Origin of the sequence: Micromonospora lacuserhaii (genome assembly GCF_036902735.1) — a bacterium.
Taxonomy (GTDB): domain Bacteria; phylum Actinomycetota; class Actinomycetes; order Mycobacteriales; family Micromonosporaceae; genus Micromonospora.
In genome coordinates, this window is record NZ_JBAKHO010000011.1 from 1 (window position 1) to 56682 (window position 56682).

Genomic DNA, 56682 nt, shown 5'->3' on the forward strand with positions numbered 1-56682 from the left:
GGCTTATCAAGCACCCTGTTGAGTTCTCAAAGAACAACCACACACCATCCGAAAGCCCTACACCGTAGGACCCCCGTCCGGGGCAACTTCGCTAACCTACTCGGTCCGTCTCGCACTGTCAACCTCGAATCCGAGGTTTTCAACTTGATCCGGTCCGATCCACGCTGACGCACGCCGTATCCGGCGGTCGTTTCTGTCGTGGGAAGCCGCAGACCGGCCGATCGCCGCTTCGCGGCTATCCGCCCGGCTCCTGCCGGCTCTCGAACTCTACCCGGTCGGTTTCGCGAGCGCAACCCGATGTTCCGGATTGGTCGCACCGCCCGATCCTCAGTCTCGCTCGGCGTTTCCGCCACGATCCTGGCGCCCGTTCTCGGCCGGTTTGTCCGGCCTCCCGCGTGCAGAGAGAAAGTTACGCGGAGGCGTCCCGGAAGGCAAATCAAAGATCGTCGCTGGGATCACGGAGCCGGCGGCAGGGCCGCAGAGATCGACACGGGCCGGGCGCCGTTCATCGACACGTGGACGTGCCAGAGTGGCTGCCATGGATGAGGTGTCGCGCAACCCGACCGTCCCGCTCGCCGACGAGGCGCTGCTCGGACTGCTGCTGCCCTTCTGGCAGCTGGTGATCGGCGCGGTCGTACTCGTCGTGGTCGTGCTCTCGATCGGCCGGCTCGCCCGACGCGGTCGGTCCCGGATGACCACCGCGCTGCTGGTGACCGCCTCGGCAATCGTCGGCCTGGCGGTGGTCGGCGTGCTGTTGCAGTAGGAGGGCGCTCAGAGCCGGCGGTTGGCCAGGCTCGGCACCTCGGTACGGATCGTCCGCAGCCGGTCGAGGTCGAGGTCGACCACGGTCAGGCCGGGACCGTCCGGCACCTGGCCGAGCACCGTCCCCCACGGGTCGACCACCATGCTCCGCCCGAAACAGGTCCGCCCGGGGTCGTGGTCACCGGTCTGGCCGGCGGCCGCGACGTAGCACTGGTTTTCGATCGCACGGGCGCGCAGCAGCACCTCCCAGTGGTCCCGGCCGGTGTGCATCATGAACGCCGCCGGGACGACGAGCAGTTGGGCTTCCCCGTCCGTCGCCAGCTGCCGGTACAGCTCCGGGAAGCGGAGGTCGTAGCAGATGGAGAGGCCGACACGCAGGCCCTCGACGTCGACCACCACCGGCTGGTCCCCCGGGGCGACCGTCGCCGACTCCCGGTACGACACCCGGCCGGGGATCTCCACGTCGTACAGGTGGATCTTGCGATAGCTGGCGGCGAGCGCGCCGGAGCGGTCGAAGACCAGCGAGGTGTTCCAGGTGCGCGCCGGATCGGGACCGGCCTCGTGGAAGGAACCGGCGACCAGCCAGATGCCGAGCCGCTCGGCCACCCCGGCGAAGAACGTCCCGACCGTCCCGTCCACCGGCTCCGGCGCGGGCATCCGGCCGGCGTGCCCGAGGTAGTCGACGTACTCCGGGAGGACCGCCAGATCGGCGCCGGCCGCCGCGGCCCTTGCCAGCAGGGCCTCCGCCGCGGCCAGGTTGGCCGCGCGGTCGTCGCGGGCGTTGAGCTGGCAGACGGCGACGCGCATGGGGACCAGGGTACGGGCGGACCGCCGCCGGGGACAGGATCAGATGCTCGCCAGCACCAGGGCGCCGGCGGCGAAGCCGAGTCCCGCCAGCTGCACCGGGCGCAACCGCTCGCGGTCGACGGCGAGGGCCAGCAGCACCGTACTCGCCGGATAGAGCGCGGCGATGGCCGCCACCACGCTGAGGTGCCCACGGCCGGCAGCGGCCAGATAGAGCGCGTTCGCGGCGCTGTCCAGCAGACCCGCGGCCGCCGCCCAGCCGAGCACCCGGCGGTCCAGCCGCAGGCCGACGCCCGTACCGGCGGCGAGCGCGACCCCGAAGACGATCGAGCTGAGCCGGACCGCCGCCACCGGCCACATGCCGGCGTCGGCGTCGGCCTGGCCGAGCAGGGCGAAGAAGACGCCGAAGAGCCCGCCGGCTGCGAGCGCCAGACCGAGGATCCCGGTGGAGACCCGGCCCCGCACGCCACCATCGCCGAGGCTGACCAGCGCGATGGCGACCACGGCCAGCACCGCGCCGCAGAGCGCCAGGGTGCCCGGCGAGCGGGCGGTCACCAGCCCGGCGACGATCGGCACCACCGCGGCGGTGATCGCGGTGACCGGTGCGACCACGGCCATCATCCCGGCGGCGAGCGCCCGGTAGAGCAGCATCACGCCGGCCGCACCGGCGACGCCCGCACCGAGGCCCCAGGCCACGTCGACGGGGGTCGGGGTACCCGGCACCACGAGCACCAGCAGGAGCAGCAGCGGCACGCTCAACAGCTGCGACACCACCGTCACCGCGACGGGGTCGGCGCGGCGGGAGGCCTTGCCGCCGGAGAAGTCGGCCGTACCGAACGCGAGTGCGGACAGCGCCGCCAGCAGGATGGGGAACACCGGACGGTCCTACCAGACGGGTCGGGTCGGGGCCAGCGGGATCCCGGACGGACGGAAGCACGGCCACCCGGAGGCGGCCGTGCTTCCCGGACGAACTATGCGCCGGCGGTCAGGCCGACTTCTCCTCGCGGTCGCGGCGGGCCCGGCGGCCGGTGAACTCCCGCGGCACGATCGTCGGGTTGACGTTCTCGAGGACCACCTCTCGGGTGATCAGCACCCGGGCGGCGTCGGGGTTGCTCGGGACCTCGTACATCACGGAGAGCAGGACCTCCTCCATGATGGCGCGCAGGCCACGGGCGCCGGTGCCGCGGAGCATGGCCTGGTCGGCGATCGCCTCCAGGGCCGGCGGCTCGAACTCCAGCTCCACCCCGTCGAGCTCGAAGAGGCGCTGGTACTGCCGGACCAGGGCGTTGCGCGGCTCGGTGAGGATGCGCACCAGCGCGGAGCGGTCCAGGCTGCGGACGTTGGTGATCACCGGCAGCCGGCCGATGAACTCCGGGATCAGCCCGAACTTGAGCATGTCCTCCGGCATGACCTGGCTGAAGATGTCATCGGTCGACCGATCGGAGACCGACCGGAGCCGGGCGCCGAAGCCGGTGCCACCGTGCCCGGTGCGGGACTCGATGATCTGGTCGAGCCCGGCGAAGGCGCCACCGCAGATGAACAGCACGTTGGTGGTGTCGATCTGGATGAACTCCTGGTGCGGGTGCTTGCGGCCACCCTGCGGGGGCACGTTGGCCACGGTGCCCTCGAGCATCTTCAGCAGCGCCTGCTGGACACCCTCGCCGGAGACGTCCCGGGTGATCGACGGGTTCTCCGACTTACGGGCGATCTTGTCGACCTCGTCGATGTAGATGATGCCCGTCTCGGCGCGCTTGATGTCGTAGTCCGCGGCCTGGATCAGCTTGAGGAGGATGTTCTCCACGTCCTCGCCGACGTAACCCGCCTCGGTCAGCGCCGTGGCGTCGGCGATGGCGAACGGGACGTTCAGCATCCGCGCCAGGGTCTGCGCCAGGTGCGTCTTGCCGCACCCGGTCGGGCCGAGCAGCAGGATGTTGGACTTGGCCAGCTCTACGGCGTCACTGCCGGAGCCCGGCGCGCCGGCCGACTCGGCCTGGATCCGCTTGTAGTGGTTGTAGACCGCTACGGCGAGCGCCTTCTTGGCCTGGTCCTGGCCGACGACGTAGTTGTCGAGGAACTGGCAGATCTCCATCGGCTTGGGAAGCTCTTCCCACTTCACCTCGCCGGATTCGGCCAGCTCCTCCTCGATGATCTCGTTGCAGAGATCGATGCACTCGTCACAGATGTAGACCCCGGGGCCCGCGATCAACTTCTTGACCTGCTTCTGCGACTTGCCGCAGAAGGAGCATTTCAGTAGGTCGCCGCCGTCACCGATCCGTGCCACCTACGTTCTCCCTGCACTCGTCGACCGGAACGCCGGCCCTTACCTGCGGACGCCGCGCGCCCGTCCGTGGTGAATCCCACCGCCGGTCCGACCCGGCGCAGCGGTACAGACCCGACGTTACCCGCTGGCGGTGGTTTCTCCGACCCCCAAAACGGGTGTGTCAGAGGTCGGCCGGGAACCCTGCCCCGGCCGACCTCCGACCCGGTGTTGCTCAGCGAGCCGCGTTGGCGGCCAGCAGGCCCTTCTTGCGGCTGGTCAGAATCGTGTCGACCAGCCCGTACTCCTTGGACTCCTCGGCCGTCATGATCTTGTCGCGGTCGATGTCCTTGCGGACCTGCTCGATCGGCCGGTTGCAGTGCCGGGAGAGCATGTCCTCCAACTGGGTCCGCATCCGCAGGATCTCCCGGGCCTGGATCTCGATGTCCGAGCCCTGCCCGTAGCCGCCCTCGGTGGCCGGCTGGTGGATGATGATGCGGGAGTTCGGCAGCGCCATCCGCTTGCCCGGAGTACCGGCGGACAGCAGCACCGCCGCGGCGCTCGCCGCCTGACCCAGGCAGACCGTGGAGATGTCCGGCCGGACGTACTGCATGGTGTCGTAGATCGCCGTCATGGCGGTGAACGAGCCACCGGGCGAGTTGATGTACATGATGATGTCGCGGTCCGGGTCGGTGCCCTCGAGCGTCAGCAGCTGCGCCATCACGTCGTTGGCCGACGCGTCGTCCACCTGGACGCCGAGGAAGATGATCCGGTCCTCGAAGAGCTTGTTGTACGGGTTGGACTCCTTGACCCCGTACGACGTGCGCTCGACGAACGACGGCAGCACGTAGCGGTTGTGCACGGCCGCGAACTGGGGCGGCAGGCTCAGGTCGGTCATCGTCAGCTCCTCAGCTCAGGGTCCCGGCGCCATCCGGAACCTGGGCGGCCCCGATGATCACCTTGTCGATGAAGCCGTAGTCCATGGCCTCCTGGGCCGTGAACCAGCGGTCACGGTCGGAATCCGCCTCGATCTGCGCCTGGCTCTGGCCGGTGTGGTGGGCGACCCGCTCCTGGAACATCCGCTTGGTGTAGAGCATCTGCTCGGCCTGGATCGCGATGTCCGACGCGGTGCCGCCGAGGCCACCCGACGGCTGGTGCATCATGATCCGGGCGTGCGGCAGGGCGTAACGCTTGCCCTTGGTGCCCGCGCAGAGCAGCAGCTGGCCCATGGAGGCCGCCATGCCCATCGCCACGGTCGACACGTCGTTGTCGATGAACTGCATGGTGTCGTAGATCGCCATGCCGGAGTAGACCGAGCCACCCGGCGAGTTGATCCAGAGGTTGATGTCGCGGTCCGGGTCCTCCGCCGCGAGCAGCAGCAGCTGCGCGCAGATGCGGTTGGCGACCTGGTCGGTCACCTCGCTGCCCAGGAATACGATCCGCTCCTTGAGCAACCGGTTGTAGACCGAGTCGTCGAGGTTGCCAATGGTGTCGCCACCGCGGGCCTCGATCGCCCGGAGCGGCTTCGCTGGGATGTGCATGTCGGTCATGGCAGCCCTTCGCTCTCCGTACCGTCGTACCCGACATTAACCGCTCACCCGGGTGATCGACTCCCGGTCCGGGCACTGTTCGCTCTCAGCGCAGCTGCCCTCGGGACGTACCCGGAAAACGGTCGGCCGCCGTCCACCGCAACGGGCGGACGGCGGCCTACCGGGATCGGTCAGTGCTCGTGGTCGTGGTCGTGCGCCTGCTCGCTCTCGGCCCGCAGCGCCTCGAGGGTGACCTCGTTGCCGGCGGTGTCCTTGATCTTGATCTTCTCCATGACCGCGGCCAGCGCCTTGCCGCGACGGACGTCGCCGAAGACGGCGGCCGCCGCGCCGGAGCGGACCAGCTGGTCGTAGTACTGCTGCGGAGCCATCCCGGCACGCTGGGCCCGGTGGACGATCTCGTGACCGAACTCGTCGTCGGAGACCTGGATGTCCTCGGCGTCGGCCAGGGTGTCCAGCAGCAGCTGGATCTTGACGCCCTCGGTCGCCGCCTCGTTCAGCTCGGCGTCGATCTGCTCCTCGGTCTTCTCCTCGGCGGCGAGGTACTCCTCCAGCGAGGCGCCGATCCGCTCGAGCTGGTCGACCATCGCCGCCTTGCGGCTCTCGACCTCCTCGCGGACGACACCCTCCGGCGCCGGCACCTCGGCCGCCGCGACGAGCTGCTCGAGGGCCTTGTCCCGGGCGGCGTAGATCTGCTCGACCCGCTTGCCCCGGGTGACCCGCTCGCGCACGTCGTCGCGGAGCTCGGCGATGGTGTCGAACTCGCTCGCCATCTGGGCGAAGTCGTCGTCCAGCTCCGGCAGCTCCTTCTCCTTGACCGTGCGGACGGTCACGGCCACCTCGGCGTCCCGGCCGGCGAAGTCGCCGCCGACGAGCTGGGTGGTGAAGGTGGTGCTCTCACCGGCGGCCAGGCCGACCACGGCCTCGTCCAGCCCCGGCAGGAGCTGCTTGCTGCCGACCTCGTGCGAGATGTTGCTCGCCGAGCCGCCCGGCACGTCCTCGCCGTCGACGGTGGCGTTCAGGTCGATCTGGACGTAGTCGCCGTCCTGGGCGGCCCGCTCGACGGTCTTCAGGGTGGCGAACCGCTCGCGCAGGCTCTTGACCTGCTCGTCGATCTCGCTGTCGTCGATCTGCAGCTCGTCGACGGTCACCTCGACGGTGGCCGGGTCGGGCAGGGTGATCTCCGGGCGGACGTCGACCTCGGCGGTGAAGTTGAGCGAGTCACCGTCGTTGAACTCGGTGATCTCGACCTCCGGGCGGCCGAGCGTCTTCAGGTCGTGCTCGCGGACCGCGGCCAGGATGTTCTGCGGGATGGCCTCCTGCACCGCCTCGTTGAGGACGGTGCCCCGGCCGACCCGCTGGTCGATCACGGCCGTCGGCACCTTGCCCCGGCGGAAGCCGGGAACCTGGACCTGCGAACCGATCTCGCGGTACGCCTTCTTGAGGCTCGGCTCGAGCTCGACGAACGGCACCTCGATGGCGAGCCGCACGCGCGTCGGGCTCAGAGTCTCGACGGTGCTCTTCACAGGCGTACTCCTTGACGGATATCAGTTTGATTCTGGGCGTGGATTCAGCGCATCGAGTGTAGGCGAGCCGACGTGCTGCTCCGGCAGCGCCCGGGTACCGCGCGGGAAAAACGGCGGCATTCCGGGCGAGCCGGCCCGCGAACGACTGTCGGGGTGGCGGGATTTGAACCCACGGCCCCTCGCTCCCAAAGCGAGTGCGCTACCAAGCTGCGCCACACCCCGTGGCGACCAGAAGTGTATGACGTCGGCACCCGGCGGAGGTGCCGGGGAGGCACCCAACGCGCCGAACCCGCCCGAACCGGACATCGCCGCGCGTTCCGGCGTGGTGGTTGAAGGCGGCAGCTCGGGCTCCCGCTCCGGTGCGGCCACGCTTTCCGGGCGCGTTGACCGGATCGTGGCGGGGCGGTGCGGGACGACGCCTGTGCGCGCGGGAGCGAGGGGACCGGGTAGGCTGTCGGCGCGCCCCGCGCTGTCGGGGTGCACGCGGGCGTAGCTCAATGGTAGAGCTTCAGTCTTCCAAACTGATTACGCGGGTTCGATTCCCGTCGCCCGCTCCACTCAAGAAGGCCCAGGTAGACCGCATGATCGCGGCACCTGGGCCCTTCCACCTCTCCCCCATGTTCGATCTTGCGTGCCATCCGCGTGCCATTCACGGCCGGCGGCGGCCATCTCCGGCGATGCGGCGGTCCATCGCCTGGGCGATCTCACGGTCACGCTCGCTGGTGGCGTCCTGGTAAATCAGAGCCGCGCGCATGGTCGTGCCCCATGCGGTGCATGAGCTCCCGGTGCTTGCCCGACGAGGAGATCCGCTCTCCGAAGCCCTGGCAGCCGGTGAGGGAGCCGCGCCTATGGGTGGTCCAGGGGAGGGAGGTTCACGTGCTCGCCAAACGGCTCGATGGATCCATCCCAACCGTTCCAACCCTGTTGGGTGATCTGCCCGTCAGCGTAGGTGTATGACCAGCGGGCACCGTCCTCGCCCTCGATATGGACGATTCCCGAGCGAACGAACGGCGCAATCGCGACGTAGAAGGCCGTCGCCTGGTCCGACCACTTGGGGTCACCCTCGTCGTCGTACCCGAACTCGATCCAGTCTCCGTCGCGGATGATTGAGGCTCCGGCCGCCTCCGCCATGTCGGCCAGCGTGTCATTCGACGGAAACGCATCCGGCTTGTACCAACCACCTCGTCCAGCCATGGCGGCTTGGACAGCGGCGACCGCAGCGACGTCGTCCGACTCCGGGAGGTTCAGACGGCCTGAAGGCATCACCAGGTACCCCACGGCGGGCACCCTACAACGGTCGATGCCCACCGGCCACAGGCGGTTGACTCTCCACCTCAGGAGTAGGCCGAGTGGCCGGCGGGACCTATCTGCCGGCTCCCCATAGGAATGTCGGATGGTGGCGTGCCAACTACGTGCCAGTAGCCAGTGCCCCGAGCGGGCATGAGCTGTGACTCACTCCGATGCAACGAGCAGGCGTTCCAGGCCTTCCCACGGCGGTGATCTTCGTACTCCCCCGCTTCCCGCCTCCCGGCGGGGAGATCCGCACGGCCAGGAATCAGCTGCCGAAGCGACGCCAGGCGTCATCGGCCACCGCGTTGACGCTGTCGCCTGCGATGACGACGTCTGTGGCGGTGAACTCCTCCGTCTCGCCCGCGCGCCAGCGGATCGCCCGGTGCGCGAGATCGGCGTACTCGGGGAACAACTGCGCGAGGTACTCGCCTGCCGCGGCCTTGGAGGTGATGTCACCGTGGGCCAGCGTGTAATGCAGCCGCGCGGGTCCGAGCACGAACCAGGGGACGATCTTGCCGTCCATCACCGCGTCGGGGGCCAACCCGGCCAGCTCCGACGGGAACGTCGCCACCGTCGACCGTGTCGACGTCGCTGGCGCCGGGCTGCCAGGCGCCGAGCGCGGCGGACCCCACGACGTAGAGGCTTCGCACGTAGCCGGGCAGTGCCTGATCAACCGCGCGAAGATAGCCCCGCGTCAGGTCGTGGATCATGAAAGTGACCGTAGCAACTGGACGTCGACACCAGAGTCCCCCTGACCGGCCCCGACGGGACGGCGGGACCGGTGGCGGCTGACTAGCATGCCGGCCATGACGACCGCCGATGCGGAGCTGACCGCCGCGCCACCCCCGCCGAGCGTCCTGGCCCGTACGCAGTTCGCGCTGGCAGGCGTCTACGCCGCCGCCATCGCCGCCGCCCTCGGCCGGGCCGCGTCGTTCTCCGGGCACCTCTATCTGCCCCGACAGGGGGACGAGGCCACCGGCAACGCCGACCTCTGGCCGGGCCTCTGGGGGCCGGTGGCACTGCTCATGATCATCGCGATCGGCGTGCTGCCCATCGTCGCCATGATGACGGCCCTCGTCGCCGTCGCCCGGCTCGTCACCGCCCGGGTACGGGGTGGGGCCGCGTACCCGCGGAGTTTGCTGGTGAGCACGGTCCTCGCCGTCCTCGTCGTCGCCTCGTGGACGACGCCGTTCGTGCAGACACTGCACGGCTGGTTGCTCGACTAGCCGCTCCGGCCAGCTCCGCCGGGCCGGACCGGTCGGCCGGGCGGGCGGCGAGGGCTGCGTACGATGCGGGCCGGGCATCCCCTCGCCACGGAGGTATCGACGGATGGCAGGCCAGCAGGACGGGTTCGCCCTCGGCGTCGACCTCGGCACGTCCAACACGGTGGCCGTGCTGCGCTGGCCGGACGGGCGGACCCGACCGCTGCTCGTGGACGGACACCCGGTCCTCCCGTCCGGCGTGTACGCCGACGTGGACGGCCAGCTGCACGTCGGCCGGGACGCGCAACGGCTGGCGCAGGCCGACCCCGCCCGGTACGAGCCGAGCCCGAAGCGCCGGGTCGACGAGCCGTCCGTGCCGCTGGGCGTCCAGTCGTACACCCCGGCTGAGCTGCTCGCGGCGACCCTGTGGACGGTGGCGGAGGCAGCGGTCGCCGCCACCGGCTTCCTGCCCCCGGCGGTGGTCACCTACCCGGCGGCCTGGGAGGCGCCGCGCCGGCAGGTGCTCTCTGACGCGCTCGCCCTGGCCGGCTGGCCGTCGGCCGCCGAACACACCATGTCCGGCCCGGTCCCGCCGGGAACCCGGCTGCTCCGGGAGCCGGTGGCCGCGGCCCGCTACTTCACCGAGGTGCTGCGCCGCCCGGTGCCGGTGGGCGGCGCGGTGGGGGTCTTCGACTTCGGCGGCGGCACGCTGGACGTGGCGGTCGTCCGCAACGAGGGCGCCGACCCGTGGGGCGACTCGGGCTTCACCGTCGTCGCCACGGGTGGGATGGCCGACCTGGGCGGCCTGGACCTGGACGCCGCTCTGGTCGGTCGGCTCGGCGAGCTGGTCGGCGACGCGTACCCGGAGCAGTGGGCCCGGCTGACCCACCCGGAGACCACCACCGGCTGGCGGGACCGCCAGCAGCTCTGGGACAACGTACGCGGGGCGAAGGAGATGCTCTCCCGGGCGACCAGTGCCCCGGTCGCGGTGCCCGGCGTGGAGACCGCCGCCCGGCTCACCCGGGCCGACCTGGAACGCCTCGCCGCTCCCCTGCTCGCCCGGGCCGTCACCGAGACCCGCCGGGTGATCGCGGAAGCGGGGCTGGCCCCGGAGCAGCTCGCCGGGCTGTTCCTGGTCGGCGGCTCCTCCCGGATCCCGCTGGTCGCCCGGATGCTCCACGCCGAGCTGGGCGTCGCGCCGACCGTGCTGGAACAGCCCGAACTGCCGGTGGCCGAGGGGGCGCTCACCGACCTGCCGCTGCCCCGGCGGCCCGGCCGTCCGGCTCCGGCCGCGCCGCCGGCGCCGCCCGTCGCCGACGGGCCGGCGGTCGCCAACGGGCCCGGGCACGTCGGGACGACGGTCGCCGCGACACCGGGGCAGTCGGCCGCGCCGCCCGCGCACCCCGGCGCGACGCCGGCCGGCACCCCCGTACCCGCCGGGTCACTCCCTGCCGGCCCGCTCGGCACCCTGGTCGCCGAGCCCTGGCCGACACCGCCCGGCACCCACGCCGCGTCGGGGGGCGGGTACGGCACGCCGCCCGGCACGCACGCCGCAGCGCCGGGCGGGTACGCCGGGCCGCCGCCCGTGCCCGCTCAACCGGCGCCGCCCGGTCACGGGCCGGGGGCGTACCCGGGTGGCGGCGTACCCGGAAAGGGGCTGGCCGGGCGCGGACGGCGGACGCTCTGGATCGCCCTCGGCGCGGGCCTGGCACTGGCCGGCGTGGTGACCGCGACGGCGCTCTGGTTCACCCGCGACCGCTACCCGGCGCTGGAGTTCCACACCCTGCGCCAGGTGGCCCGCCCGGCGGCCGGGGCGGAGCGGGCCTCGGCGATGTTCACCGCGGTCGTCGGCGACCGGGCCTACCTCGCCCACCAGCTGCCCGACGACCGGCTGGAGGTGGTGGCCGTCGACGCCGCCACCGGCGAGGAGGCCTGGCGGCGCACCACAGCATCGGGCGCGGGGCGCTGGGCCGGGATCCGCGCGGTGCCCGGCGCGGTCGCGGTGATCGCCGACGAGGCCGGGGACAGCACCCCGCGGGACGTGGTGGTGCTCGACGCCGGCTCCGGTGCGGAACGCTGGCGACACCCGATCCATGGGGACGACGCGCTCTTCTTCACCGCGGACACCGCGGTGTGGCTCGACCGCGCCGGTGGCCGGCTGGTCGGGTTGCGGCTGCGCGACGGTCGGCGGGAGTGGGCACAGGCCAACCCGCGTAACGACTACGGGGACCTGCGGACCACGGTGCTGGCGGTCGGCTCGGCCGAGGCGGTGAGCGGGCCCGCCCAACTGGACGGGAGCCCGCGTGCGCCGTGGCTCGGCGAGGCCGACCGGCTGGTCCAGGTGGGCGCCGACCGGTCGGTCCGGGTGCTCGACATGGACAGCGGCCGGGTACTCCGCCGCCGGCCCAACGTCGCCGACGTCGGCGACCCGGTGGCCGCGTACGGCGACCGGCTGTACGTCACCGCGGAGGACAGCGGATACCGGCTGCTGGCGTACGACCTGGGCAGCCTCGCCGAGCCCTCGGTGCTCTACACCGCGCCCGACGACCGGCGCCGGCCGAAGTCGCTGGTCGCCTGCGGTGAGCACCGGGCCTGCCTGCTGGAGGTGCCGGCCGGCGACGCGGACGGCACCGAGGTGGTGGCCGCGACCGAGGGGAAGCCCGCCGCGCGCTGGCCGGCGCCGGACGCCGAGGATCTGCTGCCGCTCGGCGAGCACCTGCTCGCCCGGACCACCTCGCCGAAGGCGACCGTCACCCTCTTCGACCCCACCGGCAAGCGGCTGCTCGCCGACCGCACCGGCGTGGCCGGCCGGGTCGACGCCGGCAACCTGCTGGTCTTCGCCGACTCGCCCAGCACGGTCGAGGACGACCGCAGCGTCGCCGGGGTGTCGGCCTCCGGGGCGCTGGTGGAGATGGGACAGCTGGAGAACGTCCGCAGCGCGTCGTGTTCCTGGAACACTGAGGTGATCGCCTGCGGGGCGGAGAAGGACTTCGTCCTGTACGGGTTCGCCGGCGACTGACCACGGGTTTCCCCGGGGCGGCCCGGGGAAGTGCCGCAGCCCACTGTTGGCGTACGACAGGAGGTGCGGAGCCGTGCCCGAGCCAGCCGAAGCCGCCAGTCGGCGCGGTCGTCTTCGCCGGCCGAGCCGCGACGGTCGGCCCGTCCCTGACGCCGCCGCTTCCGCGCGTACGGGCCTCAACCCGGTGGTCCTGGGCAGCCGGCGGCTCGGCCTGTGCCACCTCCCGCCCGAGCCACCCGAGCGGCTGGTGCTGCTGCTGCACGGGGCGGGCGGCTCCCCCGCCCAGGGACTGGGCCTGCTGACCGCGTACGCCGACGAGCGGCGCCTGGCACTGTTCGCCCCACAGTCCGTCGGCCCCACCTGGGACGCGATCGGCGGACGGTACGGGCCGGACGTCGCCCTCATCCAGGTCGGGTTGGACCAGGTGGGCACGTGGCTGCCGCCCGACGGCATCCCGACGGCAGTGGGCGGGTTCTCCGACGGAGGCTCCTACGCGCTGTCGTTGGGGCTGATCAACGGGGACGTCTTCGACGCGGTCCTCGCCTTCTCTCCCGGCTTCATGGCGCCGACCTCCACCACCGGGGTGCCGTTCTGTTTCGTCTCCCACGGCCGCGACGACCCGATCCTGCCCATCGACCGGTGCAGCCGCCGGGTCGTCGCCGCGCTCCGGACCGCCGGCTACCCGGTGCAGTACCACGAGTTCGACGGCGGCCACGAGGTGCCACCGGCCGTGGCGACCGAGGCGCTCGACTGGCTCTCCACCCGGCCCGCGGCCACCGCCTGACCCACGCGGCACCCCCGGGCACCCAGCTCAATCCACGGCCGCGCCCAGGTCGCGGAAGACCGCCAGCGTCGACGGGTCGTCGATGGTGGGCGGGACCGGCTCGTCGCGCCCCTCCACCAGGCCGCGCATGGTCCGGCGGAGGATCTTGCCGGAGCGGGTCTTCGGCAGCGCCGGCACGACGGTCACCCGGCGGAACGCGGCCACCGGGCCGATCCGCTGCCGGACCAGTCCGACCAGTTCGTCGGTGAGCACTTCCGGGTCGACGTCGGCACCGGCCTTGAGCACCACGTACCCGCTGGGCACCTGGCCCTTGAGCGGGTCGGCGACGCCGATCACCGCGCACTCCGCCACCGCCGGGTGGCCGGCCAGCACCTCCTCCATCGCCCCGGTGGAGAGCCGGTGGCCGGCCACGTTGATCACGTCGTCGGTGCGGCCCATCACGAACAGGTAGCCGTCGGAGTCGAACCGGCCGCCGTCACCGGTCAGGTACCAGCCGGGGAAGGTGGACAGGTAGGAGCGGACGTACCGCTCGTCGTCACCCCAGAGGGTGGGCAGGCAGCCGGGCGGCAGGGGCAGCCGAATCACGATGGCGCCGTCCGTGCCGGCCGGCACCTCCTCGCCGCGCCCGTCCAGCACCCGCACGTCGTACCCGGGGACCGGCACCGACGGTGAACCAGGCTTCAGCGGCAGCGGCTCCAGCCCGCGCGGGTTCGCCGCCACCGGCCAGCCGGTCTCGGTCTGCCACCAGTTGTCCACCACCGGCACGCCGAGGGTGGCCGACGCCCACTCCCAGGTGTCCGGGTCGAGCCGCTCCCCGGCGAGGAAGAGGGTCCGCAGGCTCGACAGGTCGTACCGGCCGGGCAGCTCGCCGGCCGGGTCCTGCCGGCGGATCGCCCGGATCGCGGTGGGCGCGGTGAAGAGCGCGGCCACCCGGTGCTCGGCGATCACCCGCCAGAACGCCCCCGCGTCCGGGGTGCCGACCGGCTTGCCCTCGTACAGCACGGTGGTGGCGCCGGTGAGCAGCGGCGCGTACACGATGTAGGAGTGGCCGACGACCCAGCCCACGTCGGACGCGGCCCAGAAGACGTCCCCCGGCCCGATGCCGTAGACGTTCGTCATCGACCAGCGCAGCGCCACCGCGTGCCCGCCGTTGTCCCGGACCACGCCCTTCGGCCGGCCGGTGGTGCCGGAGGTGTAGAGGACGTAGAGCGGGTCGGTGGCGGCCACCGGCACACAGTCGGCCGGCTCCGCGCCGTCCAACGCCTCCGCCCAGGTCAGGTCCCGACCCGGGGTCAGGGTCGCCGGGTGCTGCGGCCGCTGCACGATCACGCAGTGGTCGGGCGTGTGCGTCGCCTCGGCCAGCGCCTCGTCGAGGATCGGCTGGTACGGCACGACCCGGTCCGCCTCAATGCCGCAGGAGGTGGCGACCACCACCTTCGGGCGGGCATCGTCGAGGCGTACCGCCAGCTCGTGGGCGGCGAAGCCGCCGAAGACCACCGAGTGGACCGCGCCGATCCGGGCGCAGGCGAGCATCGCCACCACCGCTTCCGGCACCATCGCCAGGTAGAGCAGCACCCGGTCGCCCCGGCCCACACCGAGTCGGCGCAGCGCGCCCGCGAACCGGGCGGTGGCGTCGCGCAGTTCGGCGTAGGTGTACGTGCGGTTGGTGCCGGTGACCGGGCTGTCGTAGATCAGCGCCGGCTGGTCACCCCGGCCGGCGTCGACGTGCCGGTCCAGCGCGTTGTGGCAGGTGTTCAGCTCCGCGTCGGGGAACCAGCGGTACAGCGGCGCGGCGCTGTCGTCGAGGATCCGCTCGGGCGGCCGGGACCAGTCGATCTCCCGGGCCGCGTCCCGCCAGAAGCCGTCGGGGTCGGTGAGGCTCCGCTCGTACGCCGATCGATACGCACCCATGCCGCCATGCTCGCCGCCCGGACCCGGCCGGCACGACGGCCGGACGGTCCCGGTGCGCCGGAAGCACCGCGGGCGTCGCCGAGCGGCGGCCCCGGCCCGACGGACGGCGCCCGCATGTCGTTTTTGCCCGACGGCGGACACGGAGGGGCACGGCGGCACCCACTGAGGTCCGGGCCTGGCCCGGGCGGGCGCGCGAGGGCAGGCCGGCCGGTGAGGCCCGCCCGGGCGGGCCTCACCGGCCGGTGACGAAGTTCCAGGCTTCGACGACCCACTCGGTCTGCTGCAGGTAGGCGATCCCGACCCCGACCAGGAAAACGGCCGTGACCAGGTGCGCACCCCGCGCGCTGCGCCGGACCCGGCCCAGTTGCCGCTCCAGCACCACCCGGCCGAGCAGCCGGGACAGCGCGAAGAGGCCGACCGCGACCAGCAGGCTCAACACGAAGGTCAGCAGCGGGGCGGCCAGGTCACCCCGGCCGGAGATCGCCCAGATCCCCCAGCAGACGAACGCGAAGAGCGCGCCGGCCACGCTCCACTCGCCGCCGCGCCGCAGCTGCGCCAGGTGCCAGCTCATCGGCCGGCGGGGCGCCGACGGCTCGGACCAGGTCCGCTCGTCGGCGTCCACCACCGGGAACGGCTCGGTCCGCGGGACACGCGGCTGGCCGACCGAGGCGACGCCCCGGCGGAAGCCGTCCCGCTGCGGCGGCACCTCGACACCCGGCTGCGGCGGCACCTCGACGGTCCGCTCCGCCCACGGTTGTGTCTGGTCTGCCATCTCGTGTCCTCCCCAGAACCGGCGCCGGCCGTCGGCCGAACCGCCGCCTTCGAGGGTAGCCAGCCCGCAAACAGGTCGCCGCCCCGCGCACCGATCGGCTAGACAGATGCGATGACCGACACCACACCGGCCGTGCGGGTCCCCGGGCCGGAGGACTTCGACGCCATCGCCGACCTGATGGGTGACGCCTTCCACTCCCCCTTCGACGCGGAGACCCGCGAGGTGGAGCGGGGGATCTTCGAGCCGGAACGATCACTGCTGGCCCGGGACGGCGACACCCCGGTGGCGCACGCGGCGGCGTTCACCCGGGCGCTGACCGTGCCGGGCGCCACGGTGCCGGCCGCGCACGTGACGATGGTCGCGGTGGCCGCCACGCACCGGCGGCGTGGGCTGCTCACCGCGCTGATGCGACGCCAGTTGCGGGAGATCCTCGACGCCGGCCGGGAGCCGGTCGCGGTGCTCTGGGCCAGCGAGGGCCGGATCTATCCCCGGTTCGGCTACGGCCTGGCCGCGCAGCGGCTGACCATGGACTGCCCGGCCACCACCGAGCTGCGGCTGCCGGAGCCGGCGTCCGCGCCGGGCACGCTGCGCCTGGCCGAGCCGGCCGCGTGCCAACCGGAGCTGGCCCGACTGTACGACCGGCTGCGCCCCGGCCGCCCGGGCTGGTCGAGCCGGGACGAGCGCTGGTGGCGGTACGTGCTCAGCGACCCCGGATCGCAGCGCGGCGGGGCGACCGCCCGGCGGGTGCTGCGCCACGACGGGCCGGACGGCCTGGACGGGTACGCGCTGTTCCGCACCGCCGCGGAATGGGACGCGAGCGGCCCGAGGGGACAGGTCCGGGTGGACGAGGTGGTGGCCGCCACACCGGAGGCGTACCTGGCGATCTGGCGCACCCTGCTCTCGGTGGACCTGACCCGACGGCTCTCCTTCACCCGGGGAGCGCTGGACGAGCCGCTGCTGCGCCTGGTCGACGAGCCGCGCCGGCTCGGCGCCCAGCTGGTCGACGCGCTCTGGGTCCGGGTGGTGGACGTGCCGGCCGCGCTGTCCGGCCGCCGGTACGCCACCGCGGTGGACGTGGTGATCGAGGTGGCCGACCCGCTGCTGCCGGAGAACACCGGGCGGTGGCGGCTGACCGGCGGCCCGGACGGGGCCACCTGCCTGCGCACCGACGATCCGGCGGAGCTGGCCTGCGACGTCCGTTGCCTCGGCGAGCTCTACCTGGGTGGCGCCGGGCTGACCGCGCTGGCCGCCGCCGGCCGCGTCCGCGAACTGCGGCCGGGGACGCTCGCCACGGCCGGCCCGGCCTTCGGCTGGCACCGGGCACCGGCGGCGATGGAGATCTTCTGACCCCCGCCCGACCCCGGTGCCGGCCGGGGTCGGGGGCGGTACGGTCGACTGATGGCGGATGCGGAGCGACGGCGGCGCCGGCTGCGGCACCAACCCGACGGCGGGGCCGGGGAGGATGACGGCCCGACGGCCGCCACGGCCGAGGTGCACGACGGGATGCCGACCCCCCGGGCCCGGCGCGGCGGCGGCGCGGACGACAGTGAGCGGGGACTGCGGGGCCTGGTCGGCTCCGGCTCCTCACAGGTGGGGGTCACCGCGGCGCTGCGCGCCCGGGACGCGGCCCGGCCGACCGACGAGGACCTGGCCGAGGCGGAGGCCCGTCTGGTGATCGTCCGGCGCAACTGGGTGCCCCGCGAGGACCTGCCCCGCTCGGGCCGCTGAGCCGGCGGGCCGGCCCACAACGGGCCGGCCCGGTCACGAGGTCAGGGCAGGTCGGGCAGCGCCCGGGTGCGCTCGTACTCGGCGACCTGGGCGATCCGGCGGGAGTGCCGCTCGTTGCCGGAGAACGGCGTGGTGAGGAACGCCTCGACGATGGCGGTGGCCTCGTCCAGGGTGTGCTGGCGGGCGCCGACGGCCACGACGTTGGCGTCGTTGTGCTCGCGGCCCAGCTGGGCGGTCTCGATGTTCCAGGCGAGCGCCGCCCGGACGCCGGAGACCTTGTTGGCGGCGATCTGCTCGCCGTTGCCGGAGCCGCCGATGACCACACCGAGGCTGCCCGGGTCGTTGACCACCCGGTCTCCGGTGTGCAGGCAGAAGGCCGGGTAGTCGTCGTCGGGGTCGAAGACGTGCGGGCCGACGTCGACCAGCTCGTACCCCTGCTTGGCCAGATGGTTGGCCAGGTGCACCTTCAACTCGAAACCGGCGTGGTCGGATCCCAGGTAGACGCGCATACCGCGCAGTCTGTCAGGCCGCGCCCCGGCACACCGCGCGGGCGGCGTACCGGGGCGGATTCGTCACAGCCTCAGCGGGGCAGCTCGGCGACGACCAGGCCGCCGCGCGCCTTCGGGGTGAACCAGGTGCTCTTGCGGGGCATCTTCTCCCGAGCCAGGTTGACCGCGACGAAGTCGTCCACGGTGACCGGCGCGATGAGCACGGCCAGCGCGGCCCGGCCGGCGTCGACCTCGCCGGTGAGCCAGCTCGCCGGGTAGTCGCCGCCGACGTAGGTGATCCGCTTGTCGCCCGGGTCGAGGCCCAGCGCGTCGCGCAGCAGCAGCCGCTCGACCAGGGCGTGGTCGAGGTTCTCCAGCCGGGCGGCACCCTCGTCGCGCGGCAGGGTGACCGCGTACCCCTGGCCGGAAAGGCGGAGGTGCACGGTGCCGCCGGCCGACGGGACGTCGACCGGGCCGTCGATCGGAGAGATCTCGGCGCCGGCGGCGCGGAGTCGCTCGAGCAGCTCGTCCGGCGTGCTGGTCAGCTCGCTGACCAGCCGGTTGTACGGCTGGATGGCGACCGAGGCCGGCGTGGTGACCACGGACAGGAAGCGGGACAGGCCGCCGGTCTGCGCGGCGAGGCTGCGGTGGTTGCCGTCGGCGACCACCAGCTCGCCGCCGCCCGCGAGGGCGGTCAGCTCGTCCTGCTCCGGCCCGGGGCCGAGCAGCCAGATGGCGTGCGTCCGCCCGGCCTGGTCGATGTCGGTCGCGGCGGGCGCGCCGGCCGACTCGGTCGCCGCCGCCAGCGCGGCGTGCAGCTCGTCGCCGCGACCGGTCTGGAGCAGGAGTACGGGCGAGAGCAGGTGCCCGAGCGCCTCGGCCAGGGCGACCCGCTCGCGCACCTTGGCGATGAAGACGTCCTCGTTGCGGATGACCAGGCCGGGCTCGTCGGCGCTGGTGGAGATCTGGTCGGTGTCCACCATGGCCCAGAGCCCGTACGCGGACTCCTCCCCCGGCGCGCTGATCCGGTAGAGGACCACCACCTGCTCGGCCGGGGTGTAGCTGCCGTCGGCCTTCGCCTCGGCGAGCCGGGCCACCGCGTCTCCGAGCGCGTCGAGGAAGGACTTCCCGAGGCTCTCCGGCGCCCGGTGGGGCATCTCGATGCCCAGGGCACTGTGCGGGTTCGCCTCGATGATCGCGGTGATCTCCGCGTCGTCGGCGAACTCGTCGTAGTTCTGCGCGCCGGTGCCGCCAGTGGTGATCCAGGCCCGGGCGATCGGATGCACGACCGTCATGGGAGGTGACGCTACCGGCGGCGGAGGCCCGGACGACGGCGACCCCGCGCGGGTCCACCAGATGAACCGGTCAGCCCCGCTCGGCCGTACCCCGGGCCCGACGGTGTCGCCCGGTCGGGCCGGGGGCGGGCGCGGGACGGCCGGCCGGCGCGGTGCCGGCCGGGCCGAGGGTGCGGACGGCCCCGCCACCCGCGGCGGTCGGGCGGGCCGCCACCGCACCGGGCGGGGTGGCCCGGGAGGTGACGGGGACCCGGGCGACGCCGACCACGATCGGCGAGGCCAGCAGGTCGACCATGTCGGCGGGAAGGGTCGGGCTGACCGTGGGCCAGGGGCAGCCGGCGACCGACCAGTAGGTGGCGCGGACGTCGGGCGCCCCCTCCCCGGTCGACGGATCGTCAGCTAACGGGCGGCGGTGCTTGGCCATCGGGAATGCCTCCGGGCAGCCGGGTGCGGCCACTGCGGGTGGCCGCTGCGCTGGACACCGGGTGAAACGACCCCGCGTGCGGGAGGGTGACGCCCCGCCTTCCCGGGCCGGGTGGCCACGGACGGCACCGGGCCCGCCGGCGGAGGCCGACGGGCCCGGACGTGGGCGGCGGGTCAGTCGAAGATCGGGCCGAGCTCGCGGGAGCGCTTGAGCTCGTAGAAGCCCGGGGTGCCGGCGACCAGGAGGACGCCGTCCCAGAGCCGGCCGGCGGCCTCGCCCTTCGGGGCCGGGGTGATCACCGGGCCGAAGAAGGCGACCTTGCCGCCGTCCGGACCGGGGGCGTGGATGACCGGGGTGCCCACGTCGGTGCCGACCGGCCGCATCCCGGCCTCGTGGCTGGCCCGCAGCGCCTCGTCGTACGCGGTCGACTCGGCGGCGTCGGCGAGCGCCGGGTCCAGCCCCACCTCGGCGAGGGCGGCGGTGAGCAGCTCCCGGCCGAGCGGCTCCTTGCCCAGGTGGATGCGGGTGCCCAGGGCGGTGTAGAGCTTCGCCAGCACCTCGGGGCCGTGCGCCTGCTCGACCGCGATGCAGACCCGGACCGGGCCCCAGCCGCTCTTCATCAGTTCCTGGTACTGCTCGGGCAGGTCCCGGCCCTCGTTGAGCACGGAGAGGCTCATCACGTGGAACGCGATGTCCAGCTCCCGGACCTTCTCCACCTCCAGGAGCCAACGGGAGGTGATCCAGGCCCACGGGCACAACGGGTCGAACCACATGTCGACGGTGACACGCTCGGTCACGGTGGAGTCCCTTCACGACGGGGTGCGTCGGTGACCCGACGCCTCTGTCACCGATCCTCACCCCGGACGGCATCGACCGGCAGCGGAATGAGAGCGTGACCTCGACCACCGCGGGGCGTCGGTGCATGGAAGACTCGGCTCGGGCCGGCCGTCACGAGCGGCGGGCGGGGCTGGCGCAGCCGCGACGCAGCAATAGTGGGATGGAGACGAACAGTGCCGGGAGTGCGCAACCTGACCCAGGTGGAGGCCACCGAGCGGGCCCGCCTGCTCGAGGTGACCGGGTACGACATCAACCTGGACCTGTCGACCGCCGTGCAGGCCGAGGGCCGCACGTTCCGGTCGGTGACCGAGGTCCGGTTCCGCTGCACCGAGCCGGGCGCCAGCACCTTCATCGAGACCGCCGCCGAGTCGGTGCGCTCGGCGACGCTCAACGGCGTCGAGGTCGACCTCGCCGGCTGGTCCGCCGAGAAGGGCCTGGCGCTGACCGGCCTGGCCGCGGAGAACACCCTGGTGGTGGACGCCGACTTCGGTTACTCCAACAGTGGGCAGGGCCTGCACCGCACGGTGGACCCGGTCGACGGGGAGACCTACCTATACAGCCAGTTCGAGACGGCCGACGCGCAGAAGGTCTTCGCCTGCTTCGACCAGCCCGACCTGAAGAGCGTCTACACCTGGCACGCCACCGTCCCGGAGCACTGGCGGGTGGTGTCCAACATGCCGGTAGAGCGCGAGGAGCCGGCCGGCGAAGGCCTCAAGACCGTCCACTTCGTCGAGTCGGCGCGGATGAGCACCTACATCACCGCGCTCTGCGCCGGGCCGTACCACGAGGTGCGGGACAGCCACGACGGCATCGACCTGGGCGTGTTCTGCCGGGCGTCGATGGCGCGGTACCTGGACTCGGACGACCTGTTCCTGATCACCAAGCAGGGCTTCGACTTCTTCCACGAGAAGTTCGGGGTCCGCTACCCGCTGCCCAAGTACGACCAGCTCTGGGTGCCGGACTTCAACGCCGGCGCGATGGAGAACTTCGGCTGCGTCACGCACGCCGAGTCGCACTACATCTTCCGCTCGCAGGTCACCGACTTCGAGTACGAGCAGCGGGCCAACACGATCCTGCACGAGCTGGCGCACATGTGGTTCGGTGACCTGGTCACCATGCGCTGGTGGAACGACCTGTGGCTCAACGAGTCGTTCGCCGAGTGGGCCAGCCACTGGTGCAACACGCACGCCACCCGGTTCTCCGACGCGTGGACGACCTTCCTGTCGATCCGGAAGAACTGGGGCTACCGGCAGGACCAGCTCTCCTCCACCCACCCGGTCTACTGCGAGATGCCGGACCTGGAGGCCGTCGAGGTCAACTTCGACGGCATCACGTACGCCAAGGGCGCCAGCGTGCTCAAGCAGCTCGTCGCGTACGTGGGCGAGGAGCCGTTCCTGGCCGGCCTGCGGGCGTACTTCGGCAAGCACGCCTGGGGCAACGCCACCTTCGACGACCTGCTCTCCGAGCTGGAGACCGCCTCCGGCCGGGAGCTGCGCAAGTTCGCCGCGCAGTGGCTGGAGACCGCGCAGGTCAACACGGTGCGCCCCGAGGTCGTCATCGGCGCGGACGGCACCTACGAGCAGGTGCTGGTCCGCCAGGAGGCCCCGGCCGGGCACCCGACGCTGCGTACCCACCGGATCGGCGTGGGCCTCTACGACCTGACCGACGGCCGGTTGGTCCGCCGGGAGCGGGTCGAGGTCGACGTGACCGGGGAGCTGACCGAGCTGTCGGTGCTGCACGGCAAGCCCGCCGCCGACGTGCTGCTGCTCAACGACGACGACCTGACCTACACGAAGCTGCGGCTGGACGAGCGGTCGATGGCCACCGTGGTGCAGCACATCGCCGGCTTCGACTCGTCGCTGGCCCGGGCGCTGTGCTGGACCGCCGCCTGGGACATGGTCCGCGACGCCGAACTGTCGGCCCGCGACTACGTGGCGCTGGCGCTGGCCGGGCTGCCCGCTGAGACCGACATCAACCTGGTCACCGCCACCCTGCGGCAGGCGAGCACCTCGCTCACCTTCTACGCCGACCCGGCGTGGGCGCCGACCGGCTGGGCCGAGCTGGCCAGGACGGCGAAGGACGCGCTGACGAACGCCGAGCCGGGCAGCGGCTTCCAGCTCGCCTGGGCCCGCGCGTACGTCTCGGCCGCCCGGTCGGACGAGGACCTGGCGACGCTGCGCGGCTGGCTCGACGGCACCGGCGTGCCGGCCGGCCTGACCATCGACACCGAGCTGCGCTGGGCCATCCTCCAGTCGGTGGTGGCCAACGGGGCGGCGGGCGCCGCCGAGGTCGAGGCCGAGCTGGCCGCCGACCGCACGGCCAGCGGCGAGCGGGAGGCGGCGTACGCGCACGCGCTGGTCCCGACGGCGGAGAACAAGGCCGCCGTGTGGGCGGAGCTGACCGGCCCGGAGTCGCTGCCCAACTGGCGCAACCGGGCGCTGCTCCAGGGCTTCACCCACCAGACGCAGGTGGAGCTCACCGCGCCGTACCGGGAGAAGTACTTCGCCACGGTGGCCCAGATCTGGGCGCAGCGGGACAGCGAGCCGGCGCAGGAGTTCGTGCAGCTCGCGTACCCGGCGTACCTGGTCGCGGAGGAGACGGTGGCGGCCACCGACGCGTGGCTGGCCGGCGACGGCCACCCGGCGTCGCTGCGCCGGCTGGTCGCCGAGGGCCGTGACGGTGTCGTCCGGGCCCTGAAGGCCCGCGCGAAGGACGCCCAGAGCGCCTGAGCATCGGTACGCGGCCCGGGGCCGGCGTGGGTGGGAGCCCGCGCCGACCCCGGGCCGTTATCGCTGAGGAACGCGAAAGCCCGGCCCGCGCGAGGCGGACCGGGCTTCGTCGTACGAGCGGGTGGGCTCAGCCCTTGCCGGCGTGGCTGGCGAGCTGGTCGAGGCCCTGAATGATGCCGCCGGCCAGGTCGCCGCCGCCGAACGAGGCGACCATGCTCAGCGCGGCGAGCTTGGCGTACGTGTCGGGGATGCGCTTGCGCGCGTACCGGCCGGTGACGACCTCCAGCTGGCGCTGGTTGGGCGAGACCGCGATCAGCACGGACCTGTCGGGTTCGGCGAGCTGGCGGTGCAGCCGCTCGGCGTGCTCCCGGATCGGCTCGTCGAGGCCGCCGACATAGACCGAGAAGACCAGACCGGTCCCCTGGTCGGCCAGGCGGAGCGCCTCGTCGATGCGGAGCAGCTGACGGGTCGAGAACGGCCCGTCGAGCACGTCGGGCGGGGTGTCCGTCCCGGCCTCGGCCCGCTTCTCACCAACGGTCACTTGCGCCTCCGGTTCCACCGGCCGGCGCCTCGATGCCGGCCTTCTCCTGCTTGTGGCTGGTCAGCGCCGGTGCCTGCGCGCCGGCGGCCAGGGCGGTGCCGGCCGAGTCGGCCAGCTGCTCCGGACGGCCCAGGAACCAGACCGGAGTGAAGTCGAAGCGACGGCCCGGCCGGTAGCGCTTGGCGCCGCCGCCGCCACGGTTGGCGGCGAACACCATCCCGGTGATCAACAGCACCACGGCCGCCGGGATGCCGACGAAGATCAGCAAAGTCTCAGTGACAGACAATCCCAACGCCCCCAGGCGGAAAGAGAGACCAGAACATCCGGTTCGGGTGGAAGATCATTCTGTCGACCCCCCGACTCCGCTGCCATTCACGTTAGCGGAGTCGACGCCCCGCCAGATTGCGGGGTGCCGATCCCATCCGTCACTACAGTCTTCCAGTTGCGCTGCGGTGGCGAGCAGTCGGGCGTCGTCGCCGTACCGACCGGTCAGCAGGACCCCGACGGGCAGGTCCGTCGCGGTCCGCCCGATCGGCAGGGAAACGGACGGTTCGCCCGTGACGTTGAAGATGGCGCAGTACGGCGAGAATCGGCGCTGCCGGTCGAAGTCGGCCGCCGGGTTCCCGTCCTCGGTGAACCAGCCGACCGGGGCCTGCGGCGCGGCGAGGGTGGGGCAGAGCAGCAGGTCGCAGCCGGCGGTCCGGTGGGCGCCGAGGCGTACCTGGGCCTGGAGTTCGCCGAGGGTGGCCAGCAGCGCGCCGGCGCCCACGGCCGCGCCGCGGGAGCGCAGCAGCCGGGTCAGCGGCAGCAGCTCGGCCTCCCGCTCGGGCGGCACCGGGGCGAGCGCGAGGACGTACCAGACGGTCTCGAAGAGCGGCCACGCCGCCGGCCCGAGCGGCGGGTCGACCTCGACCACCTCGTGGCCGGCGGCGGTGAGCAGCGCCGCGGCCCGGTCCACGGCGGCGACGCAGTCGGGGTGGACCGGGCCGTCGGCGAGCATCGGGGCGGTGAACCGGCCGATCCGGAGCCGGCCGGGCGCGGCCCGGCGGGCCACGCCGAGGTAGCCGCCGTCCGGACGGGGCGGCGGGAGGTAGGGCTCGCCGGGCACCGGCACCGCCATCGCGTCGAGCAGCGCGGCGACGTCGGCGACCGTACGCCCGATCGGTCCGTTGGTGGGCAGGCCGAACGCGCCGAAGCCGAGCGGGCCGCTGGAGACCAGGCCACGGCTGGGCTTGTAGCCGACGAGGCCGCAGAGCGAGGCGGGGATGCGCAGCGAGCCGCCGCCGTCGGAGCCCTGCGCCACCGGCACCAGGCCGGCCGCCACCGCGGCGGCCGCGCCGCCGCTGGACCCGCCGGCGGTGTACGCGAGGTCCCACGGGTTGCGCGCCGGCGGCGCGACCAGCCCCTCGGAGTAGAGCGAGCAGCCCAGCTCCGAGGTGGTGGTCTTGCCGAGGCTGACCAGGCCGGCGGCGGTCATCAGCCGGACCACGTCGGCGTCGATCGGCGGGACGAAATCGGCGAAGGCGGCCGAGCCGAACGTGGTGCGCACCCCGGCGGTGAGGGTCAGGTCCTTGATCGCGGTCGGTACGCCGTGCAGCGGGCCGCGCTCGTCGGCGGGTGTCGCGTCGGCGACCCGGGCGGCGGCGAGCGCCCGCTCGGCGGTGACGGTCACGAACGCCCCGACGGTGTCGCCGAGCGCGTCGACCCGGTGCAGGTGGTGCGCGACCAGCTCGGCGCTGGACAGCTCGCCCCGGCCGATCGCGGCGGCCTGCTCCAACGCGGTCAGGTCGTGCGGCTCGGCCATCCCGTCATCCTGCCCGCTCGCCACGCCGAGCGGCGGCCCGACACGACCGGGTCAGGCCGGCGCCTTGTCGTCGTCGACGATGCCCGTCCAGTCCCGATCGATCGAGACCGGCTCGCGGATCGCGAACGCCTGCTCGAGACCGAGGAAGCGCAGCGCGTTGCCGCCGAGCAGCTTGTCCCGCTGGTCGTCGGTGAGGAAGTCGGACCGGTGCACCACCTGCCCGACCGGCCGCTCCCCCAGCGGGTACGGGTAGTCGCTGCCCACCAGCACCCGGTCGGCCCCCATCGTGTCGACCAGCAGCCGCAGCGCGGCCGGCTCGAAGACCACCGAGTCGACGCTGAACCGGTCCACGTAGGAGCTGGGCGGCGCGGTGGAGGCGCCGCGTACCAGGTCGCCCCGGCGGTGCCAGGCGTTGTCGGCGCGGCCCAGCCAGAACGGGAAGCTGCCGCCGCCGTGCGCGAAGCAGATCCGCAGCGTCTCGGGCACCCGGTCGAAGACGCCGCCGAGGATGAGCGCGAGTACCGACAGGTGGGTCTCGGCGGGCATGCCGGTGAGCCAGCGGGCCATCCACCGGTCCAGCCGCGGACCGCCCGGCATGTCCCACGGGTGCACGAAGACCGGCGCGCCTACCTCGGCGCAGTGGGTCAGGAACGCCACGATGCCGGCGTCGTCCAGGTCCCGGTCGCCGACGTGGTTGCCGATCTCCACCCCGACGTGCCCGGCGGCGAGGCAGCGGTCCAGTTCGGCGCAGGCGGCGTCGGGATCCTGCAGCGGCACCTGGCAGAACGGGACCAGCCGGTCGCCGCCCGCCGCGGTGACCTCCAGGGTGAGGTCGTTGAAGATGCGGGCGACCTTCACCGCCTGGTCGGCGGGGCGGTCGTAGCTGAAGAAGACCGGGGTGGGCGAGACCACCTGCACGTCCACCCCGTCGGCGTCCATGTCGGCCAGCCGGGTGCCCGCGTCCCAGCACTCCGCGCCGACCGGCCGGAACTCCGTCTCCCCCACCATGATCATGGCGGCGCGCTCGGAGTCCACGCGCAGCCAGGGCCAGCCGGACCCGCCGCACGCCGCGCCGAGGTCCGGCCACCCCCGGGGTACGACGTGCGTGTGCACGTCGACCAGCGGAGATCGCGCGGCCGGCACCGGCATCAGCCCTTGCCCGGGTGCAGCGCGCCGCACTCGCCGCAGGTGCGCGCCTTCTCGTCGGCGTAGAACGCCTGGAACACCGGGGGCAGGTCGGCGGCGATGTCGCGGACCTGGAGCTCCACCTCGTGCACCTTGTGCCCGCACTCCGGGCAGTACCACTGGAACCGCTCGAGCGTGCCCTCCTCGCGGACCCGCTCCACCACCACGCCGATCGAACCGGCCTCGGGGCGCTGCGGTGAGTGCGGGGTGTTGCGCGGCAGCATCCACATCTGACCCTCGCGCACGTGCACCGTACGCGGCCCCTCCGGGGTCATCAGGTTGATGTGCATGTTGCCCTTGACCTGATAAAAGAACTCCTCGTACGGGTCGACGTGGAAGTCGGTGCGCTGGTTCGGCCCACCCACCACCATGACGATGAAGTCGTCCCCGCCGGGGAACATCTCCTTGTTGCCCACCGGCGGCTTCAGCAGGTGCTGGTTCTCCGCGATCCACCCGGGGAAGCTGAACGGCTCGGCGATCTCACTCACGACGGACCTCCTTCTGGGAGCAGGGCGACGGCCTGGATCTCGATCAGCAGGTGCGGGTGCGGCAACTGGTGCACCGCCACCGTCGTCCGGGTCGGCCCGGACGCGTCGAAGAACTCCGCCCACACCTCGTTGTAGCCACCGAAGTCGTTCATGTTGACCAGGTACGTCGTCACCTGGACGAGGTCGGCGAGATCCGCGCCGACCGAGCGCAGCAGGTCCCGGACGTTCCCGATGACCGCCCGGGTCTGCTCCCGGATGTCGAGGTCGGTCGTGCCTAACTCGTCCACGGAAACGCCGGCGAAGGTGTTGTCCGGCCGGCGGGACGACGTACCCGAGACGAAGACGAACCCACCGGCGACCTTGACGTGCGGGAAGGCCCCGCGCGGGACGGCCTTCCCGGCGACCACCCGGGCGGTCACGCCGCCCTGCGTCGGCGGCTGGCTCACGACGACGCCTTCAGCGACGCGGTGCCGAGCTTCTCCACGACCGCTCGGACGTGCGCGCCCGGGCGCAGCGGAACGGCGGCCGTGGCGGCGCCGGCGAGGAAGACCCAGCCCTCGCGCAGCCGCACCCCGTGCCGACCTGCGAGGCGGATGCCCTCGTCGAGCGCCCGGCGCGGGTCGCCGAGGATCGCCGCGGTGGAGCCGACCTGGGCCACCCGCCCGTCGATCTCCAGCAGCACGCCCAGGTTGTCCAGCCCGTCCGGCACCGGCGACCAGGGGCCGACCACGAACGCGGCGGCGGAGGTGTTGTCGGCGACGACGTCCGGCAGGGAGAAGGTGAAGTTGGCGTACCGGGAGTCGATCAGCTCGATCGCCGGCGCCACCGCGCGGACCGCGTCGGTGAACGCGCCGACCGGCTCGCCCGGCTCGGGGAGGCGGTCCAGCAGGAACGCCACCTCCGGCTCGACCCGGGGGTGGATGAATTCCCCGACGTCCACGGTCGCGCCGTCGGGCACCCGCATCACATCGGTGAGCCGACCCCAGATCACCTCGTCCACGCCCATCTGGGCCATCTTCGCCCTGCTGGTCAGCCCCATCTTGAGCCCGACCAGCCGCTCGCCCCGGTCGAGGCGACGCTGGAGCAGCGCGGTCTGCACCGCGTACGCGGCGTCCACGTCCAGGCCGGTCTCGGCGGCGAGCTGCGGGACCGCGGTGGCGCTGTCGGCCGCCGCGCCCAGCTTCTCGGCGATCCCCGCGATGTCCGGACCGATCATGCTGTGCCGCCCTCTCCCTGCTCGGCGGGTCGACCGGCGAGGTCGAGCGCCACGTCCACGATCATGTCCTCCTGGCCGCCGACCATCCGGCGCCGGCCCAGCTCCACCAGGATCGAACGGACGTCCACCCCGTACCGCGCGGAGGCGCGTTCGGCGTGGCGCAGGAAACTGGAGTACACCCCGGCGTACCCGAGGGAGAGCGTCTCCCGGTCGACCTGGACCGGCCGGTCCTGGAGCGGACGGACCACGTCGTCGGCGGCGTCCATCAGCGCGAACACGTCGCAGCCGTGCTTCCAGCCGTGCAGCTCGGCGACCGCCACGAAGACCTCCAGCGGGGCGTTGCCCGCGCCGGCGCCCATCCCCGCCAGCGAGGCGTCCACCCGGACGGTCCGGCCGTGCGGGGTGTCCGGTCCGGTCGGTGCGTCGCCGACGATCCGGCCGTGTTCCACGGCGATCACGCTGTTGGCCACCCCGAGCGACAGGTTGTGGTGCGCGTGGATGCCGATCTGCGTCTCCGGCGCCAGCACCTGCCGGTACGCGTCGACCCGCTGCGCCACGTCGGACATCAGCAGCCGCCCACCGGAGTCGGTGACGTAGACGCAGTGTGCCCCGTACGACTCCATCAACCGGGCCTGCTCCGCCAGCCCGGCCGGGTCGTTCATGTGCGACATCATCAGGAACCCGGAGACGTCCATGCCGTTCTCCCGGGCCCAGGAGATGTGCTGGGCGGAGATGTCCGCCTCGGTGCAGTGGGTGGCGATCCGCACGCTGGTCACCCCGAGCGCCTTCGCCGCCCGCAGGTCGGCGATGGTGCCGATCCCGGGCAGCAGCAGGGTGGTCAGCTTCGCGCTGGTCAGCACCTCGGCGGCGGCGGAGATCCAGTCGGTGTCGCTGGCGGCGCCGTGGCCGTAGTTGACGCTGGAGCCGGCCAGGCCGTCGCCGTGCGCCACCTCGATCGCGGCCACCCCGGCGGCGTCGAGCGCGGCGGCGATGGTGCGCACCTGGTCGACGGTGTAGCGGTGGCCGATGGCGTGCATGCCGTCCCGCAGCGTCACGTCCTGGATGTAGAGGTCCGTCACGCCGGGACTCCCTTCGTCCGCACCGCGACCAGCCGCTCCGCGGTGCGCAGCGCGGCCGAGGTCATGATGTCCAGGTTCCCGGCGTACGCGGGGAGGTAGTGCCCGGCCCCGGAGACCTCCAGGAAGACCGAGACCTGCAACCCGGCGATACGCCGACCCAGCGACGGCAGGTACGCGTCGACCCGGTCGAACTGCACGTCCTGCTTGAGCCGGTAGCCCGGGACGTACTCCTGCACGGTCGCCACCATCTCGGCGATCGAGTCGGCGACGGCGGCCCGGTCGGCGTCGGCGTCCGGGCAGAGGCAGTAGACGGTGTCCCGCATCAGCAGCGGCGGGTCGGCCGGGTTGAGCACGATGATCGCCTTGCCGCGTTCGGCGCCGCCCACCACCTCGATCGCCCGGGCGGTCGTCTCGGTGAACTCGTCGATGTTGGCCCGGGTGCCGGGGCCCGCCGACTTCGAGGCGATGGAGGCGACGATCTCCCCGTACGCGACGGGGGTGACCCGGCCGACGGCGGCGACGATCGGCACGGTGGCCTGCCCGCCGCAGGTCACCATGTTCACGTTGGTCTCGTGCAGGTGCTCGTCGAGGTTCACCGGCGGCACCACGTACGGGCCGATCGCGGCGGGCGTCAGGTCGACCACGGTGCGGCCGTGCGCGCGCAGCACCGCGTCGTGGCGCCGGTGCGCGCCGGCCGAGGTGGCGTCGAAGACCAGCTCGACGTCGGCGAACTCGGGCAGCGCCACCAGCCCGTCCACGCCGTCGGCGGTGGTGGCCACGCCGAGCCGCCGGGCCCGGGCCAGGCCGTCCGAGGCCGGGACGATGCCGGCCATCGCGACCATCCGCAGGCTGCCGCTCAGCCGCAACACCTTGATCATCAGGTCGGTGCCGATGTTGCCCGACCCGAGCACCGCCACGCCGATGCTCATGCTGTGCCGCCTTTCGTTCGCGACTGCGGGGCTCGCAACCCCGGCTCACTCCTCGCGCTCACGCCGCCACCTCCGTCGAGAAGCAGGTCCGCACCGAGCCGAGCCCGGAGATCCGGGCCTCGTACGCGGCGCCCGGGGTGACCGGCACCATCGGCCCGAGCGCCCCGGAGAGCACCACGTCGCCGGCGCGCAGCGGGTCCCCGGCGCGGGCCATGGTGCCGGCCAGCCACTCCAGGGCGTGCAGCGGGTTGCCCAGGCAGGCCGCCCCGGCGCCGACCGACACCGGCTCCCCCGCGCGTTCCAGCACCATGCCGCAGAGCCGCAGGTCGACGTCGGCGAGCCGACGAGGCGTGGTGCCGAGCACGAAGAGCCCGCTGGAGGCGTTGTCCGCGATGGTGTCCACGATGGAGATGTCCCAGCCGGCGATCCGGGAGTCGACGATCTCGATGGCCGGCAGCACGTGGTCGACGGCCCGGATCAGGTCGACGGTGGTGACCCGTTCGTCGGTCAGGTCCGCGCCGAGGACGAAGGCGATCTCCGCCTCCACCCGGGGCTGGAGCAGCCGGTCGATCGGCACCTCGACGCCGTCGCCGACCGCCATCGCGTCGGTGAGCGCCCCGAAGTCCGGCTGGTAGACCCCGAAGTTCTCCTGCACCGCCCGGGAGGTCAGCCCGATCTTCGCGCCGACCCGGCGTTCGCCCCGGTCCCACCAGGTCTGCGCCTGGCGCTGCTGCACCTGGTACGCCGACTCGACGTCCCCCTCGGGCAGCAGCCGGCCCCGCAGCGGCGGGCACGGCTTCCCGCTCGTCCGGGCCTCGGTGAGCTCCCGGTTGGCGCCTTCGATATCGATCATGAAAGGTCCACGCAGACGTTGGTGAGTTCGGAGTAGAAGTTCAGCGAGTGCACGCCGCCCTCCCGGCCGATGCCGGAGGCCTTCACCCCGCCGAACGGGGTGCGCAGGTCGCGCAGGAACCAGGTGTTGACCCACACGATGCCGGCGTCCAGCCGGGCGCCGGCCCGGTGCGCCCGGCCCACGTCCCGGGTCCAGACCGTCGCCGCCAGGCCGTACTCGGTGCCGTTGGCCAGGGCGTACGCCTCGTCCTCGTCGTCGAACGGTGCGACGTGCACGACCGGGCCGAAGATCTCCTCGGTGTTGGTCCGGGCATCCGGGCCGAGCCCGGTGAGCACCGTCGGCTGCACGTACGCGCCGCCGTCGCGAGCGTCGCCGAAGCGCGGCACCCCGCCCCCGGCCAACACCTCGGCGCCCTCGGCGCGGGCCAGGTCGTAGTGGCCGCACACCTTGTCCCGGTGGGCGTGCGAGATCAGCGGCATGTTCACCGTCGCCTCGTCGGCCGGCCAGCCGTACGCCAACGCGCCGGCCCGCTCGGCCAGCCGGGCGGTGAACTCCTCGAAGACCGGCCGCTGCACGTAGATCCGCTCGGTGCAGAGGCAGACCTGGCCGCCGTTGGTGAAGCTGGACCGGACCGACCCGGCGACCGCGGCGTCCAGGTCGGCGTCGGCGAAGACCAGGCCGGCGTTCTTGCCGCCAAGCTCGAAGCTGACCGCCTTCACCCCGTCCGCGGCGGCCCGCATGATGGCGCCGCCGGTGGCCGACTCGCCGGTGAAGGTGATCGCGTCGACGCCGGGGTGCCGGGTGAGGAACTCCCCGGCCGAGTCCGGGCCGAAGCCGTGCACCAGGTTGAACACCCCGTCCGGCACGCCGGCGGCGGCCATCACCTCGGCGAGCAGCGTCGCCGACGCGGGGGTCTCCTCGCTGGGCTTGACCACCACCGCGTTGCCGCAGGCCAGCGCCGGGGCGACCTTCCAGGTGAGCAGGAGCAGCGGCAGGTTCCACGGCACGATCACCGCGACCACGCCGACCGGCTTGCGGACCGCGTAGTTCAGCGCCCGGCCGCCGGTCGGGGTGACCGTGGTGAACGACTCGGTGGGCGCGGTCGCCACGATCTCGGCGAACGCCCGGAAGTTGGCCGCGCCGCGCGGGATGTCCAGGGTCCGGGCCTGGGAGATGCTCTTGCCGGTGTCGGAGACCTCGGCGGCGACCAGGTCGTCGAAGCGGCGTTCCAGCTCGTCGGCGACGCGGCGCAGCACCTCGGCGCGCTCCCGTTCGCCGGTCCGGCCCCACGGGCCGCGCAGCGCCGCCCGGGCCGCGGCCACCGCGTCGTCCACCGTGGATGCGTCGGCCTCGACCACCTCGAAGACCGGCGCACCGGTCACCGGGCTGCGCTTGGTGAACCGCTTGCCGGCGTCGACGAACGCACCGCCGACGAAGTTGCGCAGCAGCCCCGGCCCGTCGGGCGCGTGCCCGGACATCAGCCGCGGATCCCAGAGCGTCATCCCCGCCCCCTCCGGCTGATCGCCACGACGCCGCCGGCCAGCAACGCCACCGCGCCGACGGCGACCGCGCCGAGTGCCTGGTACTGCCGGCGCACCCGGCGGCGCACCTGCGCGTACGGGGTGGTGGAGAAGGAGACCAGCTCGTACTGGGAAACGTACCGGCCCGGCAGCGCCCGTTCCAGGGCGTGCTCGATCCGCTTGCGGGTCCGGAAGACCGGCGAGGCGACCTTGTCCCGCATTTCCACGAAGTTGGCCAGCGCCATCCGGGCGATCGCCTCCGCGTCGGCCTGCCGCCGGCGCTGGAACAGCGGCAGCGCGGCCGACCAGTCGTCGCCGCACTCGTCCAGGCAACGGTCCAGCTCGACCACGTCCTCGAAGGCGCAGTTCGCGCCCTGGCCGTAGAACGGGACGATCGCGTGCGCGGCGTCGCCGAGCAGGCCGACCCGCCCGTCGACCTGCCAGGGGGTGCAGCGGACCGTGCCGAGCACGCCGACCGGGTTGTGCTGGTAGTCGTCGACCAGGTTGGGGGCCAGTGGCAGCAGGTCCGGGTAGTGCCGGGCGAAGTGCTGCTCGATCGCGGCCGGGCTGCCCAGCGAGGCGAAGCTGGCGGTGCCGTGGGTGGGCCAGAAGAGGGTGCAGGTGAAGGAGCGGTCCGGGTTGGGCAGCGCGATCATCATCGAGGTGCCGCGCGGCCAGATGTGCAGGGCGCCCGGGTCGAGGGCGAACTCGCCGCCGACCGGCGGGATGGTGAGCTCCTTGTAGCCGTAGTCGAGGAAGTCCAGGCTCTCGGTCAGCACCCCGTACCCGAGGAGTTGCCCGCGCACCGCGGAGCCGGCGCCGTCGGCGCCCAGGACGACCGACGCGGCGGCGGCGACCATGCCCTGCGGGGTCTCGAAGGTCATCTCGCCGCTGGTCGGGTCGAGCCCGACCAGCCGGTGGTCGAAAGCGATCCGCACCCCGGGAAGCTTGTCGGCCGCGTCGAGCAGCGCGTTGTTCAGCGCGCCCCGGCTGATCGAGTTGATCGCCCGCTCACCGCCGACGCTGTACGACTGGAACTGCGGCTCGCCCTGCACCGGGTGGATCATCCGGCCGCGCATCGGCAGCGCGTCCGCCATCACCTGCTCGTCCAGCCCGATCCGGCGCAGCGCATCCAGGCCGCGCTCGGAGAGCGCCAGGTTGATCGACCGGCCGCGCTCGACCCGCCCGGTCCTCGGGTCCGGCCGCCGCTCGTAGAGCGCCACCGGGTAGCCGCGGCGGGCCAGGAAGCAGGCCAGCAGGCAGCCGGCCAGCCCGGCCCCGACGACGGCGATCTCGTCGCGTTCCGTCCTCATGGGTGCACCTCGGAAACGGTCGCGGCCAGCGCGTCGGCGGCCCGCCAGCAGTCGTGGTACGTCGAGTAGAGCGGCACCGGGGCGAACCGCACGATGTCCGGCTCCCGGGCGTCGGCGATCACCCCGTGCTCGTGCCGCAGCCGCTTGGTCAGCTCGTTCGCGCTGCCCTCCGCGATCCGCACGGAGAGCTGGCAGCCGCGCCGCGCGGGGTCGCGCGGGGTGACCACGGTCAGCGGCCGGCCGGCGGCCACCTGGTCGAGGAGCCGTTCCAGCCACCCGGTGAGCCGGACGCTGCGCTCCCGCAGCGCGGGCATCCCGACGGTGTCGAAGAGCTCCAGCGAGGTCCGCACCGGCCCCATCGCGAAGATCGGCGGGTTGGAGATCTGCCAGGCCTCGACGGTGGCCGGCGGCCGGGATACCGGGGTCATCTCGAACCGGGTGGCCGCCGCGGTGCTCCACCAGCCCTCGAAGCGAGGCAGGCCCGGGTCGCCGAGGTGTCGTTCGTGGACGAAGACGCCGGCGAGCGCCCCCGGCCCGGAGTTCAGGTACTTGTAGGAGCACCAGGCGGCGAAGTCGACGTCCCAGTCGTGCAGCGCCAGCGGCACGTTGCCGACCGCGTGCGCCAGGTCCCAGCCGACCACGGCACCGGCGGCCCGGCCGGCGGCGGTGATCGCCGGAATGTCCATCAGCTCGCCGGTGAGATAGTTGACCCCGCCGAGCAGCACCAGCGCGACGGTGTCGCCCTCGGCGGCCAGGAAGTCGACCACGTCGGAGGTGCGCAGGGTGTCCTCGCCCGGGCGCGGGCGCAGCCGGACCACGGCGGTGTCCGGGTCGAGGCCGTGGAACCGGGCCTGGCTGCGGACCGCGTAGCTGTCCGAGGGGAAGGCGCTGTCCTCGATCACGATCCGGGTCCGTGCCCCCGTCGGCCGATAGAAGCTCACCATCAGCAGGTGCAGGTTGACGGTGAGGGAGTTCATCACCACGGTCTCCGCCGGCAGCGCGCCGACCAGTCGCGCGGCCGGCGCGGTCAGCAGCTCGTGGTACGGCAGCCACGGCCGCTCCGCCTCCAGGTGCCCCTCCACCCCGAGCCGGCGCCAGGCGTCCAGGTCGGCGAGGAGCTCGTCCCGGGTGGCCCGCGGTTGCAGGCCGAGGGAGTTGCCGGCCAGGTAGGCGGCCTCGGGGTAGCGGCCGCCGTCGGAGGGCGGCACGTGAAAGAGGTGGCGGTGGCCGGGGTCGGCCTTGTCGAGGCGGTGGGCCTCCTGCTCCTGGTTCACCGTCGGTTCCCCGGTCACATCGCGGTCCGGGCCGACCAGAGCTCCGGGAAGACCACCCGGGCCATGCTCCGCTGCAACCAGGCCAGCCCAGCGGAACCGCCGCTGCCCACCTTCGCGCCCATGGTGCGCTGCACCGCCTTCACGTGGTTCCACCGCCAGTCACCGAACTGCTCGGCCACCTCGGCCAGCGCCTCGCCGAGCAGCCGGAGCTCGTTCCGCGGCCCGTCGTCGCCGTAGATCTCCACCCAGGCCGCCTCGACCAGCGGGTGCGACCCGTGCTCGACGGAGACGTCCCGGGTCAGCAGGTCGGCCGGAAGGTCGTGGCCGTGCCGGGCGAGCAGGGCGATCACGTCGTCCCAGAGGCTCGGCGCGGCGAGGGCGGCCAGCAGTTCCCCGTGCACCTGCTCCTGCCGGCGGAACGGACGGATCAGGGCCGGGTCGCGCAGGCCGAGCAGGAACTCCAGGTGCCGGTACATCGCGGACTGGAAGCCGGAGCCCTCGCCGAGCTGGTTGCGGAACCGGTTGAAGTCGGCCGGGGTCATCCACCGCAGCCCACGCCAGGCCGCGTTGAGCCCCTCCAGGTGCAGGGCCGCCCGGCGCAGCGGCGCCAACGCCTCCCAGACCCGGTCGGCGCGCAGGTCCCGCTGGGCCTGGCGCAGCTCGTGGCAGGTGAGCCCGAAGTACAGCTCCATGATCTGGCTGACCATCAGGAAGGACATCTCGCCCGGGTCGGAGGTCACCGGCTGCTGCAACGAGTGCAGGGTGCTGGCGTGCACGTACGCGTCGTACGGCACCCGGTCGGCGAACTCCAGGGTCGGTTCGCCACGGTTTCGGGCCGCCCGCGCGGCCCGCTGCTGCGGGGTGGCCGGGCGTACCGCCGCGGTCGGCGCGGGCGCCCGCACGTCGGTCTGCTCCACGGTCTCGTCTCCTCCTGGTACGGGTGCCGACATGATCCCGCGGTCGCCGGGGTGTACGGAATGCCGATTCGATGGCACTGACCGCTGATCACCTTCAGTCCGGAACGCTCTTCTGCCGATCCGCTTGCGAAAGGTAAAGTCCCCGCGTGGATGAGATGGACTGGGCGCTGCTGCGTGAGCTGCAGGCCGACGCGCGACTGTCGTTCAGTGAACTCTCCCGCCGGGTGCACCTGTCACCGCCGGCGGTGGCCGAGCGGGTGCGCCGGCTGGAGGAGTCCGGCGTGATCAGCGGTTACCACGCCCACGTCGACCTGACCCGGGCCGGCCGCAGCGTGGTCGCCCTGATCCGGATGTCCTGCTACGGCTCGCGCTGCATCCTCAACGACCCGGAGGTGTCCGGCTGGCCGGAGATCATGGAGATCCACCGGATCACCGGGGACGCGTGCAGCATGCTCAAGGTGGCCGCCGGCTCGATCGAGGAGTTCGAGGCGGTGATCGACCGGCTCGCCCCGTACGGCCAGCCGTCCAGCACGATGGTGCTCTCCACCCCGCTGGACTGGCACCCGGTCGGGCAGCTCCCGCCCGGGCCGGCCGCGAAGCCGGACGCCCGCCGCCGCTGAACCCGATCCGGTACGCCCCGGCGCCCCCGTCCGGGGTGCCGGTCACCCCCACCCCGACCCGGCGCGGGCCGGAGTCGGCCAGCCCGAGGTCGCCCACGGCCCGAACCGCGATCACGCTCGGTGCTGTCCGGCCGGCCGAGCCACCGACACCCCGGACGCTTTGCTCTGCTGCCGCCCAGGCAACAGTAACCACGGGTGATCAGGCCTGAGCCTGACCCTCGTCGAGCCGCCTGCCCAGTCCGCAGCTCACGGCGGTGTTGCCGATAAGGCAGCAGAGCAAAGCGTCCGGGTGGGCACATCGGTCCACGTCGCGTCTCGTCACTCTCGGCAACGTGAGCATTGGTGACGCTGCGTGCCCATCGGTCGTCGGCGGCGTCAGGTTTGCCCCCGGGCCAACGGGAATGCAGGCCCGAACACCCGTCGCAGGATTCCGGCGAATCGTCGCCGGGAGGGGGGAATCATGCGGGGGCTCCACGCGTACCATCGCGCCTTTTCCGCCGCGCTGGCCATGTTCGCCCTGATCGCGGCGTTCGTGCTGGCGACGGCCACGCCGGCGAGGGCCGGCGAGAACGTGTTCGTCGAGGTCACGCCGAACAGCGCGCAGGCCGGCACCCGGGTCAACATCCGGGCCAGCTGCGACAACGCGAACAACCGGCAGGCGGACGTGCACTCCGACGCCTTCGGTCGGGTGATGCTCCGGCCCGACAACGGCTTCCTGACCGGGGCGGTGACCATCCCGGGCAACAAGCAGCCCGGCGACTACACCGTCGACCTGCGCTGCTCGAACGGCAACACCGCGTCGACCATGCTGACCGTGCTCAACATGGCCCAGCCGAGCAAGGGCCCGGCGACCGGCGGCGGGGGCACCGCCGAGGACCGGGGAGTCGGCTCGCTGCTGCTGGTCGGCGGCCTGGCCGTGCTCGCCGTGGTGGCCGGTCTCGGGGTCTTCGGCAGTGGCCGTCGACGCGCCGGGACCCGCGCCTGACGTACCGCCGTCATGACCCGCCGACGCAGCCGTACGCCGCGGTCGGGTCGGGACCGGCTGCGCGCCGCGGCCCGGCTCGCGGCCCGGACGACGGGCCGGTTCCGCCGGGTGGCCCGCCAGGCCTTCTCCGCCAGCGTCGCCACCACCGACCCGGTCGCCCACGCCCGTCCGGTGCGTCCGCCGACCGCCGTCCGGCGGTACGCGGGCCGCCATCCCGGCGTCGGGGTGCTGGTGATCGGGACCCTGATGGTGCTGATCGTGGCGATGCTCGGGGTGGAGCGGGTCACCGGGCTGAGCGTCCTGCCGGACCGGTTCATCGCCGGGCTGCGCCCCCCGCCGAAGAAGTTCCCGGTGCTGCCGGGGAGCCCGCCGACCCGGATCGCGATCTCCTCGATCGACCTTCAGGCGCCGGTCCACCACGTCGGCATCGCCGCCGACGGCAGCATCGCGGTGCCGGACGCCACCCGCGCCCAGGAGGCCGGCTGGTACGACCAGGGCCCGACCCCCGGCCAGTACGGCCCGGCGGTGCTGGTCGGGCACGTGGACACCACCACCGGACCGGCGGTCTTCCACGGTCTCAAGGAACTGCGCACCGGGGACACCGTGGAGGTGACCAGGGAGGACCACCGGGTGGCCGTCTTCGAGGTCGACCAGGTGGAGCGCTACGGCAAGGACCGGCTGCCGACCGACGAGATCTTCGGCGACTTCAGCCGCCCGAACCTGCGGCTGATCACCTGCGGCGGCCGGTGGGTGGGCGGCGAGACGGGGTACGCGGACAACGTCGTGGTCTACGCCTCGCTGATCCGGGCCCGCGACGGCTGACCGCCGGCCCGTCCGCCCCGGGTGGTCGGGCAGCCTCGGTCAGGCCGCCTCGGGCTCGCGCAGGTCGAGCCAGTCCGCCCAGCGTGGGTCGGGGGTCCGGTGCCCGAGCACCCGCCAGGCCGTGCCCTTCGGCGCGGCCGGCAGGGAGTGCAGCCGCCAGCCCAGCTCGGCCGGGGTCTTGTCGCCCTTCGTGTGGTTGCACCGGGCGCAGGCGGCAACCACGTTCTCCCAGGCGTGCCGGCCGCCCCGGCTGCGCGGGAAGACGTGGTCGATGGTCTCGGCCGGGCCGCGGCAGTAGGCGCAGCGCCCACCGTCCCGGGCGAAGATCGCCCGCCGGGAGAGCCCGACGTGGGTTCGGTACGGCACCCGGACGAAGCGGGTGAGCCGGACCACCGAGGGGACCGGCAGCGCGTCCCGGGCGCTGTGCAGGACGCCCTCGCCGTCGGCGACGCAGACGGCCTTGGCGGAGAGGACGAGGATGGCGGCGCGACGCACGGACACGACACACAGCGGCTCGTAGGTGGCGTTGAGAACCAGCGCGCTGGAGCCCACCGTGGGTCGTATGTCAGGCATCGTGCTCACCCTCCCGGTCCAGCCGTTCCCACCGCTGGGCACGTCGGTCGGGCCCGGCACAGCCGGTAACCACGACCGACGCCGGCGGGCTCACCGACGTCCGTTGCGCCAATAGTCCCTGATAAGACCCCGGATTGCACGTACTAATCCGGGGTCCCTCATGAAGCTTTCTCCGGTCGTGTGAAGATGTCCGGTTACCAACCGGTGATCATGATGCACCGCGCAGGCCGGACGCCCGGTGGGTCGGCGACGGCCCGCCCCGCCCGGTGCGGTACGAAGACAGGGTGAGCCCTGCCAGCCTGATCTTCCTCGCCGAGCCGATCGACCCCACGCCGTCGCAGGACTGCCTGACGAACACCCTCTGCAAGACCGTGCTGGACGCCACCGACTCGGTCTGGTTCGCCGAGGGCAGCTACTGGATCCTGCTGAAACCCCTGCGGGTCGCCCTGATCCTGCTGCTGGCCGTGATCGCCCGATGGGCGCTGCACCGGACGATCAACCGGCTGGTCCGCACCACCACCGAGGGCTCGGTGCCGACCATGCTCCGGCCGCTGCGGGAGCGGATCCCGTCCGCCTCGCTCACGCCCGAGGAGTTCGTGCCGGAGCGGCGCCGGCAGCGGGCCGAGGCGGTCGGCTCGGTGCTGCGCAGCGTGGTCACGGCCTTCGTCTTCGGCATCGCGCTGCTGATGACCCTGCGCGAGTTCAGCTTCGACCTGGCGCCGCTGCTGGCCAGCGCCGGGATCGCCGGCGTGGCCCTCGGCTTCGGCGCGCAGAGCCTGGTGAAGGACCTGATCGCCGGACTGTTCATGTTGATAGAGGACCAGTACGGCGTCGGCGACACCGTCGACCTCGGCGAGGCGACCGGTGTGGTCGAGTCGGTGGGACTGCGGGTCACCACGGTCCGGGACGGGCGCGGGGTGCTCTGGTACATCCGCAACGGCGAGATCGTCCGGGTGGGCAACAAGAGCCAGGGCTGGGCGCTGGTGGTGGTGGACCTGCCGATCGGCTTCGCCGGTACCGAGGAGGCCAACGCGGTGCTGCGCATCGCCGCCGCCTCGGTGGCGATGGACCCCGACCTGGCCCCGGAGATCGTCGAGCCGCCCGAGGTGCTCGGCGTGGAGCAGATCACCGTGGACGGGGCGGTGATCCGGACGGTGGTCAAGACCACCGCCGAGGGGCAGTTCGCAGTGGGACGCGAGCTGCGCCGCCGGCTGGCCGAGGCGCTGGAGAACTCCGGCATCACGGCCCGGATCGCGGCCGCCCGGCTCTATCCGGGCCGGCTCCCACAGCCCGATTCCACCCCCGGCACCGGCCAGGGTGGCGCCACCTGACCTGCGGGTGAAGCCCGCGTCACGACGAGCGGAAATCCGGGGGTCGCGGACCGCGCGGCCCCTCGGGTATCGTCCGTTCGTTCAGTCGGAGATGCGACGATCGATCCGTTCGCCCTAGCCAGTTGTCAGACTATCGGGCAGAATCCGGTGCACAGCGCTCCCGCCGGAGCGTGATCAAGTCCTCGCTGATCCGTAGATCTGACGACGGGGTCCCGACGGGCCGTCACGAGCGGTCGACGTCGGGGCACGATGGAGGCGACGGTGTCCGAGCGACCCTCCCCGGAGCAGCCGGCCACCTTCAGTGAGGTGTTCGGCCAGGCTGAGTACCGGGCGGTCTTCACGGCCAGCGCGCTCTCCTGGATCGGCGACTACGTCGCCAAGGCGGCCGTCACGGTGCTGGTCTACCAGCAGACCGACGGTTCCGTCGCGCTCTCCGCCGCCGCGTTCGCGGTGAGCTACCTGCCCTGGCTCGTCGGCGGCCCGGTGCTCGCCACCCTGGCCGAGCGGCACCGCTACCGCCAGGTCATGGTCGTCTGTGACGTGGTCCGCATGGCGCTGACCGCGCTGATCGCCGTGCCGCACATGCCGGTCTGGGCGATCCTGGCCCTGCTCTTCGCCACTACCCTGGCCAACCCGCCCAGTCAGGCCGCCAAGTCGGCGCTGCTGCCGGTCATCCTCTCCGGTGACCGCCTGGTGCTCGGGCTGTCGCTGAACGCCAGCGTCGGCCAGGCCGCACAGGTCGTCGGCTACCTGGTCGGCGCGGCGGTGGCCGCCTTCAGCCCGGCCGCGGCGCTGCTGCTCAATGCCGCCACCTTCGCCCTCTCGGCCGTGCTGGTCCGCCTCGGCGTCCGCGACCGGGAACCGGCGATGACCGAGGCGCACCGCAGTCACCTGTTGCGGGAGACCGCCGAGGGCTTCCGGATCGTCTTCGGCACTCCCGTGCTCCGGGCGATCGCGGTGCTGGTGTGGAGCGCCATGCTCTTCTCCATCGTCCCCGAGGGCCTGGCCGCCGCGTGGGCCGGCGAGCGCTCCGACAGCGGGCTCGGCGCCGGGCTGGCGCAGGCCGTCATCATGGCCGCCAACCCGGTGGGCTTCATCCTCGGCGGGCTCCTGATCGGCCGGGCGCTCACGCCGGCCCGCCGGCTAGCGCTGATGCGACCGCTGGCGGTGCTGGCCCCGCTGGCGCTGGTTCCCGCACTGTTCGACCCGCCGCCGACGGTCGTCGCCCTGCTCGCCGCCGCGTGCGGCTTCGCGGTCGCCGGCATGCTGCCGACGGCCAACGGGCTCTTCGTCCGGGCCCTGCCCAACGGGTACCGGGCCCGGGCCTTCGGCGTGATGGCCACCGGCGTCCAGGCGATCCAGGGCGCCGCGGTGCTGATCACCGGGCTGCTCGCCGGCCGGTTCTCGGTGCCCGTGGTGGTCGGCGTGTGGAGCGCCGCCGGGGTGCTGCTGATGCTCGTCGCGGCGCTCCGCTGGCCGGACCGGACGACGGTCGACTCGGCGGTGGAGGCCGCCGAGCGGGCCAACGAGTCGGTGACGAGGGGTGACCGGGCGCACACCGCCGGCGCTCGTGCCGGCCGCGCAGCGGGCGAACACGGCCGCCGCAGCCACGCTGTGACGTGATCGGCAGTGGCCGGGGCGGTACGCCCCGGTCGGCCCGCCACCGCACCTGGCAGGATGGAACGGTGAATCCCGCAGCTGAGTCCGACCGGCCCGGTGCGTCGATGACCCTCTTCGAGGCGGTCGGCGGCGAGCCGACGTTCCGCAAGTTGGTCGACGAGTTCTACGCGGGGGTGGCCACCGATCCGCTGCTGCGACCGATGTACCCGGAGGAGGACCTCGGGCCGGCCGCCGACCGGCTGGCCCTCTTCCTGATGCAGTACTGGGGCGGCCCGAACACCTACTCCGCGCAGCGTGGCCACCCGCGGCTGCGCATGCGGCACGCCTCGTTCCGGATCGGCGCGGCCGAGCGCGACGCCTGGCTGCACCACATGCGACGGGCGGTCGACCGGCTGGACCTGCCGCCGGAGATCGCCGTGGCGCTCTGGGAGTACCTGGAGCGCGCCGCGTACTTCATGGTCAACGTGATGGAGGACCCGGCCGAGGGCGCCTGAGCGGCGCCGCCCGGCCGGCCCGCCCGGTTCAGAGCAGGGCGCCCTCGTCGTGCAGCCAGTCCACGAAGGTGGTCGCCACCGCGGCCCCGCAGTCGATCATCTCGACCAGCAGCGCGTCGTGCGTGCCCGCGCCGAGCGGCACCTGGAGCTCGGCGTAGATGGGCAGCTGACCACGCTCGGTCGGGTCACCGATGTATGCCTTGCAGAACCGGCGGGTGTGGTTCCACTCGTTGACCACCCGGTAGGCACGGTCGGCCCAGTCCGGCGGAACGGTCGCGTGTGGACGGGCCCGCATCACCAGGATCTCGTCCTCCGGGCCCTCCAGGGTGACCAGCACCGCGTGCCGCTCCCACATGGCCAGCAGGTTGCCGTCGCCGTCGGCCAGGTACCGCACGTCCAGCAGGTCCAGCGCGTCACAGACCCGACGCAGGGTGACCGGCTCGACGGCGACCGGCATGTCCGTGATCACGGACCGGTCGGCGGCCGGACAATCGTCCCCCGGCTGACGGGGGGCCGGTGGTCCGACCCGGACGGTGCTGTCCACTGTGATCCCGCTTCGAGTTTCCGGGTCGCCGCCGCCGGCGGGACCAGGGCGCCATGACCACCACGGCATCGCTCGCGCACCTCACTCCCCAGCGGATCCGGACGCCTACGGTGCGTTGGATCCGAGGATGGACGGTACCCGGACAGCCGGGTTGAAGCACCCCCCTAACGGCAGCCCCAGCCCGGAAGAATGACCACAGGTCATACTTTCGGACGAACCTATGCCGGCCGGACGGCGAGCTCCGAGACGGTGCGCGCCCATGCCGCTCCGTAGGGTCCCGCCAGCCCGACCCAGCGTCCGGCCACCCGCACCTGGGCCTGCCCGGTGCCGCCGGACGGCTCCGGCGGGCCGAGGAAGCCCATCCGGACCACGGCCTGGACCAGGCGCTGGGACACCTCGACCGGCTCTCCCGGCGGGTCGTCCGGGCGGACCGTCACCGCCACGTGGTCGAGCAGGGCGTCCCGGAGCACGCGCTGCCCCACCGCGCGCCCGGCCACCCCCTCGGTCGCGGCGGTACGCAGGGTGCCGGCCGCCGCCTCGGCGACCCGCCGCAGCTCCGCCGCCGGAATCAGCTCGACCCGGCGGCTCGCGCCGGGCGGCAGCGGCCAGCGCCACTGGGCGTCCCGACGGGCCGGCAGCGCGTCGTCGGCCGCCGCCAGCCGGGCCAGCAGGTCGGCCGCGCCGACCGTCACGTCGTCCGGCGCGGTACCGGAGACGGTGCGGACGACCAGCACGTCCCAGGGCAGCCGGGCCCAGAGCGCCGTCCGGCCGGCCCCGGCCACCGGGCGGAGCCGGACCACGGTGGCCGGGTCGAACCGGACCAGCCGGGCCAGGAAGGCACCCGCGTCGGCGACCCCCGACAGCCCGTGTCCGACCATCACCGGCCCGCCACTCACGCCGCCCCGCCCGGCGCGTACGAGAGCAGGAAGGCCCGCTCCTCGTCGCTGAGCCGCCGGGGCAGCTTGCGGGTCAGGTCGAACGGGACCAGCACCGAACGGGCGGTGCTGGCCAGCACGTCGCCGTCGTAGAGCTCGTACGCGACGGTGAACGAAGCGGCCCGGATCTGCTCCACCCACAGTTCGATCCGGACGGTCGGGGCCGCCTCCGCGGTGGCCCGGCCGAGCGCGTAGTCGACCGGGCGCAGGTAGTCGACCTCGTGCCGGCGGATGACGACGCCGTCGGCGAACGAGCCCACCCCCCACGCCCGGCCCCCGGCGAACATCAACGCCACCCGCGCCTCCTCGTAGAGCGTGAGGAAGCGCGAGTTGTTGACGTGGCCGTACGCGTCCAGGTCGGACCAGCGCAGCGTGCAGTGGTAGACGAACCGGTCAGTCACGGGTGAGCTTGCGGTAGGTCACCCGGTGCGGGCGGGCGGCCTCGGCGCCGAGCCGGTCGATCTTGTTCTTCTCGTACGCGTCGAAGTTGCCCTCGAACCAGAACCACTTCGCCGGGTTCTGGTCGTCGCCCTCCCAGGCCAGGATGTGCGTGGCGACCCGGTCCAGGAACATCCGGTCGTGGGAGATGACCACGGCGCAGCCGGGGAACTCCAGCAGCGCGTTCTCCAGGCTGGAGAGGGTCTCCACGTCCAGGTCGTTCGTCGGCTCGTCGAGGAGGATGACGTTGCCGCCGATCTTCAGGGTCAGCGCCAGGTTGAGCCGGTTGCGCTCGCCGCCGGAGAGCACCTTGGTCGGCTTCTGCTGGTCGGGGCCCTTGAAGCCGAAGGCGGCGATGTACGCCCGGGACGGCATCTCGACCTTGCCGACCATCAGGTAGTCGAGGCCGTCGGAGACGACCTCCCAGACGGTCTTGTCCCCGGCGAGGCCCTGCCGGTTCTGGTCGACGTACGACAGCGAGACGGTGGGGCCGACCCTGACCTCGCCGCCGGTCGGCTGCTCCAGCCCGACGATGGTCTTGAACAGGGTGGTCTTGCCGACGCCGTTCGGACCGATGATGCCGACGATGCCGTTGCGCGGCAGCGAGAACGACAGGTCGTCGATCAGCAGCCGGTCGCCGAAGCCCTTGCTCAGGCTGTGCGCCTCGATGACCGTGCTGCCGAGGCGGGGGCCCGGCGGGATCTGGATCTCCTCGAAGTCCAGCTTGCGGGTCTTCTCCGCCTCGGTGGCCATCTCGTCGTACCGGTCGAGGCGGGCCTTGGACTTGGTCTGGCGGGCCTTGGCGTTGGAGCGGACCCACTCCAGTTCCTCGGTGAGCCGCTTCTTCATCTTGGCGTCGCGGCGACCCTCGACGGCGAGCCGGGCGGCCTTCTTCTCCAGGTAGGTGGAGTAGTTGCCCTCGTACGGGTAGGTGCGGCCGCGGTCCAGCTCCAGGATCCAGTTGGCCACGTTGTCGAGGAAGTACCGGTCGTGGGTGATCGCCATGACGGTGCCGGCGTACTTGGCCAGGTGCTGCTCCAGCCAGGAGACGCTCTCCGCGTCCAGGTGGTTGGTGGGCTCGTCGAGCAGCAGCAGGTCGGGCGCCTCGAGCAGCAGCTTGCAGAGCGCGACCCGGCGGCGCTCACCACCGGAGAGCTGGGTGACGTCGGCGTCCGGCGGCGGGCAGCGCAGCGCGTCCATGGCCAGTTCGAGCTTGGAGTCGATGTCCCAGGCGTCGGCGTGGTCCAGCTCCTCCTGGAGCTTGCCCATCTCCTCCATCAGCTCGTCGGAGTAGTCGGTGGCCATCTGCTCGGCGATCTTGTTGAACCGCTCCAGCTTGGCCTTCGTCTCCGCGACGGCCTCCTCGACGTTGCCGAGGACGGTCTTGGCGTCGTTGAGCGCGGGCTCCTGGGCGAGCATGCCGACGGTGTAGCCGGGCATGAGCCGGGCCTCGCCGTTGCTCGGCCGGTCCCACCCTGCCATGATCTTGAGGAGGCTGGACTTACCGGCGCCGTTCGGGCCGACCACACCGATCTTGGCCCCCGGCAGGAAGTTCAGCGTCACGTTGTCGAGCACGACCTTGTCGCCGTGCGCCTTGCGCGCCTTTTCCAGGACGTAGATGAACTGGGCCACGGTGCGGGCTACCTCCGTCGGTTGCTGTCGCCTGATGGGCGGCGCGGGCGCGGGCTGCGACTCCGCCCGCCACCGCCGGCCGGGAGCCGGCCGCACGCACGCCATCGTCAATCCTGACAGGTACGGCCCGCTTCGCCCACATCACCCCGCCGGAGGAGTACGGCGGCGAGCCGCGTCGCCGGCGGCTGATGCCGGCCTGGTGCTCGAGAAGCGGCAGGCCGCGCTCATCCCGGCGCTCCGACCAGGGCATGTCGGCAAGATCACGGGTAGGGTTCGGCGATCGTGGGACGGGTACGGAACTCCGGCACGGGGCTCCAGAGGCCGCAGCTACGCTCAGTACGCTCATCGCGGTGGACCCGTCAGCACCCGGAGGTGGCCGATCGTGACCGTCCGTAGCTCCTTTGTCGTAGTGGCAAACCGATTGCCGGTCGACGAGGTGAGCACACCCGAGGGACGGCAGTGGCGACGCAGCCCCGGCGGGCTGGTCACCGCGCTGCATCCCGTGCTGGCCGAGCAGCGCGGCACCTGGGTCGGCTGGGCCGGCGGCACCGGCCCCGCTCCCGAGCCGTTCGACCTGGAGGGCATCCGCCTGCACCCGGTGCCGCTGAGCGCCGAGGAGCTGGAGCGCTACTACGAGGGCCAGTCCAACGCGACGATCTGGCCGCTCTACCACGACGCGGTGGAGACCCCGGCCTACAAGCGCCGCTGGCGCGAGGCGTACCGCCTGGTTAACGCCCGGTTCGCGGAGGCGGCGGCGGACGTCGCCGCGGAGGGCGCGACGGTCTGGGTGCAGGACTACCAGCTCCAGCTGGTGCCGTCGATGCTCCGGGAGCTCCGGCCGGACCTGAAGATCGGGTTCTTCCTGCACATCCCGTTCCCGCCGATCGAGCTGTTCATGCAGATGCCGTTCCGCACCGAGATCCTGCGCGGCCTGCTCGGCTCCGACCTGGTCGGCTTCCAGCAGCGGCTGGCCGCGCAGAACTTCGTCCGGCTGGCCCGGCACCTGCTCGGCCTGCGCTACGAGGGCCAGATGATCCAGGTGGACGGCCGCCAGGTGAAGGCCGGTGCCTTCCCCATCTCGATCGACACCCGGGAGATGGAGCGGATGGCCTCCGACCCGGCCGTCCAGGCCCGGGCCAAGCAGATCCGCGAGGAGCTGGGCAACCCCAAGACGATCATCCTGGGCGTGGACCGGCTGGACTACACCAAGGGCATCGAGCTGAGGCTGAAGGCCTTCCGCGAACTTCTCGCTGACGGAAAGTTGACAGTTCCCGATGCGGTTATGGTGCAGGTCGCCACCCCGAGCCGGGAGCGCGTGGAGCACTACCAGGCACTTCGCGTCAAGGTGGAGCGCGAGGTTGGTCGGATTAATGGCGAATTCGGACGGGTCGGCGTGCCGGCGGTGCATTATCTGCATCAGTCGTACAGTCGCTCCGAACTGGCCGCGATGTACGTCGCGGCCGACGTGATGATGGTGACCCCGCTGCGAGACGGAATGAATCTGGTGGCCAAGGAGTACGTGGCATCGCGCGCCGACCAGGGCGGCGCGCTCGTGCTCAGTGAGTTCGCCGGCGCCGCCACCGAGCTGCGCCAGGCGTTCCTGTGCAACCCGCACGATCCCGACGCGGTCAAGGACGCGCTGCTGCGGGCCGTACACGTGGAGAAGCCGGAGGCCCGCCGCCGCATGCGGATAATGCAACGCCACCTACGCACCCACGACGTGGGGCACTGGGCCAAGTCCTTCCTCACCGAGCTCGGCACCCCGGAGGCGGAGACCGCATGAGCGCCCCGCCGACCGACATCGTCACCCCCGCCGCCGGGACGATGGACCCGGAGCTGCGCGCCGCCATCGGGCGGATCGCCCGGGTCCCCCAGCTCCTGGTCGCCTGCGACTACGACGGCACCCTCGCCCCGATCGTCGAGGACCCGAGCAAGGCCGTCCCGCTGCCCGAGTCGGTGGCCGCCATCCGCGCGCTGGCCGCACTGCCGCAGACCACCGTCGCGGTGGTCTCCGGCCGCGCCCTGCGCGACCTGGCCGCCCTGTCCCGGCTGCCCAGCGAGGTCCACCTGGTCGGCAGCCACGGGTCCGAGTTCGACATCGGCTTCGTCGAGCGGCTCTCCCCGGAGCTGGTCGCCGTCCGCACCCGGCTGCGCGACGCGCTGCGCGAGATCGCCGCGGCCCACCCCGGCATCCGGCTGGAGCGCAAGCCGGCCAGCGTCGCGGTGCACACCCGGGGCGTCGACCCGCAGGTCGCCGCGGCGGCCATCGAGGCGGTCCGCAACGGCCCCGCCAAGTGGGACGACGTGACGGTCACCCAGGGCAAGGAGGTCATCGAGCTGTCGGTGGTCGCCACCCACAAGGGCACCGCCGTCGACCAGCTACGCACCCAGCTCTCGGCCAGCGCGGTGCTCTTCATCGGCGACGACGTCACCGACGAGAACGCCTTCGGCAACCTGCACGGCCCGGACGTCGGCATCAAGATCGGCCCCGGCGACACCCAGGCGCACTACCGGGTGGCCGAGCCGATCGAGGCCGCGCGGGCGCTCGGCCTGCTGCTGGAGACCCGCCGGCACTGGCTCTTCGGCGAGCGGGCGGTCCCGATCGAGCGGCACTCGATGCTGGCCAACGGCCGTACCGTCGCCCTGCTCACCCCCGAGGCCAAGGTCACCTGGCTCTGCCACCCCAAGCCCGACTCGGCGGCGATCTTCGCCGACCTGGTCGGGGGCAGCCCGGCCGGGCACTTCAGCATCACTCCGGAGCGGGGCGGCATCCCGCTCGGGCAGCGCTACCGCAACGGCACGATGACCGTGGAGACCCGGTGGTCCGGGCTCACCGTCACCGACTGGCTCGACCTGCCGGCGAAGGAGACCACCCCGGACGGCCCGGCCGTGGTCACCGGCGACTCCACGCTGGTCCGGTTGCTCACCGGCTCCGGCCGGGCCCGGATCGAGTTCGCCCCCCGGCCCGAGTTCGGCCAGGTGCAGGTGCAGTTGCAGCCGATGGACGACGGCCTGCTGGTGCTCGGCTCCAACGAGCCGGTCGCGCTCTACTCCCCCGGCGTCGAGTGGCAGGTCGGCAACGACGGCGGGTACGAGACGGCGCAGGCCGTGGTCGACCTCTCCGCCGCCGGCGGCCAGGTCGTGCTGGAGCTGCGCTTCGCCACGCACAGCCTGGAGCACCACGCGGTGCCGATCCACCAGCGCCAGACCGCCGCCGAGCAGCCCTGGAAGGACTGGGTGGCCTCGCTGAGGCTGCCCTCCACCGCCCGGGACCTGGTCGCCCGCAGCGCGCTCACCCTGCGCGGGCTCTGCCACGAGGCGACCGGTTCGATCCTCGCCGCCGCCACCACCTCGCTCCCCGAGGAGCTGGGCGGGGTCCGGAACTGGGACTACCGCTACTGCTGGCTGCGGGACGCGGCACTGACCGCCCGCGCGCTGGTCGACCTGGGTTCCCTCGAGGAGGCCGAGGCGCTGCTGCGCTGGGTGGACGGCTGCATCGAGCGCACCGGCGGCCACCCGGAGCGGCTGCACCCGCTCTACACGGTCGACGGCTACGAGCTGGGCGCCGAGGCGGTCATCGACACCCTGCCCGGCTACGCCGGCTCCCGGCCGGTCCGGGTCGGCAACCTCGCCAACCACCAGCTCCAGCTGGACGTCTTCGGCCCCATCGCGGACCTGATCGCCGCCGTGGCCGACGCGCGCGGCTCGGTCCGCGAGGACGAGTGGCGGGTGCTGGAGAACATGGTCGAGGCGGTCCGCCGCCGCTGGCACGAGCCCGACCACGGCATCTGGGAGGCCCGCCTCGCGCCGCGGCACCACATCTTCTCCAAGGTGATGTGCTGGATGACCGTTGACCGGGCGCTGCACGTGCTGCGCCAGCACGGCGGCGAGGACCAGCCCGAGTGGGTGGAGCTGCGCGACCGGATCGGCGCCAACGTGCTGGAGTACGGCTGGCACGAGGAGGCCGAGGCGTACAGCGTCGCGTACGGCGACGAGGACATGGACGCCTCCTCGCTCTGGATCGGCCTCTCCGGCCTGCTCCCCGGCGACGACCCGCGCTTCCTCTCCACCGTGCTCAAGATCGAGGCGGACCTGCGCAGCGGCCCGGTCGTCTACCGGTACCACTGGGACGACGGCCTGCCCGGCCGGGAGGGCGGCTTCCACATCTGCACGGCGTGGCTGATCGAGGCGTACCTGCGCACCGGCCGCCGCACCGACGCGGAGGAGCTGTTCCGGCTGATGGTCGACACGGCGGGCCCGACCGGGCTGCTCCCCGAGCAGTACGACCCGCTGGCCGAGCGGGGGCTGGGCAACCACCCGCAGGCGTACAGCCACCTCGGGCTGATCCGCTGCGCCCTGCTGCTGGACGACATGCTCAAGCACTGACCTCAGCGCGTGCACGGCGGTCGGAGACCTCGTCTCCGACCGCCGTCGCGCATCCGCAGCGTCACACGTCGAGAGCGCCGACCACGTCGCCGATCACCACGATCGCCGGCGGGCGCAGGCCGGCCGCGACCACGTCCGCGGCCACCGCGCCCAGGGTCGACCGCAGCGACCGTTGGGCGCCGGTCGTCCCCTCCTGGACCACCGCGACCGGGGTGGCCGGATCCTTGCCGTGCCCGACCAGGGTGGCGGTGATCGCCGCGAGGTTCTTCAACCCCATCAGCACGACCAGGGTCCCGCGCAGGCCGGCCAGCGCCTCCCACCGCACCAGCGAGGCCGGGGAGTCCGGCGCGACGTGGCCGGAGACGACGGTGAACTCGTGCGCCACGGACCGGTGGGTCACCGGGACGCCGGCCGCCGCCGGCACGGCGATCGCGCTGGTCACCCCCGGCACCACGGTCAGCGGTACGCCGGCCGCCGCGCAGGCCAGCAGCTCCTCGCCGCCCCGGCCGAAGACGTACGGGTCGCCGCCCTTGAGCCGGACGACCACCTTTCCGGCCCGCGCCCGGTCCACCAGGATCCGGTTGATCTCCTCCTGGGCCCGGGACGGGCCGTACGGGATCTTGGAGGCGTCGACCAGCTCGACGTCCGGGCGAAGCTCGTCCAGGAGCAGCCCGGGTACCAGCCGGTCGGCGACCACCACGTCCGCCTCGGTGAGCAGCCGCCACCCCTTCACGGTGATCAGCTCCGGGTCACCCGGCCCGGCCCCCACCAGCGCGACCCGCCCGACGGCGACCTCGGCGGGCGCCCCCGCCGCCAGTCCGGTCCGCACGGTCAGCAGTTCCCGGATCGCGTCCCGGACCCCCATCGCCCGGCGCGGGTCGCCGCCACCGAGCACCGCCACGGTGACCGGCCCGTGCCGGGTCACCGCGGGCGTCCAGGCGGTCGCGGCGGCGCGGTCGTCGGCGCGTACGCAGAAGATCCGCCGCTCGGCGGCGGCGGCGCTGACCGACGCGGCGGCGACCGGGTCGTCGACCGCGACCTGGACCAGCCACGCCCCGGCCAGGTCATCCGGGACGAAGCGGCGGGGCAGCCAGTGCAGCCGACCGGCGTCGGCGTGCCCGTGCAGGGCCGGGGTCAGCTCCGGGGCGACGAGGAGCACGTCGGCGCCGGCGTCCAGCAGCGCCGGCACCCGCCGGGTGGCGACCGCTCCCCCGCCCACCACGACCACCCGCCGGCCGGCCAGCCGCAGGCCGAGGGGGTAGGGGTTGTCGCTCACTTCTCGGAGACCCCCGCCGAGTCGAAGGTGGCGACCTCGTGCAGCACCCGGACCGCGCCGGTGACCACCGGCAGCGCCAGCAGCGCGCCGGTGCCCTCGCCCAGGCGCAGGCCGAGGTCGATCAGCGGCGTCAGGTCGAGGTGTCGCAGCGCCACGGTGGCGCCCGGCTCGGCCGAGCGGTGCCCGGCGACCATCGCGCCGGCCGCAGCCGGGGCGAGGGCCGCCGCGACGAGCGCCGCGCTGGCCGCGATCACCCCGTCGAGCAGCACCGGGACCCGACGGGCAGCGGCGCCGAGGATCAGCCCGGCCAGCGCGGCGTGCTCCAGGCCGCCGACGGCGGCCAGCACGCCCAGCGGGTCCGCCGGGTCGGGCCGGTGCCGGGCCAGCGCCGCCCGCACCACGTCGATCTTGCGCCGGTACGTCTCGTCGTCCACCCCGGTGCCCCGGCCGGTGGCCTCGGCGGGATCGACGCCGACGAGCGCGGCGACCAGGGCCGCCGACGGGGTGGTGTTGCCGATGCCCATGTCGCCGGTGAGCAGGATGCCCGCCCCGGCGTCGATCAGCTCCCCGGCGATCCGGATGCCGGTCTCCACCGCCGCGCGGGCCTCGTCGCGGGTGAGCGCGGCGGTGACCGTCATGTCCCGGGTGCCCCGGCGGACGTTCGCGGCGACCAGGCGGGGCGCGACAGCCTGGCCGTCCCGGTCGGATCCGGCCGGGACCGCGTCCGGGTCGACCGGGAGCGGGGTGGCCACGCCGACGTCGACCACGGTGACCGAGGCGCCGGCCTGCCGGGCGAAGGCGTTGACCACCGCGCCGCCGGCCAGGAAGTTGGCGATCATCTGAGCGGTGACCTCCTGCGGCCACGGGGTGACGCCCTGGGCGTGCACGCCGTGGTCACCCGCGAAGATCGCCACCGCGGCCGGCTCGGGCAGCGGCGGCGGGCACGACCCGGCCAGCCCGGCGAGGCGTACCGAGAGCTCCTCCAGGGCGCCGAGGGAACCGGCCGGCTTGGTGAGCCGCCCCTGGAGGTCGCGGGCGGCAGCCATCGCCGGCTCGTCGAGCGGCCCGATCGCCGCAATCGTGGTCTCCAGCATCATGCCTCCAGGATCTCCGCGAGTACCTCGGTGAACGCGTCAGTGGTGCCCGGGTCGCGGACCGCGACGCGCAGCCAGTCGGGGCCGAGTCCCGGGAAGGTGTCGCCGCGCCGGACCGCCCAGCCACGCTCGCGCAGGGCCTCCCGGATCCGGTCCGCGCCGGCCAGGTGCAGCAGGACGAAGGCGCTGGCCGGGCGGCCTGCGACGCGTACCCCGGGCAGGGCCGACAGGCGGGCGACCAGGTGCTCGCGGTCGGCGGCGAGCCGGGCGGCGATCGCGCGCTCGGCCGCGATGGCGGCCGGCGACGCGCAGGCGGTGGCGGCGGCGAGCGCCGGGGTGGAGACGGCCCAGAGCGGCTGGACGGCGGCCAGCCGGGCCAGCAGCGCGGCCTCACCGAGCAGGTAGCCGATCCGCAGCCCGGCCAGCCCCCAGGTCTTGGTGAGGCTGCGGACCACCACCAGGCCGGGCAGGTCCCGCCGGCCGGCGAGGGACTCCGGCTCGCCGTCCGCACCGGGGGCGCCGGTGGTGTCGGCGAACGCCTCGTCGACCACCAGCACCCGGCCCGGCCGGGCCAGCGCGGCCAGGTCGGCGGCGGGATGCAGCACCGAGGTGGGGTTGGTCGGGTTGCCGATCATGACCAGGTCGGCGTCGGCCGGTACCCGGGCCGGGTCGAGCCGGAAGCCGTCGGCGGGATCGAGCAGCAGCCGGTCCACCGCGTGCCCGGCCGCGCGCAGCGCCGCCTCCGGCTCGGTGAACTGGGGGTGCACCACCACCGGGCGGCGCGCCCCGGTCAGCGCCCGGGCGAGCAGCACGAAGCCCTCGGCGGCGCCGGCGGTCAGCAGCACCTCCTCCGGGGGACGGCCGTGCCGGGCGGCGACGGCGGCCCGGGCCGGCCGGGGATCCGGGTACGCGGCCAGCTCGCCCAGCGAAGCGGTGAGCGGGTCGGCCAGCCAGTCCGGCATCACGTCCCGGCGGACGTTCACGGCCAGGTCGATCAGGCCCGGGGTGGCCTCGGCGTCCCCGTGGTGCCCGAGATCGGGCTCGTTCCCGGTGCCCGACGGCACGTCGATCAGCTGACCACGCATGTCCGTGATCCTGCCGGGAAGCCGCCGTACGGGACAGCGGATCCCAACGTGGGTCACGTCACCGCCCGGCGGCACCCTCGCCCGTTTATGAATTCTTCTCATTTCCGAATCGGAAATGTCATAACTTGACCATGTGAGCAACCGACCCCTTGCTGCCGCTGGTCGTTCCGTTCCTCTCCTGCGCGCCGGGCTGATCGCCGGCATCGTGATCGCCGCCGCGGCGTACCCGTTGGCCGCCTTCACCGGCGTCGGCGCGAAGGCCACCGCCCACGCGGTCGAGCAGAAGACCGACATCCTGCGCACCGCGCTCCCGGCCGAGACGTCGTACCTCTACGCGCCCGACGGCAAGACCGTGCTGACCATGTTCTACGAGGAGTACCGGCAGTACACGAAGCTGTCGGACATGTCGCCCAACATCCAGCAGGCGATCGTCGCCGCCGAGGACAACCGCTTCTACCAGCACCACGGCGTCGACCCGAAGGGCGTGGCCCGCGCCTTCGTGGCCAACGCCCGCTCCAGCGGCGTCTCCCAGGGCGCCTCCACGCTGACCATGCAGTACGTGCGGATGGCCCTGCGGGACAGCGCCAAGACGCCGAAGGAGGTCCAGGAGGCCACCCAGCAGACCAGCCTGCGCAAGGTCAAGGAGATGCGGATGGCGCTGGACGTCGAGAAGGCGCTCACCAAGGACGAGATCCTGGAGCGCTACCTCAACTCGGCGTACTTCGGCCACCGGGCGTACGGCATCTACGCCGCCTCGCAGATCTTCTTCTCCAAGACCCCGGCCACGCTCACCCCGGTCGAGGCGGCCACCCTCGCCGGCCTGGTCAAGTCCCCCTCCGAGTACGACCCGATCAGCTCGGACCAGAAGGACGCCACCGGCCGGCGCAACTACGTGCTCGACCGGATGTCCCAGCTGGGCTACCTCTCCCCGGACGCGGCGGCCGTGGCCAAGGCCGAACCGATCCGCACCCGGGTCACCAACCCGCCCAACGACTGCGCCTCCATGCCCGAGAAGTACCGGAGCTGGGGCTTCGCCTGCGACTACGTGAAGAACTGGTGGAGCGCCCAGCCGGCGTTCGGCGAGAACCGGCTGGAACGGATGGACAAGCTGCGCCGCGGCGGCTACCGGCTCGTACTCGGCCTCGACCCGAAGATCCAGGAGGCGGCGGAGAAGAACGTCGGCGCGAAGGACGGGGTCGGCAGCCCCTTCGCCAACGGCATCGTGGTCTCCGAACCGGGCACCGGCCGGGTCAAGGCGATGGCGGTCAACCGGACGTACTCGCTGGACCTGAGCCAGAACGGGCCCAGTTCCAACCCGGAGGCGGACCCCAGCGTCAAGGCGAACTACCCGAACACGGTGGCGCCCCTGCTCGGCGGGGGCAGCCTCCCCGGGTACCAGGCCGGATCGACGTTCAAGATGTTCCCGATGCTCGCCGCGCTCGACGCCGGGATGCCGCTCTCCACCGCGTACGACTCGCCGTACCGCTACAAGTCCGCCGTCTACGACGGGTGGGCGCCGTCCAACGCCTCCGGGGCGATGACCGGCCGGCAGACCATGTGGTCCGGCTTCGGCAAGTCGGTGAACACGTACTTCGTCCAGCTTGAGGAGCAGATCGGCGCGGACCGGGCGGTGCGCCTCGCCGAACAGCTCGGGCTGCGCTGGCGTACCGACGTGGACCGGGAGCAGGCGTCCCCGACCAAGGCGAAGAAGTGGGGTGCGTTCACCCTCGGCGTCTCCGACGCCACCCCGCTGGAGATGGCCAACGCGTACGCCGCGATCGCCGCGGACGGCCGGTACTGCGAGGCGATGCCGGTCACCTCGATCACCAACCGGGACGGCACCCCGGCCACCTACCGGACGGCGGGCGGCATCGAGCGGGAGGTGGCCAAGCCGCGCTGCCGGCAGGTGGTCAACGCCGACGCGGCCCGGGCGGCCACCGACGCGGCCCGCTGCCCCACCGGCGACACCCCGGCCCGCGGCGCCTGCGGCGGCTGGTCGACGGCGGACAGCGTCCGGGGCACGGTGGGCCGCCCGGTGGCCGGCAAGACCGGTACCACCGACAGCACCCGGTCGGCCTGGTTCGTCGGGTACACCCCGGAACTGGCGGCGGCGAGCTTCATCGCCGACCCGGACAACCCGTTCAACGCCGTGGGTGACGGGCAGTCGCAGATCCCGGTGAACGCGGTCGCCCAGACCCTGCGCGACGGGCTGAAGGGCACGGCCACCCGCCAGTTCACCCCACCGTCGGACCGCATGGTCGGGTGACGCCCGCCCGCCGGTGGTGGGTCACGAGCTTCGCGTCAGGAACGGTGCGGTTCCTGGCGCGAACCTCGTTCCGGACCGGCCGGCGGC

Annotated in this window: 52 protein-coding genes and 2 tRNA genes; 17 read left to right on the top strand and 37 right to left on the bottom strand. The window is 73.0% G+C overall.

The features are described 5' to 3' along the window. Nucleotides 1-538: 538 nt before the first annotated feature. On the top strand, nucleotides 539-763 hold the full coding sequence (locus tag V6U81_RS10180; protein ID WP_334487176.1) for a hypothetical protein: 225 nt from the start codon (nucleotides 539-541) through the stop codon (nucleotides 761-763). 8 nt (nucleotides 764-771) lie between these two features. Here V6U81_RS10180 and V6U81_RS10185 read toward each other — a convergent pair whose 3' ends face one another. The 7 genes from V6U81_RS10185 to V6U81_RS10215 all read right to left on the bottom strand — a co-directional run bounded on the left by V6U81_RS10185 (nucleotide 772) and on the right by V6U81_RS10215 (nucleotide 7118). After that, entirely contained in the window at nucleotides 772-1569 is a 798-nt protein-coding gene (locus tag V6U81_RS10185; RefSeq protein WP_334487179.1) for a carbon-nitrogen hydrolase family protein, read from the bottom strand. 39 nt (nucleotides 1570-1608) lie between these two features. After that, nucleotides 1609-2442 carry an EamA family transporter gene (locus V6U81_RS10190; RefSeq protein ID WP_334487181.1) on the bottom strand — a complete coding sequence of 278 codons (834 nt, stop codon included), beginning with the start codon at nucleotides 2440-2442 and terminating at the stop codon, nucleotides 1609-1611. Between the two features lie 109 nt (nucleotides 2443-2551). Continuing rightward, complete coding sequence (gene clpX / locus V6U81_RS10195) at nucleotides 2552-3847, bottom strand: ATP-dependent Clp protease ATP-binding subunit ClpX (RefSeq protein WP_334487184.1); 1296 nt, start codon at nucleotides 3845-3847, stop codon at nucleotides 2552-2554. A gap of 211 nt (nucleotides 3848-4058) precedes the next feature. After that, nucleotides 4059-4721 (bottom strand): ATP-dependent Clp protease proteolytic subunit, encoded by a 663-nt coding sequence (locus V6U81_RS10200; RefSeq protein ID WP_030333536.1) that lies wholly within the window; start codon nucleotides 4719-4721, stop codon nucleotides 4059-4061. Nucleotides 4722-4731: 10 nt separating this feature from the next. Continuing rightward, entirely contained in the window at nucleotides 4732-5373 is a 642-nt protein-coding gene (locus tag V6U81_RS10205) for an ATP-dependent Clp protease proteolytic subunit (RefSeq protein ID WP_334457005.1), read from the bottom strand. A gap of 170 nt (nucleotides 5374-5543) precedes the next feature. Continuing rightward, the gene (gene tig / locus V6U81_RS10210; RefSeq protein WP_334487207.1) at nucleotides 5544-6896 is read right to left on the bottom strand and encodes a trigger factor; all 1353 of its coding nucleotides are present in this window, start codon (nucleotides 6894-6896) and stop codon (nucleotides 5544-5546) included. 148 nt (nucleotides 6897-7044) lie between these two features. Next, nucleotides 7045-7118, bottom strand: a tRNA-Pro gene (locus V6U81_RS10215). A gap of 261 nt (nucleotides 7119-7379) precedes the next feature. On the opposite strand from V6U81_RS10215, the gene V6U81_RS10220 reads away from it, so the two are divergent. Next, nucleotides 7380-7453, top strand: a tRNA-Gly gene (locus tag V6U81_RS10220). 289 nt (nucleotides 7454-7742) lie between these two features. Here V6U81_RS10220 and V6U81_RS10225 read toward each other — a convergent pair. Beyond that, on the bottom strand, nucleotides 7743-8174 hold the full coding sequence (locus V6U81_RS10225) for a hypothetical protein (protein WP_334487210.1): 432 nt from the start codon (nucleotides 8172-8174) through the stop codon (nucleotides 7743-7745). Between the two features lie 277 nt (nucleotides 8175-8451). After that, entirely contained in the window at nucleotides 8452-8757 is a 306-nt protein-coding gene (locus V6U81_RS10230) for an aminoglycoside adenylyltransferase domain-containing protein (protein WP_334487213.1), read from the bottom strand. Nucleotides 8758-8992: 235 nt separating this feature from the next. On the opposite strand from V6U81_RS10230, the gene V6U81_RS10235 reads away from it, so the two are divergent. From V6U81_RS10235 to V6U81_RS10245, 3 genes are all read left to right on the top strand, one after another. Then, the gene (locus V6U81_RS10235; protein WP_334487216.1) at nucleotides 8993-9412 is read left to right on the top strand and encodes a hypothetical protein; all 420 of its coding nucleotides are present in this window, start codon (nucleotides 8993-8995) and stop codon (nucleotides 9410-9412) included. Nucleotides 9413-9515: 103 nt separating this feature from the next. Next, entirely contained in the window at nucleotides 9516-12407 is a 2892-nt protein-coding gene (locus tag V6U81_RS10240; protein ID WP_334487219.1) for an Hsp70 family protein, read from the top strand. A gap of 184 nt (nucleotides 12408-12591) precedes the next feature. Next, nucleotides 12592-13191, top strand: a complete 600-nt coding sequence (locus tag V6U81_RS10245) for an alpha/beta hydrolase (protein ID WP_334487221.1) — start codon at nucleotides 12592-12594, stop codon at nucleotides 13189-13191. Between the two features lie 27 nt (nucleotides 13192-13218). Here V6U81_RS10245 and V6U81_RS10250 read toward each other — a convergent pair whose 3' ends face one another. Further along, complete coding sequence (locus V6U81_RS10250) at nucleotides 13219-15102, bottom strand: propionyl-CoA synthetase (RefSeq protein WP_334487223.1); 1884 nt, start codon at nucleotides 15100-15102, stop codon at nucleotides 13219-13221. A gap of 232 nt (nucleotides 15103-15334) precedes the next feature. After that, the gene (locus tag V6U81_RS10255; protein ID WP_334487225.1) at nucleotides 15335-15874 is read right to left on the bottom strand and encodes a hypothetical protein; all 540 of its coding nucleotides are present in this window, start codon (nucleotides 15872-15874) and stop codon (nucleotides 15335-15337) included. A 111-nt stretch (nucleotides 15875-15985) separates the two neighbouring features. Here V6U81_RS10255 and V6U81_RS10260 point away from each other — a divergent pair, with 111 nt between their 5' ends. Both V6U81_RS10260 and V6U81_RS10265 read left to right on the top strand, forming a co-directional pair. Further along, nucleotides 15986-17221 carry a GNAT family N-acetyltransferase gene (locus V6U81_RS10260; protein ID WP_334487227.1) on the top strand — a complete coding sequence of 412 codons (1236 nt, stop codon included), beginning with the start codon at nucleotides 15986-15988 and terminating at the stop codon, nucleotides 17219-17221. 51 nt (nucleotides 17222-17272) lie between these two features. Continuing rightward, on the top strand, nucleotides 17273-17602 hold the full coding sequence (locus V6U81_RS10265) for a hypothetical protein (protein WP_334487230.1): 330 nt from the start codon (nucleotides 17273-17275) through the stop codon (nucleotides 17600-17602). A 41-nt stretch (nucleotides 17603-17643) separates the two neighbouring features. Here the strand turns inward: V6U81_RS10265 and V6U81_RS10270 are convergent, their stop codons facing one another. The 4 genes from V6U81_RS10270 to V6U81_RS10285 all read right to left on the bottom strand — a co-directional run bounded on the left by V6U81_RS10270 (nucleotide 17644) and on the right by V6U81_RS10285 (nucleotide 20606). Beyond that, on the bottom strand, nucleotides 17644-18111 hold the full coding sequence (locus tag V6U81_RS10270) for a ribose-5-phosphate isomerase (protein WP_334487233.1): 468 nt from the start codon (nucleotides 18109-18111) through the stop codon (nucleotides 17644-17646). Nucleotides 18112-18182: 71 nt separating this feature from the next. Next, on the bottom strand, nucleotides 18183-19385 hold the full coding sequence (locus V6U81_RS10275) for a DUF1015 family protein (RefSeq protein ID WP_334487235.1): 1203 nt from the start codon (nucleotides 19383-19385) through the stop codon (nucleotides 18183-18185). Nucleotides 19386-19455: 70 nt separating this feature from the next. Further along, nucleotides 19456-19809, bottom strand: coding sequence for a hypothetical protein (locus V6U81_RS10280; protein ID WP_334487238.1), 354 nt, complete (start codon nucleotides 19807-19809; stop codon nucleotides 19456-19458). Between the two features lie 173 nt (nucleotides 19810-19982). Further along, nucleotides 19983-20606, bottom strand: a complete 624-nt coding sequence (locus V6U81_RS10285; RefSeq protein WP_334487241.1) for a mycothiol-dependent nitroreductase Rv2466c family protein — start codon at nucleotides 20604-20606, stop codon at nucleotides 19983-19985. Nucleotides 20607-20828: 222 nt separating this feature from the next. Between V6U81_RS10285 and pepN the strand changes: the two genes are divergently transcribed. Then, entirely contained in the window at nucleotides 20829-23375 is a 2547-nt protein-coding gene (pepN, locus tag V6U81_RS10290) for an aminopeptidase N (RefSeq protein WP_334487243.1), read from the top strand. Between the two features lie 127 nt (nucleotides 23376-23502). Here the strand turns inward: pepN and V6U81_RS10295 are convergent, their stop codons facing one another. The 14 genes from V6U81_RS10295 to V6U81_RS10360 are packed head-to-tail and all read right to left on the bottom strand — an operon-like array spanning nucleotide 23503 to nucleotide 36494. Continuing rightward, nucleotides 23503-23916: a DUF5130 family protein gene (locus V6U81_RS10295; RefSeq protein WP_334487246.1), complete on the bottom strand. Its 414-nt coding sequence runs from the start codon at nucleotides 23914-23916 to the stop codon at nucleotides 23503-23505. Next, the gene (gene ctaJ, locus V6U81_RS10300; RefSeq protein WP_477463181.1) at nucleotides 23903-24202 is read right to left on the bottom strand and encodes an aa3-type cytochrome oxidase subunit CtaJ; all 300 of its coding nucleotides are present in this window, start codon (nucleotides 24200-24202) and stop codon (nucleotides 23903-23905) included. Before ctaJ ends, V6U81_RS10295 begins: the two co-directional genes overlap by 14 nt. 54 nt (nucleotides 24203-24256) lie before the next feature. Continuing rightward, a complete protein-coding gene (locus tag V6U81_RS10305) occupies nucleotides 24257-25720 on the bottom strand; it encodes an amidase (protein WP_334487250.1) in 1464 nt (487 codons plus the stop codon). Nucleotides 25721-25771: 51 nt separating this feature from the next. Next, nucleotides 25772-26869, bottom strand: coding sequence for an amidohydrolase family protein (locus V6U81_RS10310; protein ID WP_334487252.1), 1098 nt, complete (start codon nucleotides 26867-26869; stop codon nucleotides 25772-25774). Then, entirely contained in the window at nucleotides 26869-27393 is a 525-nt protein-coding gene (locus V6U81_RS10315) for a 3-hydroxyanthranilate 3,4-dioxygenase (protein ID WP_334487255.1), read from the bottom strand. The genes V6U81_RS10310 and V6U81_RS10315 overlap by 1 nt, the downstream gene beginning before the upstream one ends. Beyond that, nucleotides 27390-27839, bottom strand: coding sequence for a RidA family protein (locus tag V6U81_RS10320; RefSeq protein WP_334487257.1), 450 nt, complete (start codon nucleotides 27837-27839; stop codon nucleotides 27390-27392). Before V6U81_RS10320 ends, V6U81_RS10315 begins: the two co-directional genes overlap by 4 nt. Beyond that, nucleotides 27836-28609 carry a 2-keto-4-pentenoate hydratase gene (locus V6U81_RS10325; protein ID WP_334487260.1) on the bottom strand — a complete coding sequence of 258 codons (774 nt, stop codon included), beginning with the start codon at nucleotides 28607-28609 and terminating at the stop codon, nucleotides 27836-27838. The genes V6U81_RS10320 and V6U81_RS10325 overlap by 4 nt, the downstream gene beginning before the upstream one ends. Next, nucleotides 28606-29688, bottom strand: coding sequence for a 4-hydroxy-2-oxovalerate aldolase (gene dmpG / locus V6U81_RS10330; RefSeq protein ID WP_334487263.1), 1083 nt, complete (start codon nucleotides 29686-29688; stop codon nucleotides 28606-28608). The genes V6U81_RS10325 and dmpG overlap by 4 nt, the downstream gene beginning before the upstream one ends. Next, nucleotides 29685-30617 carry an acetaldehyde dehydrogenase (acetylating) gene (locus tag V6U81_RS10335; protein ID WP_334487266.1) on the bottom strand — a complete coding sequence of 311 codons (933 nt, stop codon included), beginning with the start codon at nucleotides 30615-30617 and terminating at the stop codon, nucleotides 29685-29687. The genes dmpG and V6U81_RS10335 overlap by 4 nt, the downstream gene beginning before the upstream one ends. Nucleotides 30618-30675: 58 nt before the next feature. Next, the gene (locus tag V6U81_RS10340; protein ID WP_334487269.1) at nucleotides 30676-31470 is read right to left on the bottom strand and encodes a 2-keto-4-pentenoate hydratase; all 795 of its coding nucleotides are present in this window, start codon (nucleotides 31468-31470) and stop codon (nucleotides 30676-30678) included. Continuing rightward, on the bottom strand, nucleotides 31467-32948 hold the full coding sequence (locus tag V6U81_RS10345; protein ID WP_334487525.1) for a 2-hydroxymuconic semialdehyde dehydrogenase: 1482 nt from the start codon (nucleotides 32946-32948) through the stop codon (nucleotides 31467-31469). The genes V6U81_RS10340 and V6U81_RS10345 overlap by 4 nt, the downstream gene beginning before the upstream one ends. Nucleotides 32949-32968: 20 nt before the next feature. After that, nucleotides 32969-34303, bottom strand: coding sequence for an FAD-dependent oxidoreductase (locus tag V6U81_RS10350; protein ID WP_334487271.1), 1335 nt, complete (start codon nucleotides 34301-34303; stop codon nucleotides 32969-32971). After that, nucleotides 34300-35616: a kynureninase gene (gene kynU, locus V6U81_RS10355; RefSeq protein WP_334487528.1), complete on the bottom strand. Its 1317-nt coding sequence runs from the start codon at nucleotides 35614-35616 to the stop codon at nucleotides 34300-34302. Before kynU ends, V6U81_RS10350 begins: the two co-directional genes overlap by 4 nt. Then, a complete protein-coding gene (locus V6U81_RS10360; protein ID WP_334487273.1) occupies nucleotides 35592-36494 on the bottom strand; it encodes a tryptophan 2,3-dioxygenase in 903 nt (300 codons plus the stop codon). Before V6U81_RS10360 ends, kynU begins: the two co-directional genes overlap by 25 nt. Before the next feature lie 146 nt (nucleotides 36495-36640). Between V6U81_RS10360 and V6U81_RS10365 the strand changes: the two genes are divergently transcribed. From V6U81_RS10365 to V6U81_RS10375, 3 genes are all read left to right on the top strand, one after another. Then, the gene (locus V6U81_RS10365) at nucleotides 36641-37114 is read left to right on the top strand and encodes an Lrp/AsnC family transcriptional regulator (protein WP_334487275.1); all 474 of its coding nucleotides are present in this window, start codon (nucleotides 36641-36643) and stop codon (nucleotides 37112-37114) included. A 460-nt stretch (nucleotides 37115-37574) separates the two neighbouring features. Then, complete coding sequence (locus V6U81_RS10370; protein ID WP_334487277.1) at nucleotides 37575-38099, top strand: hypothetical protein; 525 nt, start codon at nucleotides 37575-37577, stop codon at nucleotides 38097-38099. Between the two features lie 12 nt (nucleotides 38100-38111). Then, nucleotides 38112-38921, top strand: coding sequence for a class F sortase (locus tag V6U81_RS10375; protein WP_334487279.1), 810 nt, complete (start codon nucleotides 38112-38114; stop codon nucleotides 38919-38921). A gap of 39 nt (nucleotides 38922-38960) precedes the next feature. Here V6U81_RS10375 and V6U81_RS10380 read toward each other — a convergent pair whose 3' ends face one another. Then, on the bottom strand, nucleotides 38961-39494 hold the full coding sequence (locus tag V6U81_RS10380; RefSeq protein WP_334487281.1) for an HNH endonuclease: 534 nt from the start codon (nucleotides 39492-39494) through the stop codon (nucleotides 38961-38963). A gap of 284 nt (nucleotides 39495-39778) precedes the next feature. Between V6U81_RS10380 and V6U81_RS10385 the strand changes: the two genes are divergently transcribed. The 3 genes from V6U81_RS10385 to V6U81_RS10395 all read left to right on the top strand — a co-directional run bounded on the left by V6U81_RS10385 (nucleotide 39779) and on the right by V6U81_RS10395 (nucleotide 42939). Then, entirely contained in the window at nucleotides 39779-40825 is a 1047-nt protein-coding gene (locus tag V6U81_RS10385; protein ID WP_420884006.1) for a mechanosensitive ion channel family protein, read from the top strand. A 249-nt stretch (nucleotides 40826-41074) separates the two neighbouring features. Beyond that, complete coding sequence (locus V6U81_RS10390) at nucleotides 41075-42448, top strand: MFS transporter (protein WP_334487283.1); 1374 nt, start codon at nucleotides 41075-41077, stop codon at nucleotides 42446-42448. A gap of 101 nt (nucleotides 42449-42549) precedes the next feature. Next, complete coding sequence (locus V6U81_RS10395) at nucleotides 42550-42939, top strand: globin (protein WP_334487533.1); 390 nt, start codon at nucleotides 42550-42552, stop codon at nucleotides 42937-42939. Nucleotides 42940-42967: 28 nt separating this feature from the next. Here the strand turns inward: V6U81_RS10395 and V6U81_RS10400 are convergent, their stop codons facing one another. The 4 genes from V6U81_RS10400 to ettA all read right to left on the bottom strand — a co-directional run bounded on the left by V6U81_RS10400 (nucleotide 42968) and on the right by ettA (nucleotide 46488). Beyond that, on the bottom strand, nucleotides 42968-43552 hold the full coding sequence (locus V6U81_RS10400; protein WP_334487285.1) for a type III secretion system chaperone family protein: 585 nt from the start codon (nucleotides 43550-43552) through the stop codon (nucleotides 42968-42970). Nucleotides 43553-43701: 149 nt separating this feature from the next. Further along, complete coding sequence (locus tag V6U81_RS10405; RefSeq protein WP_334487535.1) at nucleotides 43702-44361, bottom strand: DUF8185 domain-containing protein; 660 nt, start codon at nucleotides 44359-44361, stop codon at nucleotides 43702-43704. 14 nt (nucleotides 44362-44375) lie between these two features. Beyond that, complete coding sequence (locus tag V6U81_RS10410; RefSeq protein WP_334487287.1) at nucleotides 44376-44819, bottom strand: acyl-CoA thioesterase; 444 nt, start codon at nucleotides 44817-44819, stop codon at nucleotides 44376-44378. Continuing rightward, the gene (ettA, locus tag V6U81_RS10415; protein ID WP_334487289.1) at nucleotides 44812-46488 is read right to left on the bottom strand and encodes an energy-dependent translational throttle protein EttA; all 1677 of its coding nucleotides are present in this window, start codon (nucleotides 46486-46488) and stop codon (nucleotides 44812-44814) included. Before ettA ends, V6U81_RS10410 begins: the two co-directional genes overlap by 8 nt. Before the next feature lie 382 nt (nucleotides 46489-46870). Here ettA and V6U81_RS10420 point away from each other — a divergent pair, with 382 nt between their 5' ends. Both V6U81_RS10420 and otsB read left to right on the top strand, forming a co-directional pair. Then, on the top strand, nucleotides 46871-48271 hold the full coding sequence (locus tag V6U81_RS10420) for an alpha,alpha-trehalose-phosphate synthase (UDP-forming) (RefSeq protein WP_334487291.1): 1401 nt from the start codon (nucleotides 46871-46873) through the stop codon (nucleotides 48269-48271). Next, nucleotides 48268-50874: a trehalose-phosphatase gene (gene otsB, locus V6U81_RS10425; RefSeq protein ID WP_334487293.1), complete on the top strand. Its 2607-nt coding sequence runs from the start codon at nucleotides 48268-48270 to the stop codon at nucleotides 50872-50874. The genes V6U81_RS10420 and otsB overlap by 4 nt, the downstream gene beginning before the upstream one ends. A gap of 61 nt (nucleotides 50875-50935) precedes the next feature. Here otsB and cobA read toward each other — a convergent pair whose 3' ends face one another. The 3 genes from cobA to cobC are packed head-to-tail and all read right to left on the bottom strand — an operon-like array spanning nucleotide 50936 to nucleotide 54329. After that, the gene (cobA, locus tag V6U81_RS10430; RefSeq protein WP_334487295.1) at nucleotides 50936-52150 is read right to left on the bottom strand and encodes a uroporphyrinogen-III C-methyltransferase; all 1215 of its coding nucleotides are present in this window, start codon (nucleotides 52148-52150) and stop codon (nucleotides 50936-50938) included. Beyond that, nucleotides 52147-53244 carry a nicotinate-nucleotide--dimethylbenzimidazole phosphoribosyltransferase gene (gene cobT / locus V6U81_RS10435; RefSeq protein ID WP_334487538.1) on the bottom strand — a complete coding sequence of 366 codons (1098 nt, stop codon included), beginning with the start codon at nucleotides 53242-53244 and terminating at the stop codon, nucleotides 52147-52149. Before cobT ends, cobA begins: the two co-directional genes overlap by 4 nt. Continuing rightward, nucleotides 53244-54329 carry an Rv2231c family histidinol phosphate aminotransferase CobC gene (gene cobC, locus V6U81_RS10440; protein ID WP_334487297.1) on the bottom strand — a complete coding sequence of 362 codons (1086 nt, stop codon included), beginning with the start codon at nucleotides 54327-54329 and terminating at the stop codon, nucleotides 53244-53246. Before cobC ends, cobT begins: the two co-directional genes overlap by 1 nt. A 133-nt stretch (nucleotides 54330-54462) precedes the next feature. Here cobC and V6U81_RS10445 point away from each other — a divergent pair, with 133 nt between their 5' ends. Beyond that, on the top strand, nucleotides 54463-56595 hold the full coding sequence (locus V6U81_RS10445) for a transglycosylase domain-containing protein (RefSeq protein WP_334487299.1): 2133 nt from the start codon (nucleotides 54463-54465) through the stop codon (nucleotides 56593-56595). Nucleotides 56596-56682: the final 87 nt, after the last annotated feature.

Excerpts from the sequence above, each read along its gene's own strand:
- V6U81_RS10255 (WP_334487225.1), bottom strand. The coding sequence starts at position 15,874 with ATGGCAGACCAGACACAACCGTGGGCGGAGCGGACCGTCGAGGTGCCG.
- cobT (WP_334487538.1), bottom strand. The coding sequence starts at position 53,244 with ATGCTGGAGACCACGATTGCGGCGATCGGGCCGCTCGACGAGCCGGCG.
- V6U81_RS10405 (WP_334487535.1), bottom strand. The coding sequence starts at position 44,361 with ATGGTCGGACACGGGCTGTCGGGGGTCGCCGACGCGGGTGCCTTCCTG.
- V6U81_RS10350 (WP_334487271.1), bottom strand. The coding sequence starts at position 34,303 with ATGAGGACGGAACGCGACGAGATCGCCGTCGTCGGGGCCGGGCTGGCC.
- V6U81_RS10340 (WP_334487269.1), bottom strand. The coding sequence starts at position 31,470 with ATGATCGATATCGAAGGCGCCAACCGGGAGCTCACCGAGGCCCGGACG.
- V6U81_RS10345 (WP_334487525.1), bottom strand. The coding sequence starts at position 32,948 with ATGTCCGGGCACGCGCCCGACGGGCCGGGGCTGCTGCGCAACTTCGTC.
- V6U81_RS10305 (WP_334487250.1), bottom strand. The coding sequence starts at position 25,720 with ATGGCCGAGCCGCACGACCTGACCGCGTTGGAGCAGGCCGCCGCGATC.
- V6U81_RS10280 (WP_334487238.1), bottom strand. The coding sequence starts at position 19,809 with ATGGCCAAGCACCGCCGCCCGTTAGCTGACGATCCGTCGACCGGGGAG.
- cobC (WP_334487297.1), bottom strand. The coding sequence starts at position 54,329 with ATGCGTGGTCAGCTGATCGACGTGCCGTCGGGCACCGGGAACGAGCCC.
- V6U81_RS10380 (WP_334487281.1), bottom strand. The coding sequence starts at position 39,494 with ATGCCTGACATACGACCCACGGTGGGCTCCAGCGCGCTGGTTCTCAAC.
- V6U81_RS10260 (WP_334487227.1), top strand. The coding sequence starts at position 15,986 with ATGACCGACACCACACCGGCCGTGCGGGTCCCCGGGCCGGAGGACTTC.
- otsB (WP_334487293.1), top strand. The coding sequence starts at position 48,268 with ATGAGCGCCCCGCCGACCGACATCGTCACCCCCGCCGCCGGGACGATG.
- V6U81_RS10325 (WP_334487260.1), bottom strand. The coding sequence starts at position 28,609 with ATGATCGGTCCGGACATCGCGGGGATCGCCGAGAAGCTGGGCGCGGCG.
- V6U81_RS10235 (WP_334487216.1), top strand. The coding sequence starts at position 8,993 with ATGACGACCGCCGATGCGGAGCTGACCGCCGCGCCACCCCCGCCGAGC.
- V6U81_RS10205 (WP_334457005.1), bottom strand. The coding sequence starts at position 5,373 with ATGACCGACATGCACATCCCAGCGAAGCCGCTCCGGGCGATCGAGGCC.
- V6U81_RS10185 (WP_334487179.1), bottom strand. The coding sequence starts at position 1,569 with ATGCGCGTCGCCGTCTGCCAGCTCAACGCCCGCGACGACCGCGCGGCC.
- V6U81_RS10180 (WP_334487176.1), top strand. The coding sequence starts at position 539 with ATGGATGAGGTGTCGCGCAACCCGACCGTCCCGCTCGCCGACGAGGCG.
- V6U81_RS10265 (WP_334487230.1), top strand. The coding sequence starts at position 17,273 with ATGGCGGATGCGGAGCGACGGCGGCGCCGGCTGCGGCACCAACCCGAC.
- V6U81_RS10395 (WP_334487533.1), top strand. The coding sequence starts at position 42,550 with ATGACCCTCTTCGAGGCGGTCGGCGGCGAGCCGACGTTCCGCAAGTTG.
- V6U81_RS10275 (WP_334487235.1), bottom strand. The coding sequence starts at position 19,385 with ATGACGGTCGTGCATCCGATCGCCCGGGCCTGGATCACCACTGGCGGC.
- V6U81_RS10375 (WP_334487279.1), top strand. The coding sequence starts at position 38,112 with ATGACCCGCCGACGCAGCCGTACGCCGCGGTCGGGTCGGGACCGGCTG.
- V6U81_RS10370 (WP_334487277.1), top strand. The coding sequence starts at position 37,575 with ATGCGGGGGCTCCACGCGTACCATCGCGCCTTTTCCGCCGCGCTGGCC.
- V6U81_RS10310 (WP_334487252.1), bottom strand. The coding sequence starts at position 26,869 with ATGCCGGTGCCGGCCGCGCGATCTCCGCTGGTCGACGTGCACACGCAC.
- V6U81_RS10400 (WP_334487285.1), bottom strand. The coding sequence starts at position 43,552 with ATGCCGTGGTGGTCATGGCGCCCTGGTCCCGCCGGCGGCGGCGACCCG.
- V6U81_RS10390 (WP_334487283.1), top strand. The coding sequence starts at position 41,075 with ATGGAGGCGACGGTGTCCGAGCGACCCTCCCCGGAGCAGCCGGCCACC.
- V6U81_RS10270 (WP_334487233.1), bottom strand. The coding sequence starts at position 18,111 with ATGCGCGTCTACCTGGGATCCGACCACGCCGGTTTCGAGTTGAAGGTG.
- V6U81_RS10240 (WP_334487219.1), top strand. The coding sequence starts at position 9,516 with ATGGCAGGCCAGCAGGACGGGTTCGCCCTCGGCGTCGACCTCGGCACG.
- V6U81_RS10250 (WP_334487223.1), bottom strand. The coding sequence starts at position 15,102 with ATGGGTGCGTATCGATCGGCGTACGAGCGGAGCCTCACCGACCCCGAC.
- V6U81_RS10200 (WP_030333536.1), bottom strand. The coding sequence starts at position 4,721 with ATGACCGACCTGAGCCTGCCGCCCCAGTTCGCGGCCGTGCACAACCGC.
- V6U81_RS10335 (WP_334487266.1), bottom strand. The coding sequence starts at position 30,617 with ATGAGCATCGGCGTGGCGGTGCTCGGGTCGGGCAACATCGGCACCGAC.